Origin of the sequence: Floridaenema evergladense BLCC-F167 (genome assembly GCF_041929205.2) — a bacterium.
Classification (GTDB): Bacteria; Cyanobacteriota; Cyanobacteriia; order Cyanobacteriales; family Aerosakkonemataceae; genus Floridanema; species Floridanema evergladense.
The window spans coordinates 6318340-6376010 of the sequence record NZ_CM171625.1 but is presented as its reverse complement, the minus strand read 5'-3'; the positions used below and the strand labels follow the sequence as shown (position 1 = coordinate 6376010).

Sequence of the window (57671 nt, the reverse complement as noted above, 5' to 3'; positions counted from 1 at the left end):
ACAGGTGCAACTGCGTAATTAGCCACGCTGCGAAATTGAATTACACCTAAGTCTTGATTCCCCAATTGTTTGGGCGGAACAATTGGAGAATAGCCACGATTATCGGGAGTAATAACTGTGTATTTGCTGCCAAAAGCAACAACGTGCCAACTAGTTAAAAGCGTGTAAACTTGCCCTTGTCGCTTAACAATTACCCCAGAACCAGAAGCATTACCAGAAAGGATGCGAACAGTAGTTAATTGTGCCAAGCGACGAACATTAACAATTTGAATTTCTTCATTTGCCGAATTAACCGGAAATGCAGAAACCAGGTTCGTAGTAAGCACTGAAGTGCTTAAAATTCCTACAAGTACGTAATTGAGCTTTAGCGCTAAAGCGCAACTACGTACCAGTACCAGTTTTAAACCGGAAATCACCTTATAACTCCCGCTGTGAACCTGAACCAGTTTGAGGTGCTGGTTGCACGTTGGTTGGCGCATTCATCCGGGTTGATGGCGCATTACTGTTACCGTCTTCTCCCAAACGTTCGCGCACATCAATGTAAGGGACATTGCCACTTTCATTCAGAGAACGCACACCCGCTTGACCTTCGCGCCATGCTAAAAGACTATTCAGCGTCCGAACGGCATCTTGATTAGGTTTCAGGGTAAAAATCAAATTCTCACAGCGTCCATTAATCACGCTGGCAGTGCAAACAACCCTTTGACCATTCATCATGCCAACAGTGATATATCTCAACTGTTTGTTCAGGCGATAGTTTTCCAAACGGGCACTAACTTCTCGACAGCGAGTTAAAGGGTCATATCCGGCACTTCGGAAAGTATTGGAAACCCAACGAATCCAAGGTTCGCTGGCACCTTGGGCATTTTGGTAAATTGTGACGGGTACGCCGCTAGATATGTCACAATAAAAACCCTTTGCGGCAGAGTTTTGTGCCTGACTCGGTTGGTGAAATGTGCCGAATGCACTAAGGCTAACAACTCCAGCAGTGAAAACTTTGGTCAGTATTGATAGTTTCATAGTTGTTTCAACTACACAAGGTAGCTACGGGAAATTTACTACCTATTAAATATTCCCAAAATAGCCGAGCTTGGCACAGACCGCCATAAAACTTTACATTTGATTGCGTAAAAGTGGATGTTTAAACGTTAAAATAACCTGTTTATCTGCCCAGAAAAAGGTTTGGCGGTTAAAACCGCGACTACACAAACGAAGTCCGCGCAGGCGGACTTCCCGGAAACCTGCGTAGGCAGGTTTTGTCTGTGTAGCCACGACTTTAGTCGTTGGGAGAATTGCTCGATCGAGGTAATTTTCAATTCGGCGAGGAAACCTATACTTATAGATCTGGGCAATCAGATAAAAAGAGGTCGCTGCATGGCATCCATCCGCGAGTTGCACCAACAACTCATCACCAAAGAACGTTCGGCTGTAGAAATAACTAAGGAAGCTTTGGAACGCATCGAGGCGGTAGAACCGAAAGTGCGTAGTTTTTTGTGCGTCACAGCAGATCAGGCTTTAGAAAAGGCAAAGGCGGTAGATGCGAAAATTGCCGCTGGTGAAGATATTGGACTGCTGGCAGGAATTCCTATTGCCATTAAGGACAATATGTGTACTAAAGGAATTCCCACTACTTGCGGCTCAAAAATTTTGCAAGGTTTTGTCCCTCCCTACGAGTCAACTGTAACCCAAAAGTTGGCGGAAGCTGGGGCGGTGATGGTGGGTAAGGCGAACATGGACGAGTTCGCAATGGGTAGTTCTACGGAAACTTCGGCTTATCAGGTTACAGCTAACCCTTGGGATTTGCAAAGGGTTCCCGGTGGATCTTCGGGGGGTTCGGCTGCGGCTGTGGCGGCTGATGAAGCTGTGGTGTCTTTGGGTTCGGATACTGGGGGATCGATTCGGTTGCCTGCGTCTTTCTGCGGTATTGTGGGTATGAAGCCGACTTATGGTTTGGTTTCCCGTTTCGGTTTGGTGGCTTATGGTTCTTCTTTGGATCAAATTGGGCCATTTGGAAGAACGGTAGAAGATGCAGCTATTTTACTGGGTGCGATCGCAGGTTACGATCCCAAAGATTCCACTAGTTTAAATGTGAAAATCCCCAACTATGCTAAATCTTTGAAACCGAATTTCAAAACTAGGGGTGTTCTGAGAGTTGGCGTGATTTCGGAAACTTTTGGTCAAGGTTTAGATCCAGTTGTCGAGAAAGCTGTAACTAAGGCGATCGAAGTTTTGCAAGAATTAGGTGCAGAAATTCATGTAGTTTCTTGCCCTCGGTTTCAATACGGTCTACCAGCATATTACATCATTGCACCTTCCGAAGCTTCGGCAAATTTAGCCCGCTATGATGGAGTGAAATATGGGTTACGAGATGAAGAGGCAAATACTCTTTTATCTATGTACACTAAGACTCGCGCTGCTGGATTTGGGACGGAAGTAAAGCGGCGGATTATGTTAGGAACTTATGCTTTATCAGCAGGTTACTATGATGCCTATTATTTAAAGGCACAAAAAGTCCGCACTTTGATTAAAAAAGACTTTGATAGTGCTTTTGAAAAGGTGGATGTTTTAGTTTCTCCCACTGCACCAACAACGGCATTTAAAGTAGGTGATAAAACTGCCGACCCTTTAAGTATGTATTTGACTGACTTGATGACAATTCCAGTTAATTTAGCTGGTTTACCTGGGTTAAGTGTTCCTTGCGGTTTTGATGAAAAAGGTTTACCAATTGGAATGCAATTGATCGGGAGAGTATTGCAAGAGGAATTACTGTTGCAAGTAGCTTATGCTTACGAACAAGCAACTACTTGGAATCAACGTAAGCCGAATTTGGATTAACTGGGGACTGGGGATTGGGGATTAGGGACTGGGAAATTACCAATTCCTAATTCCTCACCAATTACCAACTACCAACTACCTATTACCAAAAACTATGTCTTTTGTTGGTTTACACACTCACAGCGATTACAGTTTACTTGATGGCGCGAGTCAAATTCCTGAACTGATCGATCGCGTTATCGAATTGGGTATGCCTGCGATCGCACTTACGGATCATGGTGTAATGTATGGTGCGATCGAATTAATTAAAGTTTGCCGGAATAAGAACGTAAAGCCGATCGTTGGTAACGAAATGTACGTGGTAGAAGGCGAACTAGAAAAACAAGAAAAACGTCGTCGCAAATATCACCAAATTGTCTTAGCCAAAGATACCCAAGGTTACAAAAACCTTGTTAAATTAACTACTATTTCTCACCTGCAAGGCGTTCAAGGCAAAGGAATTTTTTCCCGTCCTTGTATTAACAGAGATTTACTCAAACAATATCACGAAGGGTTAATTGTTACCAGCGGTTGTCGTGCAGGTTTAGTTCCCCAACTAATTTTACAAGGTAAATTAAAAGAAGCTAGAGAATGCGCTAAATGGTATCAAGAAGTATTTCAAGATGATTATTATTTAGAAATTCAAGATCACGGTTATTTAGAAGACAGAATTGTTAATGTTGAAATCGTTAAAATTTCTCAAGAATTAGGCATAAAAATTGTCGCCACTAATGATTCCCATTTTACAGGTTGCTCCGATGTAGAAGCACACGACGCTTTATTATGTATTAACACAGGTCAGAAATTAATAGAAGACAACCGAATGCGCTATAGCGGGACAGAATATTTAAAATCTCCTGAAGAAATGACACATTTGTTCCGCGATCATTTGCCAGATGAAGTAATTAAAGAGGCAATTAATAACACTTTAGAAGTAGCAGAAAAAGTTAAAAAATACGAAATATTTAATGAGCCAAGATTACCTGATTATCCCGTTCCTCCAGAGCATACACCAAGCACTTATTTAGAAAAACTAGCTAGAGAAGGATTACAAGAAAGATGCAATAGTCGTAGTTATAATGACATCGAATCGGCATATAAAGAACGCCTGGAATATGAATTAAAAATGATCGAACAGATGGGATTTTCCACTTACTTTTTAGTAGTGGGAGACTACATCAGATTTGCTAGAGATAAAGGCATTCCAATTGGACCCGGAAGAGGTTCGGCGGCAGGTTCTTTAGTTGCTTATGCTTTAAGAATTACTAATATCGATCCGGTACATCACGGATTATTATTTGAACGGTTCTTAAATCCAGAACGGAAATCAATGCCTGATATTGATACGGATTTTTGTATTGAAAGAAGGCAAGAAGTAATTGAGTATGTAACCGAAAAATACGGCAAAGAAAGGGTAGCACAAATTATTACTTTTAACCGTTTAACTTCTAAAGCGGTGTTAAAAGATGTCGCTAGAGTGTTGGATATTCCTTACAAAGAAGCCGATGAAATGGCGAAATTAATTCCGGTAGTCAGGGGAAAACCAACTAAGTTAAAGGTGATGATTTCTGATGATACTCCTGCCAAAGAGTTTAAAGAAAAATATGATAATGATGAAAATGTCCGGCGTTGGATTGATATGGCAATGCGGATTGAAGGTACTAACAAAACTTTTGGCGTTCATGCTGCGGGTGTGGTAATTTCTGCTCAACCTTTGGATGAAGTTGTACCGTTACAAAGAAATAATGACGGTTCGGTAATTACTCAGTATTTCATGGAAGATTTGGAATCGCTGGGTTTGTTAAAAATGGATTTTTTGGGGTTGAAAAATCTGACGATTATTCAAAATACATTAGATTTAATTGAAAAAAATCGGGGATTTAAAGTCAATCCAGATGATATTACTTCTGATGAAAGAAAGGCTTTTAAAATTTTGGCTAAAGGTGAAGTAAAAAAACGCCCGCCAGAGGTAGAAAAAACTTATAAAGTGTTAGAAAAAGGTCATTTGGAAGGGGTATTTCAATTAGAATCTTCGGGAATGCTTGATGTGGTAAAAAAATTAAAGCCTTCAAGTATAGAAGATATTTCTTCAATTTTAGCATTGTATCGACCGGGGCCTTTAGATGCGGGATTGATTCCTAAGTTTATCGATCGCAAACACGGCAGAGAAGAGATAAATTACGAACATCCACTGCTAGAACCCATACTTCAAGAAACTTATGCGGTCTTAGTATATCAAGAACAAATCATGAAAATGGCTCAAGATTTGGCAGGATATACTTTAGGACAAGCCGATCTATTGCGGCGTGCAATGGGAAAAAAGAAAGCTGAAGAAATGCAGAAACAGCGGGAAAGTTTTATTGACGGTGCAACTAAAAATGGAGTTAATAAAAGAATAGCAGAACAGTTATTCGATCAAATGGTTTTGTTTGCTGAATATTGTTTAAGCTATGACACTGAAATAATGACTGTGGAATATGGCGCAATGCCGATCGGGAAAATTGTGGAAGAAAGCATATATTGTACAGTTTATAGCGTTGATAGTAATGGCTTTATATATACTCAACCGATCGCTCAATTTCATAATCGAGGACAACAAGAAGTTTTTGAATATTCCTTAGAAGATGGTTCAATTATTCGAGCAACGAAAGACCATAAATTTATGACTACTGATGATCAAATGTTGCCAATCGATGAAATTTTTGCCAAAGGGTTAGATTTAAAGCAAGTGGCACAAATAGAGGAGTTATAAACTTAGGATTACAAAGAAAAAAGTCAAAAATTGAACAAATACTAGGGAGTTACAAACGTGGTTAAAATTGTCAGTCGTAAATCATTGGGAGTTCAACCTGTTTACGATATCGGTGTTGAACGCGATCATAACTTTATTTTTGCAAATGGCTTAATCGCTTCTAATTGCTTTAACAAATCCCATTCAACTGCTTACGCTTACGTCACTTACCAAACTGCTTATTTAAAAGCAAATTTCACAGTAGAATACATGGCGGCATTGCTAACAGCTAATAGTGGCGATCAAGATAAAGTACAAAAATACATTGCTAACTGTCAGGAATTAAACATTAAAGTAGAAGGGCCAGATATTAACCGTTCTGATATTGATTTTACACCTTCAGATGGTAAAATTTTGTTTGGTTTGTCAGCTGTTAAAAATGTTGGGGAAAATGCTATTGAGAGCATTTTAGAAGCGAGAAGACAAGGTGGAAAATTTAAAGATTTGGCGGATTTGTGCGATCGCATTAACCTGCATAGCGTTAACAGTCGTGCTTTAGAAGCATTAATCAAATGTGGTGCATTAGATTGTTTAAACAAAAACCGTCAGCAACTCATTGAACATTTACCTTTCGTCATCACTTGGGCACAAAAAAGTAAAGGAGTTTCCGATCAACCAACTTTATTTGACTTAGAAACAGTCAGAAGTCCTGCACCAAAACCACCACAAGTAAACGATTTTATACCCAAAGAAAAGCTACAATTTGAAAAAGAATTACTGGGTTTTTATGTTTCCGATCATCCCCTAAAAGCTGTTGAAAAATTAGCCCCTAAATTAAGTTTAGATCCCACTCCTATCACTCTTAATCAATTAGCAGAAAACCGAAAAGGTAATGTTCATGTTATTGTCATGATCGCCGAAATTAAAAAAGTGGTAACGAAAAAAGGTGAACCAATGGCAATTTTGCAAATTGAAGACTTAACTGACAAGATTGAAGCAGTTGTTTTTCCTAAGACTTATGACAAAGTTAACTCTGCTTTAGTAACAGATGTACCACTAATTTTAAAAGGTAAAGTAGACGCAAAAGAAGAACAACTTCAGCTAATTGTTAATGAAGCAGAATTAGTTCCAGCTGATGTACTGGCGAGTCTGGAAGAAACGGAAGAAACAGAAATAGATGAACCAGAATTTATGGTAGTTTTGGAACTCACATTACCACAAATTGAAGACCAAGAACAACTTAATAATTTGAAAGCACTTTTAAAAGAATACTCCAGCGACGAACAGTCAAAATTTCCTGTAATCGCAGTGGTACAAGGAAAACATTTGCGTCAAGCTGTACGCTTTGGTAAAGAGTTCTGGGTGCAGGATTATCAAAATGCTGTTTCCAGTCTTCAAGATGCCAAATTCAATGCTCGGATTTACTCACCAATTCAATTTTAAAATCAACCAAAACCTTGCCAAATTTTGACTGTTTTATCAGAACTAGCACTGACAATTAATTGACCATCAACACTCATTGCTAAAGCATTAACGGCACTAGTATGTTCGCTCAAAGTAGACAGTAATTCACCTGTTTCTAAGCGCCATATCCTAATAGTTTTGTCGCTACTGGCGCTTACCAGAGTTTGACCGTCGGGACTAATTTGTACGCCATTTACATACCCGGTATGTCCCGAAAAAGTCCTAATTAATTCTCCGGTTTGAGTATTCCACAATTTAACTGTTTTGTCTTTACTAGCACTAGCAAGCATTCCTCCATCAGGACTAAATGCTACAGCATAAACTGAATTAAAATGTCCGTAAAGAGTGTTAACTAATTCTCCTGTAGCTAACTTCCAAAGTTTAATTTGGTTATCTAAACCACCAGTAGCAATTAAATCTCCTTTTGGATCGATCGCTATTGCCTTAATCATTCCCGCAGAAGCAAACAAAGTGCGAATTGGCAACCCATTTTTTAGCCGCCATAATTTGATCGTTCGATCGTCGCCACCACTAACTAAAATTTGTCCATCTGGACTGATTGCTACTGCATTAACATCTCTGGAATGTTCGGTTAAAGTTTGCATTAAAGTAGCAGTGTGTAAATTCCAAAGTTTGATTTTTTCATCATCGCTACCACTAACAAGTATTAAACTATCAGGACTAATAGTTAGAGAATTAACTGCTTTTGTATGTCCTGACAAATTATGTAAAAGTTCTCCAGTTTGCGAACTCCAAACTTTTATTTGGTCATCTAAACCACCACTAGCAATTACTTGTTTATTGGCACTAATAGCTACTGCCATTACCCAAGAAGTATGTCCATTTAAGGTATTGATACAACGCCAAATTCGCTTTGCAGAATTGGAATTTGGTTGCCGGGAAACAGGCGGAGGCGTTATCGGACGGCGAATACTTCTTCCGGGTGCCACTGGAGTTGCAACTGGAGTTTTATTAATATTTAAACTTCCCGAAACACCAGGATTAGGTGCAGGTTGTCGAGCAGATGTAGGTGGGGGAGTAGCTGTAGATGGTTTGGCAGATGTCGGATTTTTCGGTGTAGCGGTTTGCCAACCAACAACGTTTAAATCTTGCCATACTAAATCTGCTGATTGATAACGTTCATTCACCCAATCTTTGAGCATTTTATCTAAAATTTGGGTCAAGTTATCGCTCACATCTGAACCTTTTTTACGTAAATAATCGCGCCAAATCCATTGACCATTTAAAGGATTATAAAGGCTATCGGGTTTTTCTTTAGTCATTAGGTAGATACAGGTTGCACCCAAACTATAAATATCGCTGGCGGGAAATACTTGTCCGTTCCGCAATTGTTCTAATGGTGCATAACCTTCCGTACCTATTTTAGTTCCTGGTAGAGAAGCTGTACTTTCGGTAATTTGTTTGGCAATGCCAAAATCGATTAACACCAATCTACGATCGTTTTTACGGCGAATAATATTAGTTGGTGTGATATCCCGGTGAATTACTTGTCGTTCGTGAACAAATTTTAATACGGGTAAAATATCCCTTAAAACTTCCCGAATTTTTTCTTCACCAAATACTCCCTGTTGCACTAATTCTTGATATAAATTTTGCCCTTCAATAAACTGTTGTACTAAATACAGACGTTTATCTTGTTCAAAGTAAGCTAACAGGGTGGGAATTTGGGGATGTACTCCTAATTCATGCAGTCTATATGCTTCTTTATTGAAAAGTTCGATCGCCTTTTCCTGAGATTGCGTCCCTTGAGATTGTACAGAAAATTGCTTAATCACGCAGCTTGCATTTAGCATATCTCGATCGGCTGCAAGATAGGTTCTGCCAAACCCTCCTTGTCCGATAGGTTTAATTACTCGGTAACGGTTTCTCAGTAGTGGTTCTAGTTTGCTACCGCAGTTTTGGCAGACCTTTCTACCTGGAGGATTCAACGGTTGTTTACAATTGGGGTTGAGGCAACATATCATAATTGGCAAAGCACCCGCAGGCTTAATTTTTTCTAGTTAGCAGGTTTTTCTGTCTTGATACTATCTTTTTTGTTAAAGTTTTTCTTGCGGCGATCGCTTCTTTTCCATTATGCCTTGTCTAAAGCCTAACACTACCAAAATATTTGCCAGTGTTAAAAAAAACTCAGCACCACCATGCAACCAATCAACGTTTGCTAAAGCCTCACCAAGAACTATTTTTGCGTAAATTCCCGCTGGAATGGTGACACCGACAAATACCAAAGTCATATAAAACCCAATTAAACCTAAACGTGGCATTTGTTGGGAACGAGTAATAAACCACAAGAAACCCAAATAGGGAAATAGTGACACTATAAACAGGGTGTCTTTAGAAATCATAGTCCTAATTTAGTTGAAGATTGCGTTTGAGTCTGACTTTCAGGTGTTTTTACCCTAGCAGATTTAGCCGATCGCCAAATCAACCAACCAGCTATCAACAAAGTAAAATTCCCCAGTACCGTCGTCGAAGCTTGCAGAGTTACCAACCATTCCAGCGACTTCGGGTTATCGAAGTAGTGCCAAGTGCAAGCACACATCGCACTCACCAAAGCTGGCAACATTCCCATAGACAAAGCGTACCACGCTCGGTTCTTCGTGACTTCACCATAAGTCCAAATTAACCAAATCGCAGCCATCCACTCAATAACGCTAGAAACGTGAATGATCCAAGTCGGGATTGAAAGGGCGTGCATGAATCAAGAATAAATAAAATTTATTCTATGTCATTTTGGTTAAAGTAACTAATTTATTTTTGTAAATATAATCGATAAATTATTCTAGCTGAGTTCATCACTAAAATAACTCTCAGCTAGTCATCTCTGCCGATGATTCCCACCCCCAATTTAAGCTGGAACCTTGATTCCCCTTTCCTTGCCTGGATCTTCCAAGTCTATAGTTAATTCCAAAGGATTAAAGAATTTAATCCTTGTATCAATAATTTCTGCTTGTTCCTGTCTTAAATCTTCTACGTAACCACCCTTCTCTAATTCCGCTTCCCTTAGAGTATCAAAAGGCCCAAAATAATAAATACAGTTAGGCTTCTTGGTAACAATCTCCAACCACCAAGACATTTTTTTATCTCCCTTTCTTTTGGCAATAAAGTTGTGTTATTCTTAACTTTTTTACTTTTCGGTAAACAATGATTAACTAAGTTAATTGAACATAGAAAATAATTATAAGGCAAGCAGTAAAGAAAAATTGATATCAAGAATACAATTAGCCAAATTTTACAAAAAATGATAGTTTTTGTTTAGTGCCAGAAGTCAGAAGGAAAGAAAGCTAAAATAAAGATTTTCACTTAGTTTTTTGTCATAATTATTTCTACTACACTACACTGGTTATCTTGGCAACAGGCATAAATTTTATCTACAATACATCGAAATTTTAAGTTAAGGTTTAACGACAAAAGCGATCCCAAAATTTACCTGGATGTAATTGTATATTTTGTATTAATAAAGAAAGATATTAGATGCAGCGATCCTTTTTTTCCCAAACTAATATTGACAATAAATTTCCCCCAAGCTAAAGTGAAATAATACTTCAGATTGGGGGCGGGGGTAAAAGTCTTCAGTTGCGATCGTCACCATCAAACCTTCAAACCTTCAGCTGCCTGGGGACGGGCAAAAATCATCCTTCCGGCAGTAGTTTGCAAAGCAGAAGTTACTATCACTCGCAACTCACTACCCACGTACTTATTACCCTCCTCAACTACAACCAATGTCCCATCATCCAAGTAACCGATACCTTGACTTGGTTCCTTACCTTCCTTAAGAATTTTCAAATCCAAGCTGTCACCAGGTAAGTAACTCGGACGAATAGCGTGGGCTAAATCGTTAATATTCAACACAGGCACTTTTTGCAGACTAGCAACTTTACTCAAGTTGTAATCATTAGTTAATAAAGTGCCATTAATTTCCTGCGCTAAACGCACCAACTTAGCATCTACCGTAGGAATATCTTCATAGTCAGCAGAGTGAATCACAATTCTTTCCTGGTAATCCTCTTTCATCCGGTTCAGAATTTCTAAACCGCGACGACCCCTGACTCTTTTTTGGTCGTTAGAAGCATCCGCCACTTGTTGTAATTCTCGCAGGACAAACTGCGGTACTAAAATTTGCCCTTCCACAAAACCAGTAGCAAGTAATTCTTCAATCCGACCATCGATAATGCAACTGGTATCTAAAACCTTTGTCGCCGCTGGTTTGAGGGTACCTTCTGCTACCAGCAAAGTTTCTGCTGTATGGGGATTAATTAGTCGCAGGAAGTTACGTCCGTGAGTGTCTGCTAAACTGATGCCAGTAAAAGCAAACATTACACTACCTAAAACTGCAACTACGGGCTTAATAAAACCAAAGTCTGTGGGAATGGGTAGGAGAAAAATTGGTGCTAACATCAAGTTGGCTACCAGCAACCCCAATACTAAACCAATGGCGCGTGTTAAAAGCACGTCCACAGGCATTTCTCGCACTTTTCTTTCTAAGCGACGATAGGTAGTCTGAAAGCTTAAACCAATGGCTGCGCCTATAATGGCACTAAACCCGGCAAGAACTAATCTTAAACCTTCGATGTTCGTCACTGGTTTGAGCATAGTGCTGGGCAAGAGGTCAATGCTATCGAACCCAATACCAGCTGCTGCTACGATGAATAAAATAATGATGATTGCGTCAAGCATTGTTTTCAGCTGATTGTGTTTTAGTTTCCATCTGGGAAGAATGAAGAAACCATTAGAAAAATCTCAGGATTTGAGATTTATATCGTTCCATTATACTCCTTGGTTTGTTTTTGGTTCTTTCGTAGATTCCTGGTAGGAAAACCGTACACTCACAACAGTTAAGCCTGATTTTTAGAAATTTTTTTGATTAAATTCACAAGTATTTACAAATTAATTAAGGTTTATTCATAATTTTGGGGCTATGTAATAATTAATTATTTCCTTCGTGGCTATTTTAAAGACCTATCGGAATGACATTAGTTCAATTCTTCAGATGTAACTCAAAGCGAATGATTATAAATTTACCAAGGGAAAGTAAAAATTACAACATAGATTTAGATATTCCGATTGCTGCGTATATTCATATTCCTTTTTGTCGGCGGCGTTGTTTCTATTGTGATTTTCCGATTTCGGTGTTGGGCGATCGCACTCGCGGCGAAAACTCTGGCACAATTGTCGAATATATTGATATCCTTTGCCAAGAAATTGCTGTAACTCCAGCACAGGGAAAACCTTTAACAACCGTTTTCTTTGGTGGGGGAACTCCTTCACTTTTGTCTCCCAACCAAATTGAAACTATCTTAACAACTTTAGCCAATAAATATGGTATTACTAGTAATGCAGAAATCTCGTTAGAAATAGACCCGGCAACTTTTGATTTACCGCAGATTCAGGGATATAAAACTGCTGGAATTACCCGGTTTAGTCTAGGGGTGCAAGCTTTTCAGGATGAATTGTTACAGGTTTGTGGTCGATCGCATACTGTTGCTGATATTTTAGCTGCAATTGATTTAATTCGCCAAATCGATCCCCCCGAATTTAGCATCGATTTAATTTCAGGATTGCCGAAACAAACGATCGCACAATGGGAAGAGAGTCTAAGGAAAGCCGTTGCGATCGCGCCAACCCACATCTCCGTTTACGACCTAATTATTGAAGATGGTACAGCTTTTGGACGCTATTATCAACCAGGTTCGCAACCCTTACCAACCGACGAAACCACCGCCCAAATGTATCGCCTCACCCAACAAATACTAACTAATTCTGGTTACGAACATTACGAAATTTCCAACTACGCCCAACCCGGACATCAATGCCGTCATAATCGAGTTTACTGGGAAAATCGACCCTATTACGCTTTTGGAATGGGTGCGGCTAGTTATGTCGATCGTCAGCGTTTTACTCGACCAAGAAAACGTCAAGAATACTACGCTTGGGTAGAAAAATTAATCGCTGCCAACGGCATTTTAGATGCTCCCCAAGTTGACGAACAGGATATTTTACTAGAAACATTAATGTTAGGATTGCGGTTATCCGAAGGCTTAGACTTAGCAATTTTAGAGGAAAAATTCGGCAAAAAAACCTTAGAAAAAATTTGGCATTGCTTACAACCTTATTATCAAACAGGTTGGGTAGAAATCTCCGTCAATAATGATACAAACAGGTTAAAATTAACCGATCCCGAAGGCTTTTTGTTTTCTAATACAGTACTTGCTGCTTTGTTTAGTTATCTAGAAAACACAGAAGTAGAGGAAAGTTAAAAAATTTAACGGATTTTTAACTGATTAATTTTTGTAAATAAATTTGCTGTTTTGTACTATTTATGATAAAAATTCCTCCAAACAACAGGTAATTGCTCGCTATTGCCCGAAAAATTAAGAATTGCCGAAGGCAATTTGCCACGAGGCAAATTAAAAACACCAATTTTTGCCAAGATTATTATTAGATATCTGGCAAAAGTTTTACTCTAATAAGGGAAAAAAATAAAGGTTTAAAGAGAAAGGAACAATCCGACTCTTGACCCTTTAGCTTAGACCCTTTTCCTAGACTTTTGCCAGAAGTTTATGCAATTGCCATGAAGTTGAATTGGCAAAAAAGGACATGGCTGAAAGAGACATCGACAACAACGCTACAGGCGTTTTGATTCTAATTATTCCCATAGCGTTCGCAATCATAGTCCTATTTAAGGCTTGGCCCATCCTACTGGTCTTAGTTTTGCTCAGTAGTGCTTGGAGTTTTTGGCAACGCTATCAATTGCAAAGGTTGAGCCGAAAAATCAACCCCATATTCCATGAGTTAATCTTAGAAAACCAAGGATGTGTAACTGCACTAGACTTGGCAATGAAAGCAAATCTTTCGGGAAAATCAGCCCAATGGTTTCTGGATGCTAAGGCTGAGGAATTTGCTGCTCAAAAACACATTTATGAAGACAAGGGTACGGTGTATTACTTTATTACTGCCAGCACTCTGGGAAAAATATTTGAAGGAAGTGATTCCCATGATGATAGTCAGAAAACACTATACCTAAGTCAGCCAAAAGAGTTGTTTCTCAAAGCAATTCCTGAACCGGAAATCACGGAGGAAACCTCTGATTATCTTGAGGAAGAATTTGAAGAAGACTATATTCCAGAAACAGATGATGCAAAGGAGGCAATTCCCAAAAAACATCCGCTGTTTCAATCTCTGATTCAATCGGAATTAGCCAGACGGTTGCGCGTACATTCAAGTACGGTGATGAAGAGAAGAGACGATCCCAGTTTTACCGAATGGACTCGCAGAAGAGATCCAGAAGGAATTGCTTGGGAATATTCACCAGATACTAGGGAATTTTTCCCCGTAGAATCTAAGTCATCACGAAAAAAGTGAAGTCTTAGCCGCTGCCGTGATTACCTTTTTCACAGTAGCGGCAAATCTAAATTTGCTGTTGAAGTGATGAAGTTTCCCAAAATCTTCCTTTGCACCGATCGCAATTAGTTCCCAAAATATCTAAACTGATCCCAAGGTAATTTCTTTTTTTTTGTGTGGCTACCAGCCAGGGATAGTTCTGAGTGTTGAATTATGAGTTTTAAGTTAAATTTTCTTAATGACTTAAAACTCAATATTTTCCACTCCCTAAGCAATGCTTTCCCAGGCTTGAGCGACAATTTCTTTGAGCCAGCGGCGTTGCTGCATATCTAATAGGCTATCGTCAGCTAGGACTTCCTCGGTTAGTTGCTCTAAAGATTTGCCTTCAGAGCGAGAAATTTTAATCACTCCGGCGATCGCAGCTGCAATTATTTCTTCATCAACACTTTTTTCTTGTAACGCCATTACCTCTCTAGGGTTGGCTGGAATGGGATAATTCATAGTTAGTTAATTAAGTTATCTCCGTATAGATTTACAAAAATGAGATAATTGTAAAGTTTTTTAAATTACCGTTAAGTATCGGCTATTATATCGCACTTTTAGTGCCTGTCAACACCGTCTCTTTACTTAGCTTTACCGACCTTACTGAGCATGAAAGAAATCCTTTACTTAGAAGTCCCCACCCCGAACACAGATGCAGTTCGCACTTGGTTACAACAGGAGTTTGAGCCAGGTTGGGGCAAAAAGGCGATCGCTCAAGATGGCTTTTGCCTGAGTTCTCCTAAGACTACAAGTAGTACTACAATCATTCCAGAGACAGAGGTTCAGCTTTCGGTTTTTGTCTGGTCGGTACAGCGATCGACATATTTAAAGGTATTCCGTTGGGGGGATCGATCGATTCCGCAAGAAGCACAAATCTTGCAACAGTTGATCGCAAAAATCAGGAAACAATTTCCCCATCAATATCCTGAACCACCTGCGATCGATCTTTCTCAGCAATCAATTTTTGACGCACTCACCCCTTACTACCCTTTAACCGTGCGTTACTTTCAAAAAATGCCCAACGGCGAAAATGACCTGAAACGTGCTTACTGGTGGGAAATGCGGTGGCGCGAAGGAGTACGAAACCCACAGCAACCCAAACAAGTGATTTTTGAGTCAGCAACCCAACCGCAAAACAGCGAAACAACCGATAAATTCGACCTAATTTATATTGGTGGGGCGTTGGGAATAATTCACGCCGCAGTCATGGCGCAATTAGGTTATCGTGTCTTATTGGTGGAACGTTTACCTTTTGGCAGAATGAATCGGGAATGGAACATTTCCCGGATGGAATTTCAAAGTTTAATTGATTTGGGTTTGTTTACTCCCGCTGAATTTGAAAGCGTAATTGCTAGAGAGTATGTTGATGGGTTTAGCAAATTCTTCGATGGCAATAATCCTCAGCATTTAAAAGCACCTGTTTTACACACTCCTACGGTATTAAATATCGCTTTAAATTCGGAAAAATTGCTGCGTTTATGTGGAGAAAAGCTCAAAGCATTGGGGGGAGAAATTTGGGATGAAACTGAATTTATCCGCGCCGATGTTAGCGAAAAACAAGTTACCGTTCAATTAAAACATTTACCTAGCCAAACCGATAAACAAGTAACGGGAAGGTTGTTGGTAGATGCAATGGGAACAGCTTCTCCGATCGCATGGCAATTAAACAAAGGTCGAGCTTTTGATAGTGTTTGTCCGACAGTTGGGGCAGTTTTAACTGGGATTTCTCCAGAAGTTTGGGATACAAAATATGGTGATGTTCTGTTTAGTCACGGCGATATTTCTAGAGGTCGTCAATTAATTTGGGAATTGTTTCCCGGTGAGGGTGATGAACTGACGATTTATTTATTTCATTACCATCAAGTACACCCAGAAAATCCCGGTTCTTTGTTGGAAATGTACGAGGACTTTTTTACGATTTTGCCCGAATATCGCCGTTGCGATCTGGACAAATTAGAGTGGAAAAAGCCAACTTTTGGTTATATTCCGGGGCATTTTAGTGTGGGGAGTAGCGATCGCACGGTGGCGATCGATCGGCTAATTTCCATTGGCGATGCTGCTTCCTTACAATCACCCTTAGTTTTCACCGGATTTGGTTCTTTAGTGCGTAACCTTTCCCGCTTAACAGAACTTCTAGATACCGCCTTAAAACATGACCTTCTCAAAGCCAAACATTTAAACCAAATTCGTGCTTACCAAAGTAATATTGCCGTGACTTGGTTATTTTCCAAAGGCATGATGGTTCCCACAGGAAAATACTTACCACCCCAAAGAATCAACTCCATGTTAAACACATTCTTTGGAATTTTAGCCGCCGAACCACAAAATGTAGCCGAAACATTTATTAAAGACAGATTCGATTGGTTAACCTTCAATCGCCTAGCATTAATAGCGGCAAAAATTAACCCTGCTTTATTACTTTGGATTTGGGAACTCGCTGGCGCAAAAGATATTTTCCGTTGGTTAGGTAGTTACCTTAGTTTCACCTTCAACGCCTTAATTAGTTGGCTATTATCTGGTTGGTTTCCTAATTGGTTACGCAGTCAAAAACCTTGGTTAGAAAAGTGTTATCCAGCACTTTGGTTATGGTTGCTCAGTCAAAGTTACGCTTTTACCACAGGCATGGGAAAACCCAAATCTCGCAGTTTTCAACTGTCAGCTTACCAAAGTAAAAGCCTAGAAGTACAACACTAAGCGGGAACTGGGGACTGGGGACTGGGGACGTTCGGCTGAGCGCTCACGTCGAAGCCTGGGGACTGGGACAAGGGGACAAGGGCGAGTTATGAGTTTTGAGTTATGAGTTTTAAGTTATTAATTCAAAACTTAAAACTTAAAACTCATCACTAACGAAGGGACAAGGGGACAAGGAGAATTTTTTACTTTCTGCCCCTCTGCCCCTCTGCAATAACTGCTAAGTTTCAGCCAAAAATTAGTTAACTATGGGGTGACTTTCATTTTTCTCTCAGGGTATTTTCAGCTTGGCAAATCATCATGCTAATTATCGAAGATTAGTTTTGAGGGTTGCCAAATGAAAGGCTTAATTTATAACAGTTTATCTGCATTATTATTGGCTACAGCAACTGTTGCTACTCCCGTAATGATTACCGCAGCACAGGCACAAATGGTCTTTAGATTTAGTGCACCTGTAATTACCGATTCTGGAGTTTTAGGTACTAGCCATTTTATTAAAATCGCTGTTTTAGGAATGTCTTTGCAAGATTTAATGATTGCTCTACCCAGTCAAATGCAACCATTCCAAAGTGTAAAAGTGACCGATCAAACAGGTAAAGAAATCCCGGCAAATATTGCCATGAATGAAAGAAATATCACCATTACTTTTGCTCAACCAGTAGTTCCTGAAACTAACTTAAAAGTGGAGTTAAGTGGAGTGCGAATCGCGCCAGGAACCGAAAAAAGTTTACTTTATGGAATAACTGCACAAAGAGTAGGTTTGCGGGGAGAAATTCCTGTAGGAACAGCAATTATTAATCTTCCTGAACGGTGATAAGTTATTAAGGGGAGCAGGGGTTTAGGAGAGAGTTTAACCGTTTTTGCTCCCCCTAAATCCCCCTTACCAAGAGGGACGTTGAAAATCGGGTTCCCCCTTGGGTAAGCAGGGGGGATCAAACCAATAATATTTGTAACCAACAACTTGCGTTACTAGTACAACAGAGCTTATTTAGTTTGGCTAGTAGGTCGAGGAAAGCTAGGCAAATCTACGGCAGCTAATGATTTTATTTTCTTGGGAGTACGCTGCGGGTAAACTATCGGTGAAGGCCAACCTGGGTAGGGTTTAGAATCGATCGACTCTTCATTTTTCGCAGCTACTAAATTCGGCTCTGTTGTTGGTGTTGCTGATAGTAATTCTGCTTCTTTAACTGGAGATTCTTCTTGATTTACTGGCAATAAATTAGCTGGTTGAGGAGTCACAGAAGTTTCTTGGGGAGCAACATTTACTGTTGTACCTTGAGTGAGTCTTTCTAATTCTTCCCACATAGCTTCTTCAGCTGCGCCAAAGTTTACTGGGGGCTGATCGATCGATTCTGATTGTAAAGCTGGTGCTAAATTCGGATCGGACTTAGCAATTTCTAAAAATGGATTACTAAAAGATTCATTGCTGGCTTCTAGCTGAGGTTGCAGTCTACTAAATTGAGGCAATATGAGATTTCTGCTGGTTTCTTCTTGAGCAATATTTGATTGTTCGGTGGTGGTTTCTACTGCTGCTGACCAAGGTTTGATTGGTTGGGGTTTGAGTAACAAGTGTACTGCTTCAGAAATATTTTGCGGGTTGGTTTGATTTTCTGAAGAGTTGAGTAAAGCACTAATTTCAGCATTAATTTCTTTGATGGTTGGCATATCAAGACATTTGTCTAATGCCGCTTTAAATTGTAGAGTATAACGCTGTTGTCGCTGTAAACGGTCTTGCAGTTCTTGACGAGTGTTTTCGGTTTGCAAAAGTAGTTGGGATTGTTCGTTGTAACGTTGTTGAATAAAGGCGCATTGACGTTCTAATTCAGCGACTCTTTCTTGGCTACTTTCTAATTGGTGATTTAAGGTTTCTATTAATATTTGCTGACGTTGGGCGACTTGATGAGAAGCTTCTAATTCGCGGAATAAGCGGCCTAATTGTTCTTGGGTAGTATTTAATTCTTTGGATTGTTCGGCGAATTTGGCTTCTGCGGTTTGCGATCGCTTAATCTGCGATTCCAATGCTCGGTTACACTCATCTAATAGTCTTTCTACATCCTGTACGTGAGTGAGTAAATCATTATTTTGCTGTTGCAGTGCTTCGCTTAAATTTACCAACTCTAAAACATCAAAACTCTTTGCTTCTGTCTCAGAAATTTCTGAAACTTCAAGAGTTGGATTCGTAGAGTCAGCTATTTGTGTGCCTTCGTTAGAGCTAGGAGAATCCTCAGAACTAGTAATTACTGGTTCAAATGCTTGTATTGTTTCTAAATTAATTTCAAACAGATTTCTCTCTTCTACCTCTGCTGTTTCTGGCTGTGATTCTTTAGAAATGTCAAACCGCAATCCGCCAGCATCTCCAATAAATGATATCTTTTGCTGTTCTTCGGCTACTTCTTTTGTTTCTTCATTCACTGGTTCCGGGGTGTTGGGCTTTGCTGTACTCGGTTTTTGAATTATAAAGGATATCTCTGATTGGTTTGGTTCGTTTTGTGTATCTAAATCTGCAACCGACTTAATATCATTGGATTCAGTCTCGTTAGGAGAGTTAGTCGGTTTTGGTATGGGGTTATCGAGGGGGTTTTGGGCTTCACTCATGGCTCTAGTTCAAAAGAGTTAAGAATCCTGAATGCGTACTAGTCGTCGCATTGTGAATAGCCTATCTCAGATCGGCTGATTTATTCTAGGTTATTAGCAACATTTTTTCTTTTCAACTAGCTGCTAAAGCTTGAGTTAACAAATCTCGATGAATCAGAGATCTGTCTACTAATGACTGAATTTGTACTGCTGAGAGGCTATCACCGTTAGCATAGCAGTCTAACCAAGTTTGGGTAATTAATTTTGGCTCGTCAGGAATGTCAGTTAATTTCCATCCTGGGATAGACAGTTCTTGCATTAGTTGGCTAACTTTTGGGTCATAGCTGAGGGCGAAGCAACGACATTCGTGGGCTGCTGCCATAATCAGGCTATGGTAACGCATTCCGATCGCCATTTCCACTCCCTGAAATAGTCCTTTTAATTCTCTAGGATCTTCAAGTGTCAAAATTTTACTAGCACCGGGTAATTGTGACTCAATTGATTGGGCGATCGCTAAATCTTTGGCTTTCTGAAATGGTACCAATAAAATAAAGGCTTGAGTAGCTTTTTGAAAGTCAACTAAAGCTTTAGTTAAAATAGCAATTCTTTCTGGAGTTAATTGCGGATGTTGGCGCAAAGTTACCGCTACTCTGGGGGCTGGTAAATCCCAAAGTCCTTTTACTGGTAAACTTTCTAATGCCCATACTGGATCGGGTGCTAAACAACAGGGTGTTTGCCAATTTAATAGTAGATTAGCGGAGGCTCGATCGCGCACGCTCACTAATTCACATTTGGCAAAAACTTGTTTCGCTATTGCTCTAATGATCGGACGTTCTAAAGGGCCAATTCCTTGCGCCCAAGCAATTGTTCTCAACCCTAATTGTCTGGCTAATCCCATCAATCCAGCATAATACATGGGACTAGCAAAACTTGTCACATCTTGCATTAAACTGCCACCACCCCAAATAAAAACTTGGGCGCTACGGATAACTTGGAAGACTTGCCAAGCTGACATTCGATCGTAACTTTCCACCTGATAACGCTGCTTTGTTTCTCGCGGATTTCCCGAAAGTACCAAAGGTTTGACGTTTGGTGGCAACATTTGTAACAACGAAGCTAACAATGCTTCATCTCCGCCATTGCCTTTGCCGTAATAACCACACAATACTGCCCGAATTTGCCCCATTAGATTTATTGCTCTTTGCTTGATATTCAGTTTAGGGCATTTCGGCAATCATTTTTTAGCTTAGGGGAGTGTTAGCGATCGCTATTTCACTCTCTATTATTTATTAAACATATATATTGTCATCTATCTAAATAGGTATAAACATTTTTTATTCGTACAAAAAATATCTACAATTATTCTTTGTATTGCCACATAAACAGTAGTTAGAGAATATATATATTTGTAAATTCTCTTCAAATTAACTGGTGGATGCAGCTTTGCAGGGGTGCAGGGGTGCAGGGGTGCAGGGGAGTAAGAAAAGTACCTAAGTTAAAACTCTCCAACTCAAAACTGCCCCAGTCTCCTTGTCCCCAGTCCCCAGTCCCCTGCTTCCTCTAGGAGTCGCTTTGTAAAATGGTTTTGGAAACGATGCGGGTTTTTTTGCGATCGGCCTCTGAAAGTTCTTGTCCTTCTTGTAGGCGAGTCGCACTTGTTTGTAAGACTGTGGCTGCGCCTTTATCGCCCATTTGTAAGGCAGTTTTTGCCGCAGTTTGTAACATTGTAGCTGCACCTGTGCGATCGCCTTGTTGTAATTTTGTTTCGGCAATTTGTGTTTGGCGATATTTCGCTAAAGCTAAAATTGATTTTTGCACTTGCGGATTTAAATTAGGTTGATAGTTCTGGACAAAATTACCTGTGACTGGGAAAACTTCCGAAAGTAATCCTTCTTTGCCTTGCACTGGATCGTCGTACCGAACTTGTAAATTAGCTAAAGTTTGCTCACCTTCAGGCATTTGTCCAATATAAAGGTTAGCTAAAATTACCCGTTGTTGTGCTGTCATTAAATCTCCCAATCTCACGGAGAATTTATCGCCTTCTGGTTGCACTGGTAATTCGATTGTATCTGGGAAAACTTGAGCGATCGGTTTTAATTCAGCCAACCTCACTTTCGGCATTAAAGAAAATAGCAAATAAGCATTAGTTAAACCTACTGATTGAATCCGATTAAACAATCGACCAAAAGCATCAACGGCTTGTTCTGGCTTTTCAATATAAGACAAAGTACCGCTACCAGCATCAGCAATTTTCTCTAAAACATCTTGGTTCCAATGTACACCAAAACCTAAAGAATTCAGGGTTAATTTATAACCTGCTGCTAATTGCGCTAACTTCAAACATTTTTCATTATCACCATGCTCATTTTCGCCATCAGTTAATAAAAAAGCTTGAGAAATAGCATCTTTTTTCCCCTTAGCCATTTCTTCAATTCCCAGACGCAAACCTTCATCAATAGCAGTTCCACCATCAGCTTTCAGTTGATTAATTTGATCCTTAATTTTCTTGCGATCTTCTATTGTTTGATTAGCAACTAATACTTTAGCACGATGATCGAACATGATAACAGAAAGCCGATCGCCCGACTTCAACTTATCCACCAATTGTCCAGCTGCCTGTTTCACCGTTTCCAACGGTCTACCATTCATCGAACCAGAATGATCTAAAATCAGACACAAATTCAGCGGTACATTTTCGACGAATTCACCAGGAACTGCGGAAACAGAAATCTCCAACTGACGCTGACTCGTAGATTGAGTCGCATCCAAATTGCCATCATTTAACAGCGGTTGCAAACCAACTTTCATAAATCTGTACTCCCAAGGCAGAAAAACAGGAATATCATTTACCTCACGTCAAACTCACGGGTTTACGCACCTAAACTTTAGGATAAAACACTATAAGCGGTGTAGGGATCACTACAAGATTTATACTTCAGGCGTATCCCAGACCGCGTTACTATGAAAAATACACAATGCCACAAATTTAATTGGGCGGAACGCGCTTATGGAATCACCTATTAAGGCTGTTCAAGCTCCGTACTACGGAGATGCCTTTTCCCGAACACCCCCTCCAGACTTACCTTCCTTGTTGTTGAAGGAACGGATTATTTATCTGGGATTGCCGTTGTTTTCTTCAGATGAGATAAAAAATCAAGTAGGTGTAGACGTAACCGAGTTAATCATTGCCCAACTGCTTTACTTGCAATACGAAGACCCGGAAAAGCCCATCTCCATCTACATCAATTCTACTGGTACATCTTGGTACACGGGAGATGCGATCGGTTTTGAAACCGAAGCCTTTGCGATTTGCGATACTATCAACTACATTAAGCCCCCAGTCAACACCATTTGTCTAGGTCAGGCAATGGGCACCGCCGCCATGATCCTCGCCGCAGGCACCAAAGGCTGTAGAGCCAGTTTACCCCATGCCACGATCGTACTCAACCAAGCTCGCACCGGATTTCGCGGACAAGCGACAGACATTCAAATTCAAGCGCGAGAAGTTTTGGAAAACAAACGCGCCATAGTCGATATCTTTGCCAGAAATACTGGTCAAACTCCAGAAAAAATTGCCAAAGATATGGAACGGATGTTTTACTTAACTCCCGAACAAGCCAAAGAATACGGGATTATCGATCGGGTTTTGGAAAGTACCAAAGACCTACCCCAACCAATCCCAGCACTTCACGGTTAAATCTTAACTTAATTACAAAAAGGAAGAAAGTATTATGCCGATCGGCGTTCCTAGAGTCCCCTTTCGTTTCCCTGGCGAACCTTATACCCAGTGGATTAATATTTACGATCGTCTTGCTTTAGAAAGAATCATCTTCCTCAGCGGCGAAGTCACCGATGGCATGGCTAACGCCATTATCGCTCGCTTGCTGTACCTAGATTCAGACGACCAAAGCAAGGACATCTACATCTACATTAACTCTCCCGGTGGTTCAGTCACCGCAGGTTTAGCCATTTACGACACCATGCAGCACGTTAAATCTAACGTAGTTACAATTTGCGTTGGTTTAGCTGCTTCAATGGGTTCGTTTCTGTTAGGTGCAGGGACAAAAGGTAAACGTTTAGCCTTACCTCACTCCCGAATTATGATTCACCAACCATCAGGCGGTACCAGAGGACAAGCAACAGACATTGACATTGAAGCTAGAGAAATTCTGAGAATTCGTCGTCAACTCAATGAAATCTATGTCAAAATGACTGGTCAGACCTTGGAAAAGATCGAAAAAGACATGGATCGTGACTTTTTCATGTCTGCTGAACAAGCCAAAGAGTACGGTTTAATTGATAAAGTAATTGACGATCGTGCTCCCGAAGCTAAAGCAGAAACTCTCGTCACTCGCTAGGGTTAATTCAGATTAAGTGAGTTGTTGCGCTTGAGCACTCTTATCCCAGCGCTAATAAGAGTGTTCAAGCGCAATAAATTACAAATCTAAAATTGGTTAGCTCTGCCTTTGCTATCATCGGCATATATTTAAAATTCACTTCAATGAACTTGGCAGATTGTTATCGATTACTGGAGCTTAAGTCTGGTTCTTCAAGAGAGGAAATTAAAGCCTCTTATCGTCGCTTGGTAAGAAAGTATCATCCTGATGTCAATCCTGACGATCGACAAGCGAAAGAAAAGTTTATTGCTATTCAGGAAGCTTACGAGTTTCTGATGGAAAATGTCAAGGAACCAGAAGTTCCTCCAGAGTCAAAGGCGAGTCAACAACAGGTATCTACAGCAGCAAAAGTCAAAGTAACTAAGACTAATAAAGTAAAAACTATTGATATTCAACCGCCACTTTCACCAGAAGAACAAAAGTTAAAGTGGCAATCTTATAATCAACTGCAAGTTTTGTTGAGAGATCAGCGGTATCCTAGAGCGATCGCACTAGTAGAAGGACTAGCGCAACGTCTCCCCGAAGATTTAGAAGTACGTCAATGGCAAGCAATTACTTATCAGCGTACAGGTCGGCATTTTGTCGATCGCAAACAACTAGAAAAAGCCAGAATTTATCTCAAAAAAGCCCTAAAAATCGACCCACACAATCGTTCCCTCTGGCTAGAAGTTGAAAGAGACTTCCGTCGCATCGAACAAATATATTAAATTGTCAATTCGCATTTGTCATTAGTCATCTGTTAAACTCTTTACTAACATCCAATGACAAATGACTATTTATTAATTTATTAAAGGGGTTATGACTGAATCTAAAATTACAGTAACAATTAAATTGTTTGCTGCTTATCAAGAAGCTTACGGCGTACCAGAATTAGTGAGAGAATTTCCCTCAGAAACTTCTGTCGGCAAAGTATTAGAAAATATCATTGCCGAACATCCAGAACTTGCTCAATGGCGAGAAATTACTCGTTTTGGTGTCAATCTTCAGTTTGTAGAACCGGATACAATTTTGCAAGACGGCGATGAAGTGGTGTTTATTCCCCCTGTGAGTGGCGGTTAATACAAGTACGTTGTTGCGCTTCAGCGCCTTTCCCACTGAAGCGGGAACAACGAACTGAGTTTGTTTAAGTCTTAAGAATATGTGAGTTGATTTTAGGGAAAATTAAAATTTGAACTGCATAAGTTCTTAATTACTAGAGATATCAGTTTTTCAGGAGTTAAATTTAATTAAAACGATGCGTTTACCAAAACTCGGAATTGCTACATTTATTGCTTTACTCACTGTTGTTGCAGATACTTCTATTAGTTTATATTCCTTGACAAGTTTGCCAGTGCCAAAAGTTTTGGCGCAGACAAATAGTGAAAAGAAAGCTGAGGCATCTCGACTTTTTATGCAAGGACTTCAGCAGTCGGAACGGAGTCAATTTAGGGAAGCATTGCAATCTTTTCAACAGGCGTTAATTATTTATCGGGAAATTGGCGATCGCTCTGGTGAAGGAAGATCTCTAGGAAATTTAGGAGGTGCTTACAGTTCCCTGAGAGACTACCACAAGGCAATTGATTATCATCAGCAGAGTTTAGCTATTTTCCGGGCAATAGGCGATCGCTCTGGTGAAGGAAGATCTCTAGGAAATCTGGGTCTTGCTTACCGTTTCCTGAGAGACTACCACAAGGCAATTGATTACCATCAGCAAAGTTTAGTTATTTTCCAGGAAACAATACTCAACCTTTAATTGGTTCCCAAGCTAAAGAAGCAACAATTAAATCTCAAATCTCCCAAGCTAACATTATTCACTTCGCCACACACGGACTTTTAGATTATGGAGAACTGCAAGGAAAATATCGGGCTGGAGTACCGGGCGCATTAGCATTTACACCCGACGAAAAAGAAGATGGTTTGCTGACTTCTGATGAAATTCTCGATTTAAAATTGAATGCTTCCTTAGTAGTTTTAAGTGCTTGTGATACTGGGAGAGGACAACTTACAGGTGATGGCGTAGTTGGATTATCTCGCGCTTTTATTACTGCGGGAACACCCAGCATTGTTGTTTCTTTGTGGGCGGTTCCTGATGCACCAACCTCTGATTTAATGAAGGAATTTTATCAGCAAATGCGGACAAATCCGAATAAGGCGCAAGCGTTACGTCAGGCAATGTTAACTATTATGAAAACTCGCCCTCATCCGAAAGATTGGGCAGCTTTCACTTTAATCGGAGAAGCATTTTAGAAGAGAAGGGACTGGGGACTAGGGACTGGGTACAGGGAAAGTTTTCACTTGTAGGGGCGGGTTTAGCAGATAAGGTTGTGTTCACAGCAGAGGAGTTAACAACAAAACCCGCCCTGAATAGAGTTTTCTTGCCCCTGTGTTCCCCTGCCCAAATCAATCCCGACAAAAAAGGTCGGATATGTTTGACGCGATTTTGGGGGCGTGATAGCATTTCAAAAAGTTGATAGTTCGGCAGATTTTCAGAGCGAGAGAGAGCAAGATCATGACCCAGGCAATTACAACCCAAAACCAAGGAAAGATAAGCACCGTTAAAGGTTTGAAGTGTAAAGAGTGTGGTGCTGAATACGAAGCTAAGGCAATTCACGTTTGCGAATTCTGTTTTGGCCCGTTGGAAGTAGCTTATGATTACGATGCTCTTCGTCGTTCTGTGACTCGCGAAAGTATTCAAGCTGGCCCAAATTCGATTTGGCGTTATCGGGCATTTTTGCCTGTGGAAACGGAAAACCCCATTGATGTGGGAACTGGGATGACTCCCCTTGTTCGCGCTAACCGTTTGGCTCGTCGCCTGGGTTTGAAAAAGCTTTATATTAAAAACGATGCAGTCAATATGCCTACCCTCAGCTTCAAAGATAGGGTGGTATCGGTGGCTTTGACTCGCGCTCGTGAGTTGGGTTTTACTACGGTTTCTTGTGCGAGTACTGGTAACTTGGCTAATTCTACAGCTGCGATCGCAGCCCACGCCGGACTCGACTGCTGCGTATTCATCCCCGCCGACTTGGAAGCCGGAAAAATCCTGGGTACACTGATTTATGGCCCTACCGTGATGGCAGTGCAAGGAAACTACGACCAAGTAAACCGCCTCTGTTGTGAAGTTGCAAATACACAAGGTTGGGGATTTGTCAATATTAATTTGCGTCCCTATTACTCCGAAGGTTCCAAAACTTTAGGTTACGAAGTTGCCGAACAACTCGGTTGGGAATTACCAGATCATATAGTTGCACCTTTGGCTTCTGGTTCTTTGTTCACCAAGATTTACAAAGGTTTCCAAGAATTTATTAAAGTCGGTTTAGTTGCAGATAAGAGCGTGAGATTTAGCGGCGCACAAGCGGAAGGTTGTTCTCCCATTGCTCAAGCTTTCCGGGAAAATCGGGATTTTGTGCAACCAGTAAAACCGAGTACAATTGCAAAATCGATCGCAATTGGCAACCCAGCAGACGGCATCTATGCCTTAGAAGTCGCCCGGAAAACAGGCGGTAACATCGAATCAGTCAACGATGCCGAAATTATTGAAGGCATGAAGCTACTCGCAGAAACTGAAGGCATTTTCACCGAAACCGCAGGCGGAACCACAATTGCCGTACTGAAAAAATTAGTCGAAGCTGGTAAAATTGACCCCGAAGAAACCACAGTAGTTTACATTACCGGAAACGGTTTGAAAACTCAGGAAGCAGTTCAAGGTTACATCGGCGAACCTTTAACAATTGAACCAAAATTAGACAGTTTCGAGCGTGCTTTGGAACGTTCTCGTACCTTAGAACGCCTCGACTGGCAACAAGTACTTGTATAAGTATTAGCTTTTTGCGTTTTGCGATCGTGCTAATAGATAATGGGTAATCGGTGGAAAAAAACACCAATTACCCATTAATAATCACCAATGACCAATTACCGAATTAACTATGTCCGTTAAAGTTTTAGTTCCCACTCCCCTGCAAAAGTTTACCAACGACCAAGCAACTTTAGAATGCAGCGCTAGTAGTATCGAAGAATTAATTGATTCTTTAGACGAAAGTTGTCCCGGCATTAAATCACGTTTATGTGACGAACAAGGACAAATTCGCCGCTTTTTGAACCTCTACGTCAACAGCGAAGACATCAGATTTTTGGATGGAACAGCTACAACCTTAGCAGATGGCGACGAAGTAAGCATCGTTCCCGCTGTAGCTGGCGGTTGAGTTCTCGGAGTGGGGGCAGAGGGGCAGAAGGTAAAAATTCTCCTTGTCCCCTTGTCCCCTTGTCCCCAGTCCCTTCCTTGCAAATTATTAGATATTGTAAAAATATGTGTCTTGCCTTGTAGCTGGTGAAATTATTCAGCTGAATTAGAGTTCTCGATCGTAAATTAAAGGTTGAACTGAAGTTATGGCAGAAGAAACCAATCACAATGAAGCGGGAGAAGTAGCTCCTAGCACTGTAGAACAGCAAGCTCCTAGCATTGCCGAAGAACACGCTCCCAGCACTGACTCATCTGTAACAACAGATATCCCTAGTGCTAATGCACCCGATCCTAACGCAGTTAGTTCCGAACAAAATCCTAATGCGGTAGGTGATAAAGCTGAGGAAAAAGCTGCGAAAAAACCAGCTGCTGCGAAAAAGGAAAAAGCGCCCGCAGTTGAAGATAAACCTTTTGCCGAGTTTATTCCTCAAGATTATTTTGAGGCATTAACAGCTGCGTTAGCTAAACAAGGCGTTCAGGATTTAGAGCTAAATTTAGAAAAGCAAAAAATTCCTGTGATTGGCTATGCAACACAACCGGAATGCTGGCAAGTTATTGGTAGTTGGGGCAATGGTAAACGTCAATTCCGGGTGTATTTCTTGACAGAAAATATTCAGGGACAAAAAGGTTTTTCATATTCGGAAAATGGCGGTAAACCTAGCACTCTTGAGCCTTTCTTAATTGATGAACGAAAAGTAAGTTTAGATTTACTGGTGTTTGGCGTTGTACAACGTTTAAATGCCCAAAAGTGGCTAGTTAGAAATTAGTTACAGACAATCAACTCACTGGTAGCAAAGGTGTGCGAGAGGGGGGTATACCCCTCTCAAGAGTCTTCCCCCTGCCAACTATATGTTTAATTGCATAAAATAAAGATAAATAAACAAAAAAGGTAAGAGAACAAATGAAAACAAACTTATCAAGTGCTATTGAGCAATTATGCTCTGAAGCCATTCTCTATGAAGATTTTAAAAACATTACGAACAGTTTAGAAATACTTATCGCTTCAAAAAATGCTTCATTACCAGAAGAAGGACTTGAACAACTTCGAGAAATATGGAAATCTCTAAAAGAATCTGACATTTTTGATAAACCATTGACACGAGCAGCCAGAAAAATAGATGCAATAAGTCTCTCAATTAGTAGGGTGTTAACGAAATTTAGAGAGTTCTTTAGTGATAAAGAATATCACGAATTAAATAAAATTTCTTCTAGTGGTTTTGCCGTAGCACAAGTCATGAAAGGAATACACTACATAAATAAATCATTGATACATGATCAAACAACTATAAATTTAGCTAATTTTACAAAAGGCATAAATCTCTTGTCCAAAGGATTAAAAGAAAATCCCAAACTAATTCACCTAGACGATTATGAAAATTTTAAAGAATTAGGAGAAGTCGCAATAGAAATAAGTAAAAAAATAAATGAAGAATCAGTTCAATTAGATGAGGAAGAATCAACAGAAGAGCATAAAAAATATAAAGAAGTCATACATTTAAGCGGCATTTCCATTTTATGGTCAGTAGGACAATTTGAAAATAAAATAAAAAAACAAAGAAGCTTTGGGACAATTGAAGACTTTGTAGAGTACATAGATAATGGAGACGAAGAGGAAAAGAGAAGAAGAAAGAAAAAACAAATTGATCTTATAGATTTATGGATAGATAGTCCTTCAAATGAGGAAGAAGATACAGAGGAGTGCTTTAAAAACATTGATGAAAGAAGAAAGCGAAAATTGTTTACCAACATTATTAATAATTCTTGATACTGGGATTTTAGGCTTATTAACCAATCCTAAATGCAGCAAAGCTCAATTGAGATGTAAAAATTGGTTCAGAAAAATTACTGAAAATAAACAGATAGAAATCACCACTTCTGAGATTTGTGATTATGAACTAAGGAGAGAGCTAATAAGATGTAAAAAACATGAGGGATTGAAAAGATTAAACGAATTTAGGGATACTTTTGGGTGCTTGGAAGTAACAAGAGATGTACTTGATAAAGCTGCTCAATTATGGGCTTGGGCAAGAGAAACTAACCAAGCAACAGCACATGATGAATCCATTGATGCTGATGTAATACTATCAGCCCAATCAATCATACTAAGCAGCGAATATAATAAGTCTTCAATCATTGCTACAACTAATACAAAACATTTAGACAGATACACACCTTCTCTGCATTGGGAAGAAGCAACAATAGAAAATTGTATTAAAAGATGTCAAAAATAATTTTTAAAGAAGGAAACAGGGAACAGAACAAGTAAAATCTAATTCACTTGTGTTTCCCTGCCCCTCTGCCCCTCTGCCCCTTCAGAGTTCTACAAATTCGTACACTACAACACCAGTATCCGGGTCGTTATCAATTCTGACATAGCCAGCTTTGACTAATTGCATTAATGCGGCTTCTATTTCAGAAAAAGTCATATCTGTATCCATAACTGCTTGAGTTACTGAGAGTTTGCCACCTCTAGCAGCTGCGGTTTTAACTAATTTAACCATTAATCGATCGCGATTTAACGGCATAGTTTGGGAAACAGCTGGTTGATTTAAAGGTATGCCATTGGGTGTATAACCGAATTTACCTTGAAACTTTAAGTTATGCTCTTCTACCATTCCGGGAATTAGGAATAAATCAATAAATTGTCCTATTCCAAATAAGCCAAATGTACATAGCCAAATAAAACCTGTGAACATTTTGCGATTGTAGATGCGGTGTAAACCGTGTATCTGTAGCAAGCAAGCTAACCAAAGTAGGTAGCTGGTGCCAATATTATTACCAATGTTACTGTTAACGTTATTCATTGCTGAATTAGTTACTTGGTGATGGTGCATTTTTTTATGATAGTTATTCTGTTATTGAGTGTTGTATATCTCTTGAATAGCGACTTTTTGTAACAAACCTTGACACATTGTTGCAAGTCTTAATACGATCGCTCATCTAATCCAGCCAATAGCTTGGTAGACTAAAACCCATGCCCATAACAAGCGTCGCATTATCGGCAGCGATCGATCTTAACTAGATCAAAAAATAGAGACACCTATGGTAGATTCCCTTAAGAAACCCAGTTTTGAAGAATTACGTCCGGGAATAAAAGTTCCGGCAAAAGAAACCATCCTCACGCCTCGGTTTTATACCACCGACTTTGACGAAATGGCGCGGATGGATATCTCACCCAACGAAGACGAACTGAGAGCGATTTTAGAAGAGTTCCGTGCTGATTATAATCGTCATCACTTTGTCCGGGATGCAGAATTTGAACAATCCTGGGACCACATCGACGGGGAAACTCGCAGGTTGTTCGTTGAGTTCCTAGAACGTTCCTGTACTGCTGAGTTCTCAGGATTCCTACTTTACAAGGAACTAGGAAGACGCTTAAAAGATAAAAGTCCGGTTTTGGCAGAATGCTTTAACCTGATGTCACGGGATGAAGCGCGTCACGCAGGTTTCCTCAACAAGGCGCTGTCTGACTTTAACCTATCCTTAGACTTAGGATTCCTGACAAAAAGCCGGAAATACACCTTCTTTAAACCAAAATTTATTTTCTACGCCACCTACCTTTCCGAAAAGATTGGTTACTGGCGTTATATCACCATTTATCGCCACTTGGAAGCTCATCCTGAAGACCGAGTTTATCCCATTTTCCGTTTCTTTGAAAACTGGTGCCAGGATGAAAACCGTCACGGTGACTTCTTTGATGCGGTAATGAGAGCACAACCGGAAACTTTGAACGATTGGAAGGCGAAACTCTGGTGTCGGTTCTTCCTGTTGTCGGTGTTTGCTACCATGTACCTCAACGACATTCAGCGGGCTGATTTCTATGCTGCAATTGGTCTAAATGCACGGGATTATGATATTTACGTGATTGAAAAGACCAATGAAACAGCTGGTAGAGTGTTCCCGGTAATTTTGGATGTGGATAATCCAGAATTTTATCAGCGTTTGGATGTATGCGTTCAGAATAATGCAAAATTAACTGCGATCGCAAACTCCAATCAGCCAAAATTCCTGCAATTATTGCGGAAATTACCTCTGTATATTTCTAACGGTTGGCAATTCTTGAGGTTGTATTTCATGAAACCAATTGATGTTACATCTTTGCAAGGAACAGTCAAGTAGCTTTCATTAGTTGCTCCTTGATTAAAACGGTTCTGCCAATAGCGGAACCGTTTTTTTGGCAATGATATAGTATCCTATGTTCTTATAAATCTCCAGCCACTTGGTAAAAATCCACACAAGATGAAATTAAATTACTGGTTTCTATTAATTAGCGGTTGCTTAACTCTGGTAGCGACACCTACTTGGGGACAAATCTCCGAACCTCAATCCACTCCCCAAACTCCAGAACCAGCAACGCCTAACTCGTCAGCGAGAGATTTAGATTTAAGTCCAGAAATTATGGAAAATAGTCCGGTTTTGCGGCGTTGGATGCGGAAAGTTCCTAATGTTTTGGAGAGTATTAGAAACGATCCAAGTTTTCGCACCAGGTTAAGGTTAGGTTATTCTCAGTATACTTCGGACGATCGCTCATCAGGAATTAAAGTAGGGGTAGAAGATATATTTTTGGGGAAAACTGGATTAACTGTAAGTGGCGAATATAACACTTCCTTTGATGGTGATTACTCTCTTTATGGTGGAGATTTACGTTACTATATCTTGCCCTTGGGTGGTTATATTAATATTGCCCCAGTAATCGGCTATCGTCGCATAGAAACTGACAGATACGATACTAGTGGTGTAAATGTTGGTGCAAAGTTGTTGTTTGTGTTCTCTCGCACTGGCGCAGGTGATATTTCTTTAACTCAAAGTTGGGTTTCTCCTGGTACTAGCGAAGAGGTGGGTTTGACGACTATTTCTGTTGGTTATGCTTTAACTGAAAATATTCGCTTATCTACAGATATTCAAAAACAAAATGCTAGGCAAAGAAAGGATAATCGAATAGGAATTGTTTTGGAATGGATGCTTTAAATTCCCGAATTTTGCCAGAAGTCGGGAATTTTCTGCAAGTCAATTTTCTGCTGCTGATTTTGTCAGGGTTTAATGACTACTTAAACAGATGCGATCGAAGTAATTAAATTTTTATGCGGATGAAAGGACTTGAACCTTCACTCCTTGCGGAACCAGAACCTAAATCTGGCGCGTCTGCCAATTCCGCCACATCCGCTCGAATCTATATAATAACAGATTTATACAGTAAATGAGTATAGCAGATTTTTTTCCGCAGCGAACCAACATCAACTGTAAATCCCAGGCAAGTTCAACAGATTACTGAACTAGTGGTAAAGATTTTAGCAGCAACTGACCTAAAAGTGTAGCTTCGATTAAAACTGGATTTAGCAGAATAAAGGGAAATTAGCGATCGGGTATTGGGAAATAGGATTCCTTGTAGCTAAGATGAAAAAAAAGCGATTTCAGTTTTCTGGAAATCGCTTTTTATGAAAAAATTTTGAGGTAATGGCAGTTATGGTTAATTTGGCTAGAGTGCTTGCAGATTCATCTGCTAAACTAACACCTACAAACTTATAACTTCCTTCTGCCTTTCTTTATAAAACTATGCTTCGACTTTCACACCTTTCCAAAATGCCACATATCCTTCAATGTTTTTAGCACGATCTTTAGTTTGGGGATAGTACCAAGCAGCATCTTCGTTTTGTTGTCCGTCTACTTCAATAGTGTAGTAACTGGCGACTCCTTTCCAAGGACAGGTGGTGTGTGTGTTACTTTCTTTGAAGTATTCTTTGTTGATAGTGTCGGGGGGGAAGTAATGATTTCCTTCTACTACCTCTGTGCGATCGCTTTCTGCTAAAGTAGCACCATTCCAAACAGCTTTCGGCATAAGTGATTTTTCCCTTGCTAAATTGCCAGTACAATTATTAGGATAAACTAATCGTCGATCGAATCATCCCTGTCTAGCGATGGTTATACAATATTCCTAGCATCAGCGCACTACTGATTAAATCATGTCCCAGTTTCCCTCCCTGGAAAAGGCACTCAAACACTACTTTGGTTACGATAGCTTTCGGCCCGGACAAAAGCAAATAGTCGAACAAGCTTTAAAAAACCAAGACTCATTAATTGTTATGCCTACTGGCGGTGGCAAATCTCTTTGCTTTCAACTGCCAGCCATGTTAAAAAAGGGATTAACAGTGGTAGTATCGCCGCTAATTTCTCTGATGCAAGACCAAGTGGAAGCATTACGAAATAATGGTATTTCCGCAACTTTTCTGAATAGTAGTATAAATAGTTGGCAAGTGCGCCATCGAGAAGAAAGTATTCGTAATGGTCATACTAAATTACTTTATGTTGCCCCGGAAAGGTTATTAAGTGAAAAGTTTTTACCATTCTTAGATTTAGTGCAGCATCAAGTAGGAATTGCAGGTTTTGCTATTGATGAAGCGCACTGTGTTTCTGAGTGGGGACATGACTTTCGTCCTGAATATCGGCAATTGAAATTGTTACGTCAACGTTATCCAGATGTGCCAGTAATGGCATTAACTGCTACTGCTACCGAAAGAGTTCGCCAAGATATTATTCAACAGTTACATTTACAAAATCCTTTTATTCACATTGCGAGTTTTAATCGACAAAATCTTTATTACGAAATTCGTCCCAAAGCTAAAAGCAGTTATACAGAATTATTATTACAAATTCGGCAAGCTAAAGGTGCGGTAATTGTTTATTGTCTCAGTCGCAAGGGCGTTGATGAATTAACCTTGAGATTGCAAAAAGATGAGGTGAATGCTTTGCCTTATCATGCAGGTTTAAGTGATGAAGAACGCAGCGTTAATCAAACAAGGTTTATCCGGGATGATGTGCAAGTAATGGTTGCTACCGTTGCTTTTGGTATGGGAATTAATAAACCGGATGTGCGGTTAGTAATTCACTACGATTTACCTCGAAATATCGAAAGTTACTATCAAGAAGCAGGGAGGGCGGGCAGAGATGGGGAACCTGCTGATTGTACCATTTATTTTAGTTATGGCGACCTCAAAAAAATTGAATGGGCGATCGATCAAAAAAGCGACGAACAAGAACAAAAAATTGCCCGTCAACAGTTACGGAGAATGATCGATTATGCTGAAGGAACAGATTGTCGGCGGACAATTCAATTAAGTTATTTTGGGGAATATTTTGCGGGAAATTGCGGTAAGTGTGATAATTGTTGCCATCCAAAACCTACGGAAGATTGGACAATTGAAGCGATGAAATTTCTCTCTTGTGTCGCTAGATGTAAAGAAAGATTTGGGATGAATTATATTATTGATGTTTTGCGAGGTTCTAAAAATCAGAAAATTTTACAGAATAAACATCATGAACTTTCTACTTATGGAATTGGTAAAGATAAGACTGCTGATGAGTGGAAGTTTTTGGGCCGATCGCTAATTCACCAAGGTATATTAGAACAAAGCACAGATGGTTATGCTATCCTCAAACTTAATGGGTTAAGTTGGGAAGTCATGCGCCGACAGCGGCAAGTTTTTCTCGCAATTCCTACGCAAAAGAAAGTAACACAAGAAGAGAAAAACCTGAAAAAAGCCGGGATGGAAGTATTATATGAAAGATTGCGGGCGCTGCGGAAAAAACTAGCTGACGATCAAGGCGTTCCTCCTTACGTAATTTTCCATGATTCAACTTTAAAATTAATGGCGCAAGTTCAACCCGAAACTTTATTAGCATTTGGAGAATTGTCAGGAGTTGGTAGCAGTAAACTCTCCCAATATGGGGCAGTTTTTTTAAAAGAAATTCGCGCTTATCGCCAAGAAAAAGGTTTATCAGTAGCTACTGATAACGGGAAAATTGAAACCCCAGCACCATCGACAACTCAATTAATGAGTTTACACTTATTTCAGCAGGGTTTGAATGTTGAAGAAATTGCCCAACAACGCAATCTCAAACCTAGTACAATTTTCGTACATTTAGCAGAATTGTGGGAAATGGGGGAAACGGTAGATATAGATAAATTAGTTTCTCCCGAACGGCAAAAAGTTATTTGGAAAGCAATGCAAGAAATTGGTAATGCTGAATTGTTAAAGCCAATTTACGAATATCTTGAAGAAGAATATAGCTATGGAGAAATTCGCATAGTTCGCGCTTTATGGAGAGAGAAACAAAATAACTAAACGATGACTAAAGTCCTCACAACAAACCAAATTTATTACCAGTCTTTTGTAACGACTTTAGTCGTATGTTTGTTGATTTTGTTACATTAATTTACATTAACTGAGCTTTCAGCTTGATTCGATTTGACAAATGCCAATGCTCTGGGTAAAGTGATGCAGATGATGGTGTTTACTAAAGTTAGCAATAGACAATCTGTTAATGTCATATTCATAGCCCCTTGATAAAAATTTCTCCTTTATTATTTTTAGCTAAAAACCTGGAGAACGGTGCAAAAATGGATTTTGAATTACTTGTGAATTATATAAGCTAAGCTAAACAATAGCGGGTTTGTGCATGAACGATCGGGAATTTGCCCAGACAAAAGTGATTCTGTCCACAGTTAATCGCTAAAATATTTAACCTAAGAGTTAAGGTGAAAGCGGAAGTGGTTAAAGAAATGACTATGAAAAACTCTGCTAGTGCTCTCAGTTCTTACAGAATGTCCGATCTAGAACGGGAAAAGCTGAAACTCGTTGTAGATTACTCTTTTGCCCAATCTTTGCCGGAAATTTGGCCGATCGCAGCCCAAAAATTCGCCAATGCGATCGCACTTCACGATCCGCACAGTAAACCAGAGATTGTACTGACCTATCCCCAACTTTACCAGCAAATTCAGCAATTTGCAGCTGGATTGCAAGCCAATGGCTTATTGTCATTAGTAGAAAGCGATGATTCTGGAGATCCGCCCCGTGTCGCCCTAATTTCTGACAATAGTTATCGGTGGATGATTGCCGACCAAGGGATTATGATGGCTGGGGGAGTAGATGTAGTGCGCTCCTCCGCTGCGGAAACAGAAGAATTATTGTATATTATCGAGCATAGCGGTAGTACGGTTTTAGTAGTAGAAGATGTAAAGACGCTGAAAAAATTAGGCGATCGGCTTTTGAAATTCCCCATCCAACTGATAGTTTTACTCACAGATGAAAAACTGGAAAGTTTCGGAGAAATTAAAGTTCTCAACTTTTCACAAGTCATGGCAGATGGGGCATCTCAAGAGTTAAAACTAATTAAGCAAAATCACAACACCCTCGCCACTTTACTTTATACCTCTGGAACCACCGGAAAACCCAAAGGCGTAAGATTAACTCACGGAAATTTACTGCATCAACTTACCACCTTGGGCGCAATTATCCAACCTCATGTCGGAGATATTGCCCTTTCCATTCTTCCCACTTGGCATACTTTTGGGCGGACTGCGGAATATTTTGTTCTGTCTCAAGGTTGCCACCAAATTTACACTACTATTCGCTACATTAAACAAGACTTCAAAGACTTTAAACCTCAATACATGATCGGTGTTCCGCGACTTTTAGAATCAGTTTATGAAGGCGTGCAAAAGAAATTCCGGGAACAACCAGAGAATAAGCAAAAATTAGTTAATAACCTGTTGGAATTTAGTCTACGGCACATTCAAGGAAAACGAATTTGGCAAGGTTTAGGATTAAAACCTCATCCACCTGCATTGGGTGAAAAACTATTAGGAGGACTGCAAGCAATTATTTATTGGCCCTTGCATTTTTTAGGGGAAAAGTTAGTATATAAAACAGTCAGAGAAGCTACTGGTGGCAGAATGAAGTATTTTATCAGTGGTGGTGGTTCTCTGGCGATGCACTTGGAAAATTTCTATCAAATTGTTGGGTTAGAAATTTTGGTGGGATATGGTTTAACCGAAACTTCCCCCGTGACTCACGCCCGTCGTTATTGGCATAATTTAAGAGGTTCTGCGGGACAACCCATTCCCGGTACGGAGGCGAAAATAGTCGATCCAGAAACTCGCCAAGCTTTACCTGTGGGGAAAACTGGGATCGTGTTGCTGCGGGGGCCACAGGTGATGCAAGGATATTATAAGAACCCGGAAGCTACGAAAAAAGCGATCGACCCCGAAGGTTGGTTCGATAGCGGTGACTTGGGATGGTTAACCGAAAATAACGATTTGGTGCTGACTGGAAGACAGAAAGATACAATCGTTCTGACTAACGGCGAGAATATTGAACCTCAACCAATTGAAGATGCTTGTTTGCGTAGTTCTTATATCGATCAGATTATGCTAGTAGGGCAGGATCAGCGATCGCTAGGTGCTCTAATTGTGCCAAACATCGAAGCTCTCAAGCAATGGGCAGCTTCGCAAAACTTACAATTAGTCTTACTTAACGAAACCTTCTCCGCTGCCCAAGAACAAATCACATTTGATAGTAAGATTGTTCAGGAATTATTCCGCAAAGAACTGACTCGCGAAGTGCAGAACCGTCCCGGTTTCCGTCCTGACGATCGCATTGGCCCTTTCAGATTGCTTGAGGAACCGTTTTCGATCGAAAATGGAATGTTAACTCAAACATTGAAAGTCCGCCGACCTGTCGTGATGGAACGCTATCGCGATATGATCGACGGGATGTTCTAAAAACATCAGTGAGAAGTTATGAGGGTTTACGCTGCAATTGTCGGGTAAATCCCAGCATAAGGCAAAAGCAAGGGTGAAGTAGAAAACAGCCTATTTCACTCTTTCGCCTTGAACAATTAAAATGCACATTGCAGGTAAAAATGCAAATTAAAAGTTTAAATAGATTTGCAATTTTCCTTTAACTTCGGCTGATGAAACATCGCTCCTTAACCACAATAAAAGTTAAACTTAGTCATGGAAATCCCCAAAGCTCAACTCCTACTAAAGCGCCCAGTTAACATTAAAGCCATTGTGACCGATCGTTGGAAGGAAGAGGCACAACAACAACTCCAAGGACAGATCAATCAGATTAATGAGCAACTTCAACAGTTAGAAATTCAAGGACAAAGGGCAATTACTGATCTGCAAAAGCAAAGCATTCAGCCACCTGGCCCCCAAATAATGCAACAAATAGATAGCCTTCAAAGTGGGATTAATCAAAGAAAAAGTGAATTGCTAGAACAGAAAAATCAATCTCTGCAACAACTCGAACAAGTGCAATTATTGCAACTCGAACAAGAAGTGAGTCAAGGCACGATCGAGAGCATTTTTACTCTGAATTTGGGAGACAATTTACTGGATAAATGGCAGGTAGAAATTCTGCTACGAGATGGAGTAGTAGAAGAAATTCGCGGTCATATTTAGGAATAAAAGTCATTAGTCATTGGTCATTAGTTAAAAACCATGACAAATGACTAATGACAAATGTCAATTAGTAATTAACAACTAAGAATTAGCGATGATTCACGAAGTTTTCATGCCCGCCCTCAGTTCCACAATGACCGAAGGCAAGATTGTTTCCTGGGTAAAATCTCCAGGGGACAAAATTGACAAAGGCGAAACAGTGGTGGTGGTGGAATCAGATAAGGCAGATATGGATGTAGAGTCCTTCTATGAAGGATATTTAGCCACCATTATTGTAGAAGCGGGCGGAGTTGCGCCTGTGGGTGCAGCGATCGCCCTAGTCGCAGAAACCGAAGCCGAAATAGAAACAGCCAAGCAACAAGCAGCAGGCAAAACTAGCCCTGTTGCTGCACCAACTCCCGCACCTGCAAAGCAAGCGGAACCTGTAGCTGTAGTAGCAGAAACTTCCAATGGTGCAGCGAGTCGTGGCGATCGCCTGGTAGTTTCTCCTCGCGCCCGGAAACTAGCCAAAGAACTGAGAGTAGACTTAAATAGTCTCAAAGGTAGCGGCCCTCACGGTCGAATTGTAGCAGAAGATGTAGAAGCCGCAGCCGGAAAAGCACCCGCACCCGTAGCCGTTGCACCTACAGTTCCCACCTTTACACCCGCACCCGCACCCGCTAGACCTGCACCTGCACCTGCACTTCCGGCAGTTCCCGGTCAAGTGGTAGGCTTTACCACGCTGCAAAATGCGGTGGTGCGGAACATGGTAGCCAGCTTAACAGTTCCTACCTTCCACGTTGGTTATACCATTACTACTGATAATTTGGACAAACTCTACAAACAGATTAAGTCCAAAGGTGTAACGATGACAGCATTATTAGCTAAAGCGGTGGCAGTGACATTGCAAAAACACCCATTGCTTTATGCTAGTTATACTGAACAAGGAATTCAGTATAATTCAGCAATTAATGTTGCCGTTGCAGTGGCAATGGATGATGGTGGTTTGATTACGCCAGTGTTGCAAAATGCTGACAAGTTAGATATTTATTCCTTGTCGCGTAGTTGGAAAGATTTGGTCGATCGCTCTCGCGCCAAACAATTACAACCCCAAGAATATAACTCTGGAACTTTCACCCTTTCCAATTTGGGAATGTTTGGTGTAGACCGTTTTGATGCAATTTTACCACCAGGACAAGGAGCAATTTTAGCGATCGGTGCTGCCCGTCCCCAAGTAGTAGCAACCGCTGATGGAATGTTCGGAGTCAAACAGCAAATGCAAGTAAATATTACCGCCGATCACCGGATTATTTACGGTGCTCATGCTGCCGCATTCTTACAAGATTTGGCAAAATTAATTGAAAATGATGCCCAATCTTTAACGCTGTAAAAAATTAGTAATTCCCCCGTTTTTGGGGGAATTTATTAATTTGTGATTGAAAGTGATGGTTTTTTGACCCAATACGCGATCGATCGGATTCACTTCCTTAAAGGCTGAATTGCAGTCTATAAGTTCTTGGAGTAATTCCGGTAAGCTGGCGAAACTGTTTACTTAAATGACTATGACTATTAAACCCACACATCAAAGCAATATCTGTAATTGAAGTATTATTTTGTTTCAATAACTGCTTTGCCCGTTCAATTCTTTGTTGAAGTAAATATTGATAGGGAGTTGTGCCGATCGCTAACTTAAATTGATGGCTAAAATGAAATTGACTCATGCCCAGCAGAGTCGCTAAATCAGCAAGCGTAATATCTTGATGCAGATGTTCGTTAATGTAATCCAAGACTGGCAAAATTTGACGCTCTGTTAATCCCCCCAAATAAATCTTCTCCACAGGTTTATCTACTACGTAATTTCTGAGTAAATGCACAGCCAAAACATTTGCCAAAGATTCAATATAAAGTTTGCTCCCTGTATTTCCCTGTTTCAGTTCATTTAGTAACATCATACCGATCGCTTCGAGTTGTGGGTCGCGAGTTTTAAATTCCGGGAGTAGTTCCAACCGATCTGGATTCATGGACAATGCTTGTTTTGCAACTTGCTGGATAAATCGAGAAGTAATCCGAATCTGCAAATAGTTATCTTCTGAATCCCAACGAGCGAAAAACGGCATTTGAGCAGGCGTAATCGAAATGTCTCCTTTGCCGTAAAGTCCAGCATAAGTTTTACCTCCCCGGATTTGCAGCAAACGCACTGGACGGGGTGCTAGAGATAGACAAATTGTATGTTCGTCACTGTAATGACAATTTCCCTCTCCTGGCGGATGTTGAAATTGTTCAACCAGTATATTTTCCCAACCCTGCGCTTGACTTGACAAGATGGGCAAGTTCAGGGTTTCAACTTGATGGGTAACGGGATTTTTCATCATGCTTTTCCCAGTGCATCTAGTTTTGATTGTATTTACTTTCGGATTGTCAGTAATAAAAAGCCGAAAAACTGACCGCAAGATTTTGATAGTTGCACAAGAATCAGATAGTTTCATCCTCTTCACTTCCCTAAGCTGAAAGGGTAATCGATTGGAGGGGTAACTATGGCTCATCTATTGCACATTGATTCTAGTCCGCGTGGTGAACGATCGCACTCTCGTCGTCTCACTAGAGAATTTGTGGAACAATGGAAACAAACCCATCCTGGTGATATTGTTACCTATCGAGATATTGGGCGCAATCCAGTTCCCCATGTCGATGAACCTTGGATTGCAGCGGCATTTACTCCACCCGAACAACGTACACCTGAACTATGGGAAGCTATTAGGATTAGCGATCAACTAGTAGACGAATTCCTAACAGCTGATATCTACGTTATCGGCGTTCCCATGTACAATTTCAGCGTTCCTAGTACCTTTAAAGCTTACATCGATCAAATTGTACGACTCGGACGAACTTTTGCCTTTGAACCAGATGATTCTGCACATCCTTACAAACCTCTGATGCAAGGTAAGAAAATGTTTATCATCGAAGCACGAGGAGATTCCGGTTTTCAACCTGGTGGACGCTACGAGAAAATGAATCATCATGACCCTTATCTTGTTAGCGTTTTTGGGTTTATTGGGATTACAGATATTACCTTTGTTCATGTAGAAAATGATGAGTATGGGGGACAAAAATTAGCAGATTCGATCGCTTCTGCTCGTAATCAAATCAGGCAATTAGTTGGAGGATAAGCCGATGTTATAAGATTATTTTGCATTGAAGCTGTTCTCAGCGATCGGTTGTGGATTAATCGCCGGAGTTTTCTTTGCATTAGGAACTAACACAGTTAAGAAACCTCCGATCGCAATTTTGGTTGGGGAGTAAGCGATTACCTGCAAAGGTTGAGCCAATTTCTTCGTCTAGTTTACCAGCTATTTTGATTAAGAAACAGGGAGATTTTCCGGCTTTTTGGCATGAAGATGTTTCTTTTATTCAAGTGATGGAAGAGTTGTATGAACGGGTGAAAACTAAAAATAAGGATATTTTTTAAGTTGTTGATGAAAAGCTAAAAAACGCTGTTTTCATAGATTACGGATTTTACGAATTTCTGTTAACCAACGCCGACGACTTAAGTGTTCTAAATTTAAAATGTCTTCTAAAGACCAATGAAAATAGAATGCTATACAAGCTACCTCCTCATGTAGTCGATCTAAGGGGTAGCTTTCGACTCCCCCGATAGAGTAAGCTCCATATTAAATTGACTATTGCATTGAGGACATTGTACAAGAATAGACGCACTTTCTTGCTGATTAATTCGATTATAAAATTCCCGTAAATAGGCTAAATCAAGCGTGAAAAGTTCCTCTAGTAATTCAGGTGTTATTTTTGATAGTTCACCCAGATTGGTAATTGTTCGTGATAGCATTACTAAAAATCCGTAAGCTGGATTCTCTCTCACCAACGGGTCTTTTTGTACAGAAATTTCATCCTTTGCAGTTGCTAGACGCATTACTCCTTGCCGATGAATTTTGCCTTGATTATCTACTAAACCTTTTGGCAAAACAAATTTAAATTTTGTATGTGTTTCGCTGTTCATATTTTTCAGTTAGTAATTAGTCAACTTTGATTCAATCTTACTTTTAGATTTTCTAACAAATTATCTTTCTTTTGCTGGGCAAGCTCGAAATTAGGATTAATATTTAAAGCGGCTTCAAAGGCTTCTAAAGCTTTTTGATCTTCACCAAGTCCTTGAAACGCTAACCCTTTCCCAGTCAAGACATAAACATTATTGGGATTGATGCTGTCAGCACGATCGTATGCTTGTAGCGCTTGTTGGTATTGACCCAAATCCAATAATAAAGTTCCTTGATTGTACCAACCTTCAAAGGATTGAGGGTTAAGTTGAATAGCTTGATTAGTGGAAAAAAGAGCATTTTCATACTGTTTCAATTTCCAAAGGGTTACACTTCTGTTGGCTAAAATATTAGCACAGGATTTCTTGGCGGTGTCAACTAGACTTTCATATAGTTTTAAATTTAAAGGTGCTGCAATTTTATCATTTAAAATATCAACGCAAGTGAGTTTATCGGTAGCTAATTTAGTATCAGTTAGTAAAGCTGTGTTATAAGCTTCAAGTGCTAAATCATAATTTTTTATAGTGCTAAAGATTGTTCCTTGATTAAACCAAGTTTGACTAGATTCAGGGTTAATTTTTAAGGATTTTTCAATGGAAGCTAAAGCATCTTGGTACTTTCCTAAATGCCACAATATTACGCCTTTGTTGTTCCAAGCTTCGGCAAAGTTAGCATTGAGATCGATCGCTCTTTCAACTGAAGCGATCGCCTCTTGATACTGCTTCAATCCTATTAACGCTCCACCATGTTGATTCCATGCTTGCGCCGGATTTGCATCACCCCAAATTCCATCTCCTGTTAAGGCATTTTCGCAGGAGGAAAGTGCTTCTTTATAGTTGCCAATTCGGTTTAATGTAGCACATCGATTTAATAAAGCTAAAGAATATTTAGGATTAGTTTGTACTGCCTTATTATAAGAAGTAAGTGCTTTCTCATTTCGCCCCAATTTTTCTAACAAAATACCTTGATTAGTCCAAGCGATCGCATCATTGGGATTGATAGCTAAAGCTTGTTCGTAAGAGGCGATCGCTTCTGCTATTTTTCCTAATTTTTCTTGTGCTAAAGCTATGTTTTTTAAAGCAATAGTTGGGTTACTAACTTTTGCTTGTTCGCAGGCTGCGATCGCCTCTTCATATCTTGTCAAATCTGATAGAATTCCGCAACGTTCTACTAAAGCTACAGAATAACTTGGATTGATTGTTAAAGCTCGTTCAACAGAAGTTAAAGCATCCTCATTTTGGTTTAATTTCCTAAATGCTAAACCCCTATTGTACCAGGCAACAGCCGGAGAATCATTTCCCCAATTTCCATCAACTCTTAAAGCTTGTTCGCAAGATGTAATTGCTTCTTCAAAATTTCCCAATTCTTGCAATGCTGCACAACGTCGAGTCCAAGCTAGAGAATCTTTAGGCGATCTTTGTAATAATAAATCGTAAGAAGCAACCGCTTCTCCATAGCGTTTTAATTTTAATAAAGCATGACTCCTAGCTGACCAAATTTCGATATTTCTCTCCTTGGGACGTAGCGCGATCGCTCTTTCACAAGCCGCTATAGCTTCAGCATACTTTTCTTCCCTTTCTAACACAATACATTGAGAAGCCCAAAATTTAAAATCCTTATAATTAAACTCATTCGACTGTGCTTGAGATATTAATTCATTGTCTAAAGACTGAGTATTAAATAACACATTCTGATAATTCCTGACTCCCCAAACAGTAGAAGAAAAAACAATACTTATAGAAAAAGTAGTAATGCTAACAAGACTTTTCCAAATCTTTTTCATAACCTTGCCTTTTTACTAATACTTAGTATACTCACGACAGGATAGCACTGCAAATTTAACAACATTAAATAATACATTTAAAAAATTTTACATTTCATATATTGAGGACTTCTTTTCAATCCAAGTTAAACTAAAATATAGCAAAATCTCCTTGGTTGCTGATGAAGCACAATATTTTTTAACAATGAACCTAAGAATATTCATCACGCTTCTACTACTATGTCTATCTAGCTCAGTTTTAGCTCAAGATTCCCCAATTATTAAAAGATTAAGGGAAACTAGAAACTGTCCCGGATGTAATTTGAGTAACGCCAACCTAACGAGTGCGTACCTGCGAAATGCTAACCTGCGGGGAGCAAATCTTAGTAACGCTAATCTCAAAAATAGCGATTTGAGCGGTGCTTACTTACGGAATGCTAACTTGCAGAATGCCGACTTGCGGGGAGCCGACCTCAGCACAGCAGATTTAAAAGACGCTGATTTAAGAGGAACTAATTTAAAAGATAGTAAAATCAACTATGAAACTTTTATTGATAGAAAATGGCGCACAGTTTGGGAATTGGTAAATCAAAAAATTAGCACTAGAGATTTGAAAGAAGCAGATTTAGCAGGAGCTAATCTTAATAGAGCTAACCTCAGCAATATCAATTTAGAAAAGGCGAATCTCAGCGGTGCTAAATTGAATGGAGCTAACTTGCGTGAAGCTAATTTAAGCAATACTAACTTGCTGCAAGCTGACTTATTTATTGCCGATTTAAGGAATTCTAATTTAGTTAGTGCTAATTTAAAAAATGCCAACCTCACCAGTGCAGATTTGCGCGGAGCTAATTTGAATCAAGCCAACCTCAATCAAGCTAATTTGAGTCGAGCTAACCTTGGTCAAGTTAATTTAAGCAATACTAATTTAGTAGGTGCTAACTTAAGAGAAGCCGAGCTAACAGGAATTAATTTAAATGGAGCAAATTTGGCAAGTGCTAACTTATTTAATATCAGCTTGAGAGGAATAGATTTAAGTAGCACCAACCTCAGAGGTGCTAACCTTACAGGAGTTAATTTCCAAGATGTTAATCTTAGAGGAATTAAGCTTCAAGGAACTAATTTCATCGGCGTTAATTTAAGCGGTGCTGACTTGAGTGGTGCTGACTTGAGTGGTGTTAATTTAAAAGAAGCTAATCTCAGCCGTGTTAACTTCAGTGGTGCCAACCTAACTGATGCTATTCTCATTGATGCTAATTTAAATAATGCTGATTTAAGTGATGTAGATTTGAGCGGCGCAGATTTAAGAAATGCTGACCTTAAAGGAGCAAGATTAAATGGAATTAAGTTAAGTATTACTACTAATCTATGCGGTGCAATTATGCCTGATGGTAGCAAAGGTACTTGCTAAGTTTGTTTGATAATTACAAAGTGTTTAATTATGAATGATAAATCTTTTTCTTCACCAAGTATTGAACCTTTCGATCGCCTTCATGTTTATGACAGTTTGATGATGAATGCGAAACGTTGGCTAATGGCTCATGAGTACCATCGTCGCCGTCAAAATGTTCATTATCAGTCGCTTAATCAACCAGGAATTGTTTGTGGATTGGGAGTAAAATTGATTGAGCCTCCTGAAGAAGCACCTGCACAATTTCGGGATAAACGTTGGTTGGAAATTCAACCGGGAATTGCCATTGATATAGAAGGAAATCCCATAATTGTTAATCCATCTGTTAACCGGAAATTTCGCATTGCTACTGCACCTCCTACTACTGGAACTTTAACAGTTTATTTGGTGGTTAGTTTTGTGGAACCGGAAAATCCAGAACGCAAACAAGATATTGAAGTGTTGAGAGAATGGTTTAGGTTTGATGAAAAAACTAGTCCGCCAAATGAAAAGGAAATTGAATTATGTCGCATTGAATTACAGCCTGGTGTAGTTAAATTGCAAAAGCCGAAAGATGTGTTATTTCCTGAAGTTAATGATATTGATTTACGTTATCGGTTATTGGCAAAAGCTAGACCTGAAGCTGTTGTAAATGCGGCTTTGATGAAATACAGTGATGCTGATGATTGGTACAATAGCGATATGCAGAAATTGAGCGATCGCGACCGGGAAAACCTCTCCTACTTAATGCGATCGACATCATCACTTTATCCGGCTTTGCAAGGAATAGCAGAAATCGGACAAGTAAGTTTACAAAACAAAAGAGCGATCGTAGATTATGACTTATTTTTCCTCGCAGATTGGCAGGTAGTTAATCTGAATGAAGAAGAATTACATACCCTCAGCATTTACTTAAAAACAGGTGGCATAATTTTAATAGAAACACCTACAAATAATTCCTTTTTAATAGACAACATTCATAAAATAATTACAGACAAACTAGACATAGATTTGCTATCCTGGCAAGAGATGAGCCGTTATCATCCATTGCGAACCCAGCCTTTTTTGTTTGCTATACCGCCAAATATTAATCAACAATCAATAGAAATTCAGAGCGGAGGAGGAATTATTTTAGTAATCGGAAATTTACTATCAGCCTGGGGAATAGATGATGAACTTTCTCTCGATCGCAATGATATTCGTACCGCTCAAGAATTGGGAATTAATATTTTGCATTTCGCTTGGTGTCGGCGACAAATGACACAATTGCTACAATAACCCTGAAAATCTATTAATATTTTTTGAAAATGCCAAACTTTGTCAAAGCTATAGTTTCTAAAAAACAACTAACATTAATACCAGATCTTGCCGCTGACTCCGCTGATGAAAATACCAATGGCGAGAACGAATTCGACGTTACTGTTGTTAACGAAAGCAAAGAATTTACCAGTTTTCAAATAGAACTATCGACTCCGGGTGCTGATACCCATTCAAACTTTAAATGGTATACTTTAGACCCAGAAGTTTGCGTGAAAAAACCCCCAGGAGCAAGTACAAAATTTCATGTAGTAATCACCAAATCACCGATTCAAGTATACGACACCACCATTGACTTAACATTAAGAGTTTTTTCTGTTGAATTTGCCAGTATATTTACTAGCCAAAAAATTAAACTTACCATTCAAAAAGCTCGGAAACCTTTAAGAATTTATCTAATCATGAAAGAACTTAAAGTTTATCCGGGTAATCTTGTTGAAATTCCGGTTATAGCCTACAATTTAAGTCAAAAATTTACCAATGTTAGACTTACCATTTCCGGGTTAAATCCCGAATGGATGAAAGAAGGAACTGTGAGAAACTTGCAAATAGATGCAGGCGACTCTGAAAAAACTAGCTTTTGGTGCAAACCACCCATAAATGCCGAAACTTTCAGTAAGAAATACGATTTTGCGATCGAAGCTAATTCAGATAATAGTAGCCATACTCCTCATGAAAGAGGAGTTTTAGAAATTCTTCCTCATGGAACAGTAGAATTTATTTGTAATAATAAACTGCAAGTAATTCCCCCTAGAAAAGGCAAAACTTTTAGTAAAAAACTTAAATTTGCAACTTATGAATTGCTATTTGAAAATAAGAGTAATTTACCTCAGCAAGTCAATCTTCAAATTTCTGAAAAAGACCAGAAACAATGCGGATTAGTTATTCCTGATGGAATAAAACTTGCTCCAGGTGAAACCAAACCAATGTATTTAGTAACTAAAAAGCAACGACATTTGTTAGGGATGAAAAAACGAATGTTATTTGAAGTATCACCGATTTTAACTAATCCTGATACTGAAGAATTTAGTAGCGAAATTCGTCCTCACCCTAGCAGCCAAGTTTTGGAATTACAAATTTTACCGATCGTTCCTTTTTTACTTCAGTTTGTCGGGATACTTTTATTGTTATTACTGCTTTGGTTACTGAGATATTTGAATCCACCAATTTACCATGAAGGTCCCGTCAACTCCGTGCGTTTAATTGGGATTGCAGGTACAGTAATTAGTGGCTCTAGCGATCAAACAATTCGCCGTTGGCAAGTGGATAATAGTTTGTTACAAAATAGTAGCGGTTTGGGATATCAAGGGATTGTAAACGAACAAGAAAAAACTAAAAAAGCAGTGCGTGTCATTAGTCAAAGACCAAAACCAGATTATATAGTTGCAGCGGGTTTAGAAACAGGAGAAATTCAACTTTGGGATGTTTCATCAAGAGAGATGAAAAAGACTTTGTACAAACAAAATCATAAGAACGATCGCGTTTTCGACCTAGACTTTACTTCTGATTCTCGCTATTTATTCAGCGCTCATGGTAGCGGCTATATTCGCCAATGGAATGTGGATACAGAAAAGATCAAAGATGAAGCTGGACTCAAATTTACAGCTTTAAGTTTAGGCGTGAGTGAAAGTTTAAATCAGCCAGGTAGCCTTGTTGTTGTAGCAGGACGATTTAATAAGTTAGCTTTTTGGGATTGGGTTAGTAGAAAAATATACAATCTTCAATATGATTGGCTTGATTGGAAACAAGACAATGAATTTGACCCAGTTATCGGTCAGCATCATTACATAACAAGTCTGACAATAGCTGAAGCAAATAAAAATATTGCTCAAACAACTAACGCGAAAAATTTCTTGGTAACTGCTGATAATAAAGGCTACATTACTCTGTGGAACATGGATATAATACGCCAATGTATTGTTGATAATCAGAGCGACTTGAACGGAGATAGCGATCGCAAGTCAGAAAAAGATGCTTTTGGAAATGTTTTTCAGACGTTAGAATGTAGCAATGCTAAACTTGCACAATGGCGTAATGGAGATAAAAATTATCGCGTTCAATCTGTTCGTTCGGTAGCAATTACCCAAAATGGTTGCTACTTAGCAAGTGCGGGAGATGATGGTAGGGTAATGCTCTGGTCGATCGATGAAATTATGCGATCGCCTAAATACCAAACAGGGAAAATTATTGCTAATTTACCTGATACAACACTCAACAGCGTTGACATAAAAGCCATAAATAATGACTTATTTATTACTATTGGTGACGATAACAACCGAGTGAGATTATACCGAGAAAAGGTAAAGGACAATGCAAGTTGCAAATAACCCTCTTTTCATAGAAGATTTATTACCCGGATCGAACGAAGTTAAACGGGGAACTACTACTAAACGTCGCGTCGCTGTGAAAAATTTAGGTGATAAAAAAGCGGATGTTGATATTTGGATTGCTGCTACTGATGAAAAATCCGAACCTCTACTTTCTTGGTGTATTTTTAACGAATCAAATCCTTTAAAATTGGAACCAAAACAAAGCAGAGAAGTAATTTTAACTTTTGAAGTACCTCAACAAGCAACACCAGATTTGTACAATTATGAAATTCTGATAGAGGCTCAATCTCAATACCCAGATAAAGTTTTTCGCCGTCCGCAACAACTCCGAGTTTTGCGATCGGACCAAGATGCTGAATGGGGAAACGAACCAACATTTACTTTACAACCTTTCACCAGTTCTGCTAATCCTTATCCGCTGAAAGCCGGAGAACAATTAAATATAAAAGTTATAGTAGAAAATCGTTCTAAAAGAGTCGATCGCTTTTATTTAACTTGTCCAGAATTAACACCAGATTGGTTTACTGTTCGCTACCCAGAAAGTCGCTTAGAAATATCAGGTTCAGTAAAAGAAACCGATGGTTTAGAACTTTTGCCAAATAGTACAGGTGAAATTAGTTTATTTTTGCATCCACCACAATATACTTTAGCAAGCAATTACTTTCCTACCATTCGCGTCATATCTAGCAATAAAGAAGATTTAGTATTGCTAGATGTAGTTTATTTGCAAATTTTTCCTGACGATACTTTAAAAGTAGAATTAAATCCATTTTTACTTAAAATACCATCTCAACCGGGCATATTTGAAGTTAAGTTATTTAATCAAGGAAATATTAGACGAGAAGTTGTAATTTTTGCCAGCGATCGCGAAGAACTATTCGCCTATACTCCTGAATTTTCCCCAGTAGAATTATTACCAGGATACGTTAATAATATTCCTTTAAAAGTGCAACCTCGCAAGTGGTGGAATCGACCACTTTGGGGGAAAGGAAAGGAATTTAATTTTAACCTTGGAGTGGAAAATTACAGATTATTAGTACTACCTGAAACCGCCAAACCGCCAGCCTTACCTAAAGAATTACCTCAAGGAACATTAATCTGGGAACCGCGTCCTTGGTGGCAATTTTTGCTCCCGCTTTTCCTGCTGATATTGTTAGCTTTGGGAATAATCTCGATCGGTGCATTTCTCCTATGGCAACAACTATTAGTCAAACCAAAAATTGACACACTTAAACCTGTTAGTAGTATTTATGCAGAAATTAATAGACAACCAATTAGTTTAAATTTTCAAATTAGTAATTGGCAATTTAAAAATTGGAAATTCCAAAATACTAACAGACTTAAAAATGTCAAAATTATTCCCCAAAGTCGTGAAGGAGTAGGCGAAATCATTAGTTATGACTACAATGAATTGAAAAAATTTTGTCCACAATCTCCGCAAGGCGATCTTAACTGTACTGTACCGACAAAAACCACCACAGCAGGTGCTTATACCTTTAAAGTAGAACTTTATTCACCAGGACAAAATCAACCTTCTGACTCTAAAGAAACGGATACGGTGACAATTAAGCCTATAGCCACCCCAAAAATTATTAATATATTTGCAACAAAAAAGATTTATCAAGAAGCATTGAAAGAGAGAGTTATTCTTAATTGGAGAATAGCTAACGCCAGCCAACTAAAAGCTCTAACCTTAACTCAACAAGGAGGTAACGAACCACCAGTTAAAAAGACTTTTATTAAATGTATCCCTCAAGAATTTCAACCTCAAAATTTGCAGCTACAACCAAATTTTAACAATTCCCAAGATATCCTAATTTGTCAAGGAGTCGCTACAGACGCTACAAAAGCAGGGACTTACACTTTCAAACTGGAAGCATTTTCTCAACAAGACCAAACTCAACCTTCCGACTCCAAAGAAACTGATACTATTACTATTCGTCCAGCACCGCCTATCCCTATTCCAAAAATTGAAGAATTATCGTTAAATAAAACTAGCTATGAAGCAAAGGAACCAGTCCTTCTGAATTTAAAAATCAGTAATCCTAACCAAATTAAAGAAGTAAAACTTATAGAACAGGGAAGTGATGGTTCAGTCACAAAAAACACTTTTGATTTAAGGCAATGTTATTTTCCAGAAACTTCATCTCCAAATCTTAACCAAAATAATTCTGCTAAGATTGCACCACTTAATAATTTATCTATTCTAAATTGCCAAAATATCCCTTTAATTCCAACTAAAGCCGGAAAGTTTACTTATAAAATCGAAGTATATTCTCAAGCTAATCAAAATCAACCTGCTCAGGTTAAAGAAACTAACACTATTACGATTAAACCCTTACCTGTCCCAAAAATCGCAGAATTATCTTCTACGCAACCATTTTATGAAAGAGCTAAAAATGAGCAAATTCTCTTAAATTGGGAAGTTAGTAATGCCAGCAATATTAAAGAATTAACGCTTGTAGGTTTGGCTTTAGATGGATCGATCGCAAGTCCCCTAAAACGTTACCCAATTAACACTTTACCTACTGGATGTACATTAACAACAAACTTAGTTTGTAAAAACGTCCCTACAGATGCTCAACAAACTGGTAATTACGTTTTCAAACTAACAGTTATTCCCCAGCAAGGAACCCCAGAACCAGAAATTACTAAAAATACACCTACTATCAAAATTAAACCTATTCCCCCCAAACCTCCCACACCTGTTAATATTGTCTACTTTAAAGTCAACGGTCGAGATGTTAATCAAGAGGGAAAAATAATCTTTCCGATCAACAAAGAAAGAAAACAAGCCAATGCGATTTTATCTTGGAAAGTAGAGTCAGGAGAAGATATTAAAGTTGAACTTTTGGGAAGTAGTGTTCAACCTCAAGGAGATCTTTCTTATCCCTTAAGTAAACCTCCCAGCAGTCAAACAATCACCTTAAAAGTGAGGAATAAAGCTGGTGAAGAAAAAACCCAATCAGTTGTAATTGAAACAGTTGAACCAAGTACTTTAAGCAAACCTCAAACATCATCGCCAGGAACAATTTCACCTGGAATAATTTCACCCGGAACCGGAGTTTCACCGGGAACAACTTCACCCGGAACAGCATCACCCTCACCTACCAATGTAGAGCAATTGTCACCCATTGAAGTACCACCTAAACCAAATTGATGTTAGTTTAATTGAACTACAAGATCAGCGATCGCACAGTAAAATATAAAGCAGTAAGTAGAGAAACATCAAGAAGATGTAAAAGATATAATGGCAGTAGAACGTTGGACTGATGAAATGCTTGATGAGTTGGCATCAAGTGTGGGTGAAATGCGAAAAAGCATTACCGAAATCAAAGATAGCGTAGATAGCTTGAGAATAACAGCGCAAGCATTGTTGCAAGTCGCCGCTCAAAATCAACGAAGAATGGATCAGTTTGCGGAAGAGATAGAGTTAACGAAGCAACGACACGCAGAAAACGATCAAAGATTTAACGTTTTGCTTGAAGAAGTACGCTATTTGATTCGAGGAAATTAAGGAGATTAGCGCCATACGCCTACGGCAGGCTACGCCACGCACTTTTAATAAAGTTGCTACAAGATCGGCGATCGCTCTTTTATTTTGTACCAAGAATCTTGTCATACTCGGCGTGCGATCCTACCCAGAACCATACTATTTTCTTTTCGTCAGCTTTTATTACTCCCAGAGCACACCATCCTATGCCTATCTGACTGACCAAATGTTTTCTTTGGGCTTAACTTCTTTAAATTCTAAACTGGGATGGAATGGATTTTGTTTCCAGAGTTCGTAATTCTTTTTGGCAGTTTCCTTTATTCGTGGTGGTAATTCCGCAAACTTTTGCCGAAAATCCCTAGTTCTAGACGATCTCATCACTCCTCACCAAAACCTTTTTCTTCGGTTTTACCTTCTTGGTCTTCAATTAATGCCTCTTGAGCCATTTGCTTGAGAATGTCGAGATTAGTATCGGAATTTGCTAAAGTTTCCTGCCATTTTAGTTCATTCTCAATATCTGCTAACAGTTGTTGAGCAATTTCGTCTTGGAGATTATCGGCAAGCTTTTGAGCTTCTTGGAAAGCTTTTTGTAAGAGTTCCGTCATGATTTTCTTTGATAATCAAATAAAAATTTAGCTTTAGAAGCATTGTAGGAGATTGGTTGGGTTGAGGGACGAAACCCAACCTACTGGATCGGCGACACTGTGTCGTCCTGGGGCACAAATGACTTTACTGACCCAAAGCCTTTTGTCTCGCTGACTCTGAGTTCCAAAAATGGGTTTGTTCATTGTTGTTATCTTGTTGTCCTTGCACATTCGCGTAGCCGCCTCCCGCTAGTTGATGCCTCCAGTATCCGTTTAGATCGTTGACTATCTCATCAGAATTCTGCAATCGGAAAATCTGTTTGCCAGTTTCCGTAGAACCTCCTCCTCCACTTCCAGGTTTGCACTTTAAGTTTAGTTGCTGAATATGGTCACGCCAGGATCTTACTTGCCAATTATGTCCAAACTCATTCACTCGTGCGTTTGAATTGTCAACTACATTTGGATTAGCTTCCTTTACCCTGTCTTTATTTTTTTTCCCGCCTTGCCTCTGGATTTGTTCACCAGAGACTCCTGCTGAAGATGCCTCTCTCCCCTTTTCTATTGCGGACTTATGCACCGCTCCACTATTCTGCTGCACCACATGAGTCAACTCATGCGCCGTCAACTCATCTTTACCAGGCGATTTTCCACCACCATAGTAAATATCGCTACCGTGAGTAAAAGCTTGAGCGCCTAATTCCTTGTTCATTTGCACTGCTGCACCGTCTGTATGCACTCGCACACTGCTAAAATCGGCACCAAAGCGGGGTTCCATGAAAGCTCTCACCTCATCTGGCAAAGGACTCCCACCTCCCTTACTCCCATTCAACTGACTCTCCAAATTACCGTTATTGGAAGACTTTCCCTCTGACTCAGCCTTAGCTTGTACTGGCAAGTCTTCTTCTTCTTTCGGTTCTTCGGTAGGATTGGAGAGTGCTTTAGTTTGGACTTCCTCTTCTTTTTTTTCCTCTGGAAGTATTTCTTGCTGAGTTGGTTCCTCTTGTTCCGGTGCAGGCATGGTCATCACTTTATTTGCCACGCTGTCTGCTTGTTGCTCGTACTTATCTCCTGGTGCGCCTACACTCAGCTTTGCTTGCACTGGTGTTGGGGTATCGGGAAATAATTTCATCTGCAATAAGTTGAAGCCAGCACCTGGAGCTATTTTTGATTGTACTGTTCCGTCTTGCTTTGGATCGTGAACTGGGTCGCTGAAAGGTCGCTGCCAGGAAGTTGCTTTCTGTGCAGGCGGAGAATAAGAACTTGATACAGGTTTTTTCTGGATTTGCGATCGCATACTCATATTTCGCCCCTGCGCTTAACCTAGAGTTCGGTAATTTTTCTTAGTTTGGCATACTCATACAAGCCGATCGTTTCCTCGGAAATAAATCTTAACTTGACTTTTATTGAGAAATGCTCTGTAAACACTTAACATACTCAAAGCAGATGGTGCAAAATCCAATTAGAGGGTCAGAGGGTAAATGATTCAAGCAATTCCCCAACTAATGACGCTAGAGGAATTTCTGGACTGGTATCCAGATGGCTATGGTCGTTACGAACTGTGGAATGGAGTTGTGCTTGAGATGCAGCCAACCGGAACGCACGAACAAGTCGGAGGCACTCTTGCTGGTGAACTATTCGTAGAAATCAGACGCTTGCAACTGCCATATTTGATTCCCCGACAAGCGATCGTCAAACCTGTTGATACAGATAAGTCTGGCTACAATCCCGATGTGATTGTTCTAGATCTGCCTGCTCTAGAGAATGAGCCACTATGGAAGAAACGATCTACGATCACAAAAGGAGAATCAGTACGAGTGGTGATTGAGGTAGTCAGTACCAATTGGCGGGATGACTACGGACACAAGTTCATCGACTATGAAGCATTGGGTATCCCAGAATATTGGGTTGTGGACTATCTAGGACTGGGTGGTAAACGCTACATCGGTACTCCTAAACAACCTACGTTTTCAATCTATCAGTTAATTGACGGTGAGTACCAAGTTCAACAGTTTCGTGGTGGTGAACGCATTGTTTCGCCTGCATTTCCAGAATTGAACCTGACGGCAAACCAGGTGTTTGCTATGGGAATTTGAAATTATACCCACCCTTTCACTTCTGCATCGGTTAAAGCTCTTTCCAATTTTATATATTCACTTTTTGCCGATTCTAATAAATGTTTCATCATCACAGGTTCGCCGCTATCGGCAGCGATAAAAGCTGCATTCAAGGCAATATTGCGAATATTTCCGCCTGCAACATTTAATCGTGCTAACTTGTTAAAGTCTAACCCTTCAGTTGGTGTATTTTTGGGGAAAATGCGCCGCCAAATTTCGGTTCTTTGTTGTGCGTCGGGGAAAGGATATTTAACTACAAACCGAATTCTTCGCAAAAAAGCTGTGTCGATCGCATCTTTCAAATTAGTAGTTAAAATCGCTAAACCTTGATAAGCTTCCATTCGTTGCAACAGGTAACTAACTTCCATGTTCGCATAGCGATCGTGACTATCTTTCACATCGGAACGTTTGCCAAAAATCGCATCAGCTTCATCAAATAATAATATAGTTGCGCCGCCTTCTGCGGCATCAAATACGCGCCGTAAATTTTTCTCTGTTTCTCCAATATATTTACTGACTACAGAACTTAAATCAATGCGGTAAAGGTCTAGTTGCAAAACTCCAGCTAAAACTTCTGCTGACATAGTTTTACCAGTACCGCTAGAACCTGCAAATAAAGCACTAATTCCTAATCCTCTTGCTCCCTTTTTGGCAAATCCCCACTGTTCGTAAACTTTAGCACGTTGGCGTAAATGAGCAGCAATTTCTCTTAATACTTGCAATTGCGGTTCTGGTAATACTAAATCATCCCAAGTAGCAGCAGGTTCGATACGTTGTGCTAGTTCGTCTAAATGAGGGCGAGCTTGAGTGCGACACATATCCCATAAGGAATTTGCAATTTGATTTTCGTTAGCTTTTAGTTGAGTTTTCGCTTCAACACAAACTGCATAAATACTGGGAGCGCTAAGATCAAATTGAGATGTTAATGTTTCTAATTGTCCGTTTAAACTGGGTGCAATGTCGCCTAAAGTGGTTTCCCAAATGGCAAGTTGTTCTTGTTTTGTGGGTTTTGTTATATCAAAAGTGATGAATGGACGTAACGCTGCACGACGACGATCGCGACTACTAACAATCAATGGCGTGTTAATATTTTCTATCATCTGAATCAATGCGTTTTCTTTGGCTG

General features: G+C 39.6%; 51 protein-coding genes, 1 tRNA gene and 3 pseudogenes (2 of these 55 only partly in view). 32 read left to right on the top strand and 23 right to left on the bottom strand.

Translation table 11 applies throughout. The annotated features are described in order from the left end of the window. The 3 genes from ACE1CA_RS30340 to ACE1CA_RS30330 form a co-directional block, all read right to left on the bottom strand. A protein-coding gene (locus tag ACE1CA_RS30340) for a S1 family peptidase (protein ID WP_413277992.1) crosses the window boundary here: on the bottom strand, positions 1-326 show its beginning. The gene continues 385 nt to the left of window position 1, outside the view; only the first 326 of its 711 coding nucleotides appear in the window; it begins with the start codon at positions 324-326; its stop codon lies beyond the left edge, outside the window. 91 nt (positions 327-417) lie between these two features. Beyond that, positions 418-1020 carry a COP23 domain-containing protein gene (locus tag ACE1CA_RS30335; protein ID WP_413277993.1) on the bottom strand — a complete coding sequence of 201 codons (603 nt, stop codon included), beginning with the start codon at positions 1018-1020 and terminating at the stop codon, positions 418-420. A gap of 93 nt (positions 1021-1113) precedes the next feature. Then, positions 1114-1272: a hypothetical protein gene (locus ACE1CA_RS30330; protein ID WP_413277994.1), complete on the bottom strand. Its 159-nt coding sequence runs from the start codon at positions 1270-1272 to the stop codon at positions 1114-1116. Between the two features lie 102 nt (positions 1273-1374). Here ACE1CA_RS30330 and gatA point away from each other — a divergent pair, with 102 nt between their 5' ends. The 3 genes from gatA to ACE1CA_RS30315 all read left to right on the top strand — a co-directional run bounded on the left by gatA (position 1375) and on the right by ACE1CA_RS30315 (position 6988). Next, a complete protein-coding gene (gene gatA / locus ACE1CA_RS30325; protein WP_413277995.1) occupies positions 1375-2835 on the top strand; it encodes an Asp-tRNA(Asn)/Glu-tRNA(Gln) amidotransferase subunit GatA in 1461 nt (486 codons plus the stop codon). A gap of 94 nt (positions 2836-2929) precedes the next feature. After that, positions 2930-5566 (top strand): DNA polymerase III subunit alpha, encoded by a 2637-nt coding sequence (locus tag ACE1CA_RS30320; RefSeq protein WP_413277996.1) that lies wholly within the window; start codon positions 2930-2932, stop codon positions 5564-5566. A 57-nt stretch (positions 5567-5623) separates the two neighbouring features. Continuing rightward, the gene (locus tag ACE1CA_RS30315) at positions 5624-6988 is read left to right on the top strand and encodes a helix-hairpin-helix domain-containing protein (protein ID WP_413277997.1); all 1365 of its coding nucleotides are present in this window, start codon (positions 5624-5626) and stop codon (positions 6986-6988) included. Between the two features lie 2 nt (positions 6989-6990). Here the strand turns inward: ACE1CA_RS30315 and ACE1CA_RS30310 are convergent, their stop codons facing one another. The 5 genes from ACE1CA_RS30310 to ACE1CA_RS30290 form a co-directional block, all read right to left on the bottom strand. After that, positions 6991-8958 carry a protein kinase domain-containing protein gene (locus ACE1CA_RS30310; RefSeq protein ID WP_486517591.1) on the bottom strand — a complete coding sequence of 656 codons (1968 nt, stop codon included), beginning with the start codon at positions 8956-8958 and terminating at the stop codon, positions 6991-6993. 108 nt (positions 8959-9066) lie between these two features. After that, positions 9067-9372 (bottom strand): DUF3593 domain-containing protein, encoded by a 306-nt coding sequence (locus ACE1CA_RS30305; protein WP_413277999.1) that lies wholly within the window; start codon positions 9370-9372, stop codon positions 9067-9069. Beyond that, positions 9369-9725, bottom strand: a complete 357-nt coding sequence (locus ACE1CA_RS30300) for a DUF2499 domain-containing protein (protein ID WP_413278000.1) — start codon at positions 9723-9725, stop codon at positions 9369-9371. Before ACE1CA_RS30300 ends, ACE1CA_RS30305 begins: the two co-directional genes overlap by 4 nt. Positions 9726-9875: 150 nt before the next feature. Then, on the bottom strand, positions 9876-10103 hold the full coding sequence (locus ACE1CA_RS30295; RefSeq protein ID WP_413278001.1) for a DUF1816 domain-containing protein: 228 nt from the start codon (positions 10101-10103) through the stop codon (positions 9876-9878). Between the two features lie 515 nt (positions 10104-10618). Further along, on the bottom strand, positions 10619-11704 hold the full coding sequence (locus tag ACE1CA_RS30290) for a PIN/TRAM domain-containing protein (RefSeq protein ID WP_413278002.1): 1086 nt from the start codon (positions 11702-11704) through the stop codon (positions 10619-10621). Positions 11705-12033: 329 nt separating this feature from the next. Here ACE1CA_RS30290 and hemW point away from each other — a divergent pair, with 329 nt between their 5' ends. Both hemW and ACE1CA_RS30280 read left to right on the top strand, forming a co-directional pair. Beyond that, positions 12034-13284 (top strand): radical SAM family heme chaperone HemW, encoded by a 1251-nt coding sequence (hemW, locus tag ACE1CA_RS30285; protein ID WP_413278003.1) that lies wholly within the window; start codon positions 12034-12036, stop codon positions 13282-13284. Between the two features lie 340 nt (positions 13285-13624). Continuing rightward, positions 13625-14389, top strand: a complete 765-nt coding sequence (locus tag ACE1CA_RS30280; RefSeq protein ID WP_413278004.1) for a hypothetical protein — start codon at positions 13625-13627, stop codon at positions 14387-14389. A gap of 246 nt (positions 14390-14635) precedes the next feature. Here the strand turns inward: ACE1CA_RS30280 and ACE1CA_RS30275 are convergent, their stop codons facing one another. Continuing rightward, positions 14636-14869 (bottom strand): hypothetical protein, encoded by a 234-nt coding sequence (locus tag ACE1CA_RS30275; protein WP_413278005.1) that lies wholly within the window; start codon positions 14867-14869, stop codon positions 14636-14638. A 150-nt stretch (positions 14870-15019) separates the two neighbouring features. On the opposite strand from ACE1CA_RS30275, the gene ACE1CA_RS30270 reads away from it, so the two are divergent. Together ACE1CA_RS30270 and ACE1CA_RS30265 are read left to right on the top strand one after the other, a co-directional pair. Further along, entirely contained in the window at positions 15020-17104 is a 2085-nt protein-coding gene (locus tag ACE1CA_RS30270; RefSeq protein WP_413278006.1) for an NAD(P)/FAD-dependent oxidoreductase, read from the top strand. Between the two features lie 334 nt (positions 17105-17438). Then, a complete protein-coding gene (locus tag ACE1CA_RS30265) occupies positions 17439-17915 on the top strand; it encodes a DUF2808 domain-containing protein (protein ID WP_413278007.1) in 477 nt (158 codons plus the stop codon). 170 nt (positions 17916-18085) lie between these two features. Here ACE1CA_RS30265 and ACE1CA_RS30260 read toward each other — a convergent pair whose 3' ends face one another. The 3 genes from ACE1CA_RS30260 to ACE1CA_RS30250 all read right to left on the bottom strand — a co-directional run bounded on the left by ACE1CA_RS30260 (position 18086) and on the right by ACE1CA_RS30250 (position 22483). Then, positions 18086-19696, bottom strand: coding sequence for a mitotic spindle assembly checkpoint protein MAD1 (locus tag ACE1CA_RS30260; RefSeq protein WP_413278008.1), 1611 nt, complete (start codon positions 19694-19696; stop codon positions 18086-18088). Positions 19697-19808: 112 nt separating this feature from the next. Next, positions 19809-20861 (bottom strand): polysaccharide pyruvyl transferase CsaB, encoded by a 1053-nt coding sequence (gene csaB / locus ACE1CA_RS30255; RefSeq protein ID WP_413278009.1) that lies wholly within the window; start codon positions 20859-20861, stop codon positions 19809-19811. A gap of 374 nt (positions 20862-21235) precedes the next feature. After that, positions 21236-22483 (bottom strand): vWA domain-containing protein, encoded by a 1248-nt coding sequence (locus ACE1CA_RS30250; RefSeq protein ID WP_413278010.1) that lies wholly within the window; start codon positions 22481-22483, stop codon positions 21236-21238. Between the two features lie 199 nt (positions 22484-22682). On the opposite strand from ACE1CA_RS30250, the gene ACE1CA_RS30245 reads away from it, so the two are divergent. The 11 genes and pseudogenes from ACE1CA_RS30245 (at position 22683) to ACE1CA_RS30195 (ending at position 30519) form a co-directional block, all read left to right on the top strand. Continuing rightward, entirely contained in the window at positions 22683-23372 is a 690-nt protein-coding gene (locus ACE1CA_RS30245; protein ID WP_413278011.1) for an ATP-dependent Clp protease proteolytic subunit, read from the top strand. Between the two features lie 34 nt (positions 23373-23406). Then, complete coding sequence (locus ACE1CA_RS30240; RefSeq protein WP_413278012.1) at positions 23407-24033, top strand: ATP-dependent Clp protease proteolytic subunit; 627 nt, start codon at positions 23407-23409, stop codon at positions 24031-24033. Positions 24034-24176: 143 nt separating this feature from the next. Beyond that, positions 24177-24779, top strand: coding sequence for a J domain-containing protein (locus tag ACE1CA_RS30235; protein ID WP_413278013.1), 603 nt, complete (start codon positions 24177-24179; stop codon positions 24777-24779). A gap of 91 nt (positions 24780-24870) precedes the next feature. Then, the gene (locus tag ACE1CA_RS30230) at positions 24871-25131 is read left to right on the top strand and encodes a MoaD/ThiS family protein (protein ID WP_413278014.1); all 261 of its coding nucleotides are present in this window, start codon (positions 24871-24873) and stop codon (positions 25129-25131) included. A gap of 175 nt (positions 25132-25306) precedes the next feature. Continuing rightward, on the top strand, positions 25307-25804 hold the full coding sequence (locus ACE1CA_RS30225) for a tetratricopeptide repeat protein (RefSeq protein WP_413278015.1): 498 nt from the start codon (positions 25307-25309) through the stop codon (positions 25802-25804). Further along, a pseudogene (locus ACE1CA_RS30220) lies at positions 25789-26298 on the top strand (CHAT domain-containing protein); the annotation flags it as partial. The gene ACE1CA_RS30225 and the pseudogene ACE1CA_RS30220, both read left to right, overlap by 16 nt. 262 nt (positions 26299-26560) lie before the next feature. Next, positions 26561-27865 carry a threonine synthase gene (gene thrC / locus ACE1CA_RS30215; RefSeq protein ID WP_413278016.1) on the top strand — a complete coding sequence of 435 codons (1305 nt, stop codon included), beginning with the start codon at positions 26561-26563 and terminating at the stop codon, positions 27863-27865. A gap of 109 nt (positions 27866-27974) precedes the next feature. Beyond that, complete coding sequence (locus tag ACE1CA_RS30210) at positions 27975-28250, top strand: MoaD/ThiS family protein (protein WP_413278017.1); 276 nt, start codon at positions 27975-27977, stop codon at positions 28248-28250. Between the two features lie 184 nt (positions 28251-28434). Next, positions 28435-29055 (top strand): DUF2996 domain-containing protein, encoded by a 621-nt coding sequence (locus ACE1CA_RS30205; RefSeq protein WP_413278018.1) that lies wholly within the window; start codon positions 28435-28437, stop codon positions 29053-29055. 134 nt (positions 29056-29189) lie between these two features. Continuing rightward, the gene (locus tag ACE1CA_RS30200) at positions 29190-30053 is read left to right on the top strand and encodes a hypothetical protein (RefSeq protein ID WP_413278019.1); all 864 of its coding nucleotides are present in this window, start codon (positions 29190-29192) and stop codon (positions 30051-30053) included. Further along, positions 30004-30519 carry a PIN domain-containing protein gene (locus ACE1CA_RS30195; RefSeq protein WP_413278020.1) on the top strand — a complete coding sequence of 172 codons (516 nt, stop codon included), beginning with the start codon at positions 30004-30006 and terminating at the stop codon, positions 30517-30519. The genes ACE1CA_RS30200 and ACE1CA_RS30195 overlap by 50 nt, the downstream gene beginning before the upstream one ends. Positions 30520-30600: 81 nt before the next feature. Here ACE1CA_RS30195 and ACE1CA_RS30190 read toward each other — a convergent pair whose 3' ends face one another. Then, a complete protein-coding gene (locus tag ACE1CA_RS30190) occupies positions 30601-31092 on the bottom strand; it encodes a TM2 domain-containing protein (RefSeq protein ID WP_413278021.1) in 492 nt (163 codons plus the stop codon). 238 nt (positions 31093-31330) lie between these two features. On the opposite strand from ACE1CA_RS30190, the gene acsF reads away from it, so the two are divergent. Both acsF and ACE1CA_RS30180 read left to right on the top strand, forming a co-directional pair. After that, positions 31331-32407 carry a magnesium-protoporphyrin IX monomethyl ester (oxidative) cyclase gene (gene acsF, locus ACE1CA_RS30185; protein WP_413278022.1) on the top strand — a complete coding sequence of 359 codons (1077 nt, stop codon included), beginning with the start codon at positions 31331-31333 and terminating at the stop codon, positions 32405-32407. Positions 32408-32527: 120 nt separating this feature from the next. After that, on the top strand, positions 32528-33256 hold the full coding sequence (locus ACE1CA_RS30180) for a hypothetical protein (RefSeq protein ID WP_413278023.1): 729 nt from the start codon (positions 32528-32530) through the stop codon (positions 33254-33256). Positions 33257-33370: 114 nt separating this feature from the next. Here the strand turns inward: ACE1CA_RS30180 and ACE1CA_RS30175 are convergent. Together ACE1CA_RS30175 and ACE1CA_RS30170 are read right to left on the bottom strand one after the other, a co-directional pair. Further along, positions 33371-33452, bottom strand: a tRNA-Leu gene (locus ACE1CA_RS30175). A 387-nt stretch (positions 33453-33839) separates the two neighbouring features. Then, positions 33840-34124 (bottom strand): DUF427 domain-containing protein, encoded by a 285-nt coding sequence (locus ACE1CA_RS30170; protein ID WP_413278024.1) that lies wholly within the window; start codon positions 34122-34124, stop codon positions 33840-33842. A gap of 124 nt (positions 34125-34248) precedes the next feature. Here ACE1CA_RS30170 and recQ point away from each other — a divergent pair, with 124 nt between their 5' ends. The 4 genes from recQ to ACE1CA_RS30150 all read left to right on the top strand — a co-directional run bounded on the left by recQ (position 34249) and on the right by ACE1CA_RS30150 (position 40899). Further along, complete coding sequence (gene recQ, locus ACE1CA_RS30165; protein WP_413278025.1) at positions 34249-36408, top strand: DNA helicase RecQ; 2160 nt, start codon at positions 34249-34251, stop codon at positions 36406-36408. Positions 36409-36851: 443 nt separating this feature from the next. Then, the gene (locus tag ACE1CA_RS30160) at positions 36852-38846 is read left to right on the top strand and encodes an AMP-dependent synthetase/ligase (protein WP_413278026.1); all 1995 of its coding nucleotides are present in this window, start codon (positions 36852-36854) and stop codon (positions 38844-38846) included. 234 nt (positions 38847-39080) lie between these two features. Then, a complete protein-coding gene (locus tag ACE1CA_RS30155) occupies positions 39081-39530 on the top strand; it encodes a YlqD family protein (protein WP_413278027.1) in 450 nt (149 codons plus the stop codon). 94 nt (positions 39531-39624) lie between these two features. Next, the gene (locus ACE1CA_RS30150) at positions 39625-40899 is read left to right on the top strand and encodes a dihydrolipoamide acetyltransferase family protein (RefSeq protein ID WP_413278028.1); all 1275 of its coding nucleotides are present in this window, start codon (positions 39625-39627) and stop codon (positions 40897-40899) included. Between the two features lie 97 nt (positions 40900-40996). Here ACE1CA_RS30150 and ACE1CA_RS30145 read toward each other — a convergent pair whose 3' ends face one another. After that, entirely contained in the window at positions 40997-41878 is an 882-nt protein-coding gene (locus ACE1CA_RS30145) for a helix-turn-helix domain-containing protein (RefSeq protein ID WP_459563613.1), read from the bottom strand. 165 nt (positions 41879-42043) lie between these two features. Here ACE1CA_RS30145 and ACE1CA_RS30140 point away from each other — a divergent pair, with 165 nt between their 5' ends. Together ACE1CA_RS30140 and ACE1CA_RS30135 are read left to right on the top strand one after the other, a co-directional pair. Beyond that, the gene (locus ACE1CA_RS30140) at positions 42044-42676 is read left to right on the top strand and encodes an FMN-dependent NADH-azoreductase (RefSeq protein WP_413278030.1); all 633 of its coding nucleotides are present in this window, start codon (positions 42044-42046) and stop codon (positions 42674-42676) included. 113 nt (positions 42677-42789) lie between these two features. Continuing rightward, positions 42790-42975, top strand: a pseudogene (locus tag ACE1CA_RS30135) (SWIM zinc finger family protein); the annotation flags it as partial. Positions 42976-43006: 31 nt separating this feature from the next. On the opposite strand, the gene ACE1CA_RS30130 reads toward ACE1CA_RS30135, so the two are convergent. Genes ACE1CA_RS30130 through ACE1CA_RS30120 form a run of 3 tightly spaced genes read right to left on the bottom strand, consistent with a single transcriptional unit; the run spans position 43007 to position 45341 of the window. Continuing rightward, entirely contained in the window at positions 43007-43108 is a 102-nt protein-coding gene (locus ACE1CA_RS30130) for a DUF6760 family protein (protein ID WP_486517988.1), read from the bottom strand. A gap of 26 nt (positions 43109-43134) precedes the next feature. After that, the gene (locus ACE1CA_RS30125) at positions 43135-43521 is read right to left on the bottom strand and encodes a phage tail assembly protein (protein ID WP_413278032.1); all 387 of its coding nucleotides are present in this window, start codon (positions 43519-43521) and stop codon (positions 43135-43137) included. A 20-nt stretch (positions 43522-43541) separates the two neighbouring features. Further along, a complete protein-coding gene (locus ACE1CA_RS30120; protein WP_413278033.1) occupies positions 43542-45341 on the bottom strand; it encodes a tetratricopeptide repeat protein in 1800 nt (599 codons plus the stop codon). A gap of 184 nt (positions 45342-45525) precedes the next feature. Here ACE1CA_RS30120 and ACE1CA_RS30115 point away from each other — a divergent pair, with 184 nt between their 5' ends. The 5 genes from ACE1CA_RS30115 (at position 45526) to ACE1CA_RS30095 (ending at position 53871) form a co-directional block, all read left to right on the top strand. Beyond that, complete coding sequence (locus tag ACE1CA_RS30115) at positions 45526-46728, top strand: pentapeptide repeat-containing protein (RefSeq protein ID WP_486517590.1); 1203 nt, start codon at positions 45526-45528, stop codon at positions 46726-46728. Between the two features lie 30 nt (positions 46729-46758). After that, complete coding sequence (locus ACE1CA_RS30110) at positions 46759-47985, top strand: DUF4159 domain-containing protein (RefSeq protein WP_413278035.1); 1227 nt, start codon at positions 46759-46761, stop codon at positions 47983-47985. A 29-nt stretch (positions 47986-48014) separates the two neighbouring features. Then, the gene (locus ACE1CA_RS30105; protein WP_413278036.1) at positions 48015-50351 is read left to right on the top strand and encodes a hypothetical protein; all 2337 of its coding nucleotides are present in this window, start codon (positions 48015-48017) and stop codon (positions 50349-50351) included. Further along, positions 50335-53514, top strand: coding sequence for a COG1470 family protein (locus tag ACE1CA_RS30100; RefSeq protein ID WP_413278037.1), 3180 nt, complete (start codon positions 50335-50337; stop codon positions 53512-53514). The genes ACE1CA_RS30105 and ACE1CA_RS30100 overlap by 17 nt, the downstream gene beginning before the upstream one ends. A 90-nt stretch (positions 53515-53604) precedes the next feature. Continuing rightward, positions 53605-53871 carry a hypothetical protein gene (locus ACE1CA_RS30095; RefSeq protein WP_413278038.1) on the top strand — a complete coding sequence of 89 codons (267 nt, stop codon included), beginning with the start codon at positions 53605-53607 and terminating at the stop codon, positions 53869-53871. 79 nt (positions 53872-53950) lie between these two features. On the opposite strand, the pseudogene ACE1CA_RS30090 reads toward ACE1CA_RS30095, so the two are convergent. The 3 genes and pseudogenes from ACE1CA_RS30090 to ACE1CA_RS30080 form a co-directional block, all read right to left on the bottom strand. Continuing rightward, positions 53951-54225 (bottom strand): annotated as a pseudogene (locus tag ACE1CA_RS30090) (ParE family toxin-like protein). Beyond that, positions 54225-54452: a hypothetical protein gene (locus ACE1CA_RS30085; RefSeq protein ID WP_413278040.1), complete on the bottom strand. Its 228-nt coding sequence runs from the start codon at positions 54450-54452 to the stop codon at positions 54225-54227. The pseudogene ACE1CA_RS30090 and the gene ACE1CA_RS30085 overlap by 1 nt, the downstream one beginning before the upstream one ends. 124 nt (positions 54453-54576) lie before the next feature. Further along, positions 54577-55731, bottom strand: a complete 1155-nt coding sequence (locus ACE1CA_RS30080) for an eCIS core domain-containing protein (RefSeq protein ID WP_413278041.1) — start codon at positions 55729-55731, stop codon at positions 54577-54579. Positions 55732-55909: 178 nt separating this feature from the next. Between ACE1CA_RS30080 and ACE1CA_RS30075 the strand changes: the two genes are divergently transcribed. After that, entirely contained in the window at positions 55910-56524 is a 615-nt protein-coding gene (locus tag ACE1CA_RS30075; protein ID WP_413278042.1) for a Uma2 family endonuclease, read from the top strand. A 2-nt stretch (positions 56525-56526) separates the two neighbouring features. Here the strand turns inward: ACE1CA_RS30075 and ACE1CA_RS30070 are convergent, their stop codons facing one another. Continuing rightward, on the bottom strand, positions 56527-57671 hold the 3' portion of the coding sequence (locus ACE1CA_RS30070; RefSeq protein ID WP_486517589.1) for an ATP-binding protein. It continues 859 nt past the right edge of the window; 1145 of the gene's 2004 nt are visible here — the last part of the coding sequence; the start codon falls outside the window, past its right edge; the stop codon is at positions 56527-56529.

Coding starts and splice junctions, on each gene's coding strand:
- ACE1CA_RS30335 (WP_413277993.1), bottom strand. CDS start 1,020: ATGAAACTATCAATACTGACCAAAGTTTTCACTGCTGGAGTTGTTAGC.
- gatA (WP_413277995.1), top strand. CDS start 1,375: ATGGCATCCATCCGCGAGTTGCACCAACAACTCATCACCAAAGAACGT.
- ACE1CA_RS30320 (WP_413277996.1), top strand. CDS start 2,930: ATGTCTTTTGTTGGTTTACACACTCACAGCGATTACAGTTTACTTGAT.
- ACE1CA_RS30305 (WP_413277999.1), bottom strand. CDS start 9,372: ATGATTTCTAAAGACACCCTGTTTATAGTGTCACTATTTCCCTATTTG.
- ACE1CA_RS30300 (WP_413278000.1), bottom strand. CDS start 9,725: ATGCACGCCCTTTCAATCCCGACTTGGATCATTCACGTTTCTAGCGTT.
- ACE1CA_RS30295 (WP_413278001.1), bottom strand. CDS start 10,103: ATGTCTTGGTGGTTGGAGATTGTTACCAAGAAGCCTAACTGTATTTAT.
- ACE1CA_RS30290 (WP_413278002.1), bottom strand. CDS start 11,704: ATGCTTGACGCAATCATCATTATTTTATTCATCGTAGCAGCAGCTGGT.
- hemW (WP_413278003.1), top strand. CDS start 12,034: ATGATTATAAATTTACCAAGGGAAAGTAAAAATTACAACATAGATTTA.
- ACE1CA_RS30280 (WP_413278004.1), top strand. CDS start 13,625: ATGGCTGAAAGAGACATCGACAACAACGCTACAGGCGTTTTGATTCTA.
- ACE1CA_RS30275 (WP_413278005.1), bottom strand. CDS start 14,869: ATGAATTATCCCATTCCAGCCAACCCTAGAGAGGTAATGGCGTTACAA.
- ACE1CA_RS30270 (WP_413278006.1), top strand. CDS start 15,020: ATGAAAGAAATCCTTTACTTAGAAGTCCCCACCCCGAACACAGATGCA.
- ACE1CA_RS30265 (WP_413278007.1), top strand. CDS start 17,439: ATGAAAGGCTTAATTTATAACAGTTTATCTGCATTATTATTGGCTACA.
- ACE1CA_RS30260 (WP_413278008.1), bottom strand. CDS start 19,696: ATGAGTGAAGCCCAAAACCCCCTCGATAACCCCATACCAAAACCGACT.
- csaB (WP_413278009.1), bottom strand. CDS start 20,861: ATGGGGCAAATTCGGGCAGTATTGTGTGGTTATTACGGCAAAGGCAAT.
- ACE1CA_RS30250 (WP_413278010.1), bottom strand. CDS start 22,483: ATGAAAGTTGGTTTGCAACCGCTGTTAAATGATGGCAATTTGGATGCG.
- ACE1CA_RS30245 (WP_413278011.1), top strand. CDS start 22,683: ATGGAATCACCTATTAAGGCTGTTCAAGCTCCGTACTACGGAGATGCC.
- ACE1CA_RS30240 (WP_413278012.1), top strand. CDS start 23,407: ATGCCGATCGGCGTTCCTAGAGTCCCCTTTCGTTTCCCTGGCGAACCT.
- ACE1CA_RS30235 (WP_413278013.1), top strand. CDS start 24,177: ATGAACTTGGCAGATTGTTATCGATTACTGGAGCTTAAGTCTGGTTCT.
- ACE1CA_RS30230 (WP_413278014.1), top strand. CDS start 24,871: ATGACTGAATCTAAAATTACAGTAACAATTAAATTGTTTGCTGCTTAT.
- ACE1CA_RS30225 (WP_413278015.1), top strand. CDS start 25,307: ATGCGTTTACCAAAACTCGGAATTGCTACATTTATTGCTTTACTCACT.
- thrC (WP_413278016.1), top strand. CDS start 26,561: ATGACCCAGGCAATTACAACCCAAAACCAAGGAAAGATAAGCACCGTT.
- ACE1CA_RS30210 (WP_413278017.1), top strand. CDS start 27,975: ATGTCCGTTAAAGTTTTAGTTCCCACTCCCCTGCAAAAGTTTACCAAC.
- ACE1CA_RS30205 (WP_413278018.1), top strand. CDS start 28,435: ATGGCAGAAGAAACCAATCACAATGAAGCGGGAGAAGTAGCTCCTAGC.
- ACE1CA_RS30200 (WP_413278019.1), top strand. CDS start 29,190: ATGAAAACAAACTTATCAAGTGCTATTGAGCAATTATGCTCTGAAGCC.
- ACE1CA_RS30195 (WP_413278020.1), top strand. CDS start 30,004: ATGAAAGAAGAAAGCGAAAATTGTTTACCAACATTATTAATAATTCTT.
- ACE1CA_RS30190 (WP_413278021.1), bottom strand. CDS start 31,092: ATGAATAACGTTAACAGTAACATTGGTAATAATATTGGCACCAGCTAC.
- acsF (WP_413278022.1), top strand. CDS start 31,331: ATGGTAGATTCCCTTAAGAAACCCAGTTTTGAAGAATTACGTCCGGGA.
- ACE1CA_RS30180 (WP_413278023.1), top strand. CDS start 32,528: ATGAAATTAAATTACTGGTTTCTATTAATTAGCGGTTGCTTAACTCTG.
- ACE1CA_RS30170 (WP_413278024.1), bottom strand. CDS start 34,124: ATGCCGAAAGCTGTTTGGAATGGTGCTACTTTAGCAGAAAGCGATCGC.
- recQ (WP_413278025.1), top strand. CDS start 34,249: ATGTCCCAGTTTCCCTCCCTGGAAAAGGCACTCAAACACTACTTTGGT.
- ACE1CA_RS30160 (WP_413278026.1), top strand. CDS start 36,852: ATGAAAAACTCTGCTAGTGCTCTCAGTTCTTACAGAATGTCCGATCTA.
- ACE1CA_RS30155 (WP_413278027.1), top strand. CDS start 39,081: ATGGAAATCCCCAAAGCTCAACTCCTACTAAAGCGCCCAGTTAACATT.
- ACE1CA_RS30150 (WP_413278028.1), top strand. CDS start 39,625: ATGATTCACGAAGTTTTCATGCCCGCCCTCAGTTCCACAATGACCGAA.
- ACE1CA_RS30145 (WP_459563613.1), bottom strand. CDS start 41,878: ATGAAAAATCCCGTTACCCATCAAGTTGAAACCCTGAACTTGCCCATC.
- ACE1CA_RS30140 (WP_413278030.1), top strand. CDS start 42,044: ATGGCTCATCTATTGCACATTGATTCTAGTCCGCGTGGTGAACGATCG.
- ACE1CA_RS30125 (WP_413278032.1), bottom strand. CDS start 43,521: ATGAACAGCGAAACACATACAAAATTTAAATTTGTTTTGCCAAAAGGT.
- ACE1CA_RS30120 (WP_413278033.1), bottom strand. CDS start 45,341: ATGAAAAAGATTTGGAAAAGTCTTGTTAGCATTACTACTTTTTCTATA.
- ACE1CA_RS30115 (WP_486517590.1), top strand. CDS start 45,526: ATGAACCTAAGAATATTCATCACGCTTCTACTACTATGTCTATCTAGC.
- ACE1CA_RS30110 (WP_413278035.1), top strand. CDS start 46,759: ATGAATGATAAATCTTTTTCTTCACCAAGTATTGAACCTTTCGATCGC.
- ACE1CA_RS30105 (WP_413278036.1), top strand. CDS start 48,015: ATGCCAAACTTTGTCAAAGCTATAGTTTCTAAAAAACAACTAACATTA.
- ACE1CA_RS30100 (WP_413278037.1), top strand. CDS start 50,335: ATGCAAGTTGCAAATAACCCTCTTTTCATAGAAGATTTATTACCCGGA.
- ACE1CA_RS30095 (WP_413278038.1), top strand. CDS start 53,605: ATGGCAGTAGAACGTTGGACTGATGAAATGCTTGATGAGTTGGCATCA.
- ACE1CA_RS30085 (WP_413278040.1), bottom strand. CDS start 54,452: ATGACGGAACTCTTACAAAAAGCTTTCCAAGAAGCTCAAAAGCTTGCC.
- ACE1CA_RS30080 (WP_413278041.1), bottom strand. CDS start 55,731: ATGAGTATGCGATCGCAAATCCAGAAAAAACCTGTATCAAGTTCTTAT.
- ACE1CA_RS30075 (WP_413278042.1), top strand. CDS start 55,910: ATGATTCAAGCAATTCCCCAACTAATGACGCTAGAGGAATTTCTGGAC.